We start from the raw sequence: 56,509 nt of genomic DNA, 5'->3' as shown, positions 1-56,509 counted from the left end.
ATCGTCGGCTACATCGTGGCCCACTACGTGACCTACCTGCTCGAGTTCGGCCAGCAGGTCGTCATCTACATGAGCGACCCGCTCGGCACCGGCGCCAACTGGCTGGGCACCGCCGACCTGCAGCCGTCCTACTTCCTCACCGACAACATCGGTCTCCTCGCCTTCATCCAGGTGGGGGCCGTCGTGCTGGGCCACATCATCGGCGCGGTGGCCGCGCACGACCGCTCGTTGGCGCTGCTGCCGAAGCAGCACACGGTGACGGGCCAGCTCCCGATGCTCGTCGTGATGGTGGCGTTCACCGCCGGCGGTCTCTACCTGTTGTTCGCCTCCTGACCGCGCCGCTGCCGGCTCGTCCGGCGGAGCCGGCGGCGCGCGGTGGGACCGGCCCCGGGGCCGGCGAGCCCGGGGACCAGCGCATCGGCCAGCCCGCGGACGCCGCGGGCCAGCGGGCCGTCGCCGACGTCGAGCAGGTGACGGCCGGTGACGAGGGCGCGGTCGCAGGCTGCGACGTCGTCGGGCAGCACGTGCACGGCGGCGGGACGCGCCATGTCGACGAGCATGGCCCGCACCTGCGCCTCCGACCACCCCAGGGTGGGGCGCATGCGGTTGACGACCACGTGCACCGGCGCGGTGACCTCGAGCTCCCGCAGGTCGGCGAGCCCCCTTGCCAGGCGCGTCAGGCCGACGGGATCGGCCGTCCCGACCACGGCGACCACGTCGGCCGCCTGCAGCGCGACCTGGGTCGCCGCGTCCCGGACCGGTCGACCCGCGAGGTCGGCCGCCTCGTCGCCCTCGATGCCGAACCCCGTGTCGACGACGACCTCCCCGGCCGCGGCGGCCGCCGGCAGCAGCACCTCGAGCACCTCCGGGCCGACCTCCGCCCACCGGTCGGGACGGGGCAGGCCGGTGAGGAGGTGCAGGTGACGCTCGACCTGGCGCACCAGTCCCGGCCACCCCGTCTCCAGGTCACCGGCGGCGTGGGCGCGGGCCGCGGCGAGCAGCCCCGAGACGTCGTCCAGCACACCGAGCGCCTGCGCCACCGTGCCGCCCCAGGGGTCGGCGTCGACGAGCAGCACCGGCCGCCCCCGGCGGGCGAGCGCGGCCGCCACCCCGACGGCCACCGTGGTGCGCCCCGGTGCTCCTGCCGGGCCCCAGACCGCGACGACGCGGCCGCCCCCGGCAGGCTGCTGCTCCGGCGGGCCGGGCTCGGTGGGCTCGGCGCGGTGGCCCGCACCGGGCCACGTGGGCGCGTCGTGGGAGGGAGAGCCGGGTCGAGCGCCGGGTCGAGCGCCGGGGAGGGTGCTCGAGATCGGGACGCGCGGGCCCCGGGGCGCGGTGGGCGCGTCGGAGGAGGGTGGGGCGAGGACGGTCGCCAGCAGCGCGTCCCCGGAACCGGCCGGCACGAGCGCCCGCACCCCGATCCGGTGGGCGTGGGCGCGGGCCGCGTCGGGGCTCGCGGCGGGGTCGACGACGCCGACCACCCGCACCCGGTGACGGCGCAGGTGCTCCACCGCCGCCGCGTCGAGGCCCGGGGCGTCGAGACCGACGACCGCCAGGTCGGCCTGGCCGAGGGTGGCCGCGGCCAGGAGGTCGTTGACGTCGACGCACCGCTTGAGGACCGTCACGTCGGGGCGGGAGGCCAGTGCGGTGAGCGCGCCCGGCTCCCAGGCGGCACCCGACCCGACGACGAGCACGCAGATCACGTGGTCACCCCCGCTGCGCGACGGTGACGGTGCCGGCCGCCATCGCGGCCACCGCCGTGCGGACCGCGTCGCGCTGCTCGTCCGGCACGGCCAGCACCAGCTGGCGGTCCGCCACCGACCCCACCTGCGTCGAGGCGCCGGGCGCCTCCACGACCCTCACCCCCTCCAGGAGCAGGACGGCACCGCTCCGTGTGGCCCCCTCGTCGGACGCCGCTTCGTCGGACGCCCCCGCGTCGGACACCGCCCCCTCGTCGGACGCGGCCTCGTCGGACACCGGGAGGTCGCTGCCGGCGACCCAGAGGTCGACGACGCTGCCGACACCCACCCCGGGCGGCACGAGACCGGGCTCGACCGTGACCGGCAGGTGCAACACGTCGGACTCGTCCGCGGGCACCACCGCCCCGGACGGCAACAGCTCGCCGGCGCCGACGTCGCGGTCGAGCCGGACGTCGGGACCAGGCGGGTCGGACGCCGCGACGTACTCCCCCAGCCGGTCCCCGTCCCGGAACCGCACCTCGACGGCGACGAGGTCGTCCGGCGCCAGCGCAGAACCGGCCGGCAGGTCCTCCCGCGCGGCCCAGACCGCCACCGTGTCGTCGGCCGACGCCAGCACGCGCGCGCCGACCACGACCGAGACGGCGACGATCAGCAGTCCCACCCACAGCCGCGGATCGCGCCAGCCCGGCGCGGTCGCACGTGTCGCCTGCTGCGGGCGGACATTCCCGAGATGTCCACTCACGCGAACCATGATGGCCGCGTCATCGCGGATCCGCACCGCCCTGTCCACAGGGAGGACGCGGACCGGCGGAGTCCGCCAGCCGCTGTGCCGGGTCGGCGCTCGGCGGAAGACGCCGCGAACTGTGCGGCTGGGACACCTCGAAGCCGACCCGAACCACACCAACGTCCCAGTTCGGCACCCGGCGGCTCGGCCAGACGACACCGGCCCCACCCCCGACCGGCGAGGCATCAGCCCGGAACTGTGCGGCTGGGACAGGTCCGAGCCGATCTGAACCGCACCAACGCCCCAGTTCGACACCCGGCCGGGCGCCGACCGACCTCAGCGCTCGCAGACGATCCCGTCGCCGTCACGATCGGTGTACCAGTCGTACTCGGGGTCGACGCCCGACACGTAGTCGCCGTAGCCGTTGTCGTTCGCCTCGCCGCAGGTCCCGAAGTGCGGATCCGTGCCCGACGACGCCGACGAGCCCGACGAACCCGACGAACCCGAACCGGAACCCCCGGTCGACCGGGATGCCGCGGTGGCCAGCGCCGCCGTGACGGCCTCCTCGACCGCCGCGGCCTGGGCGAGCTCCGCCTCGGCCTGCTGCGCGGCGAGCGCCTCGGCCACCGCGGTCTCCGTGGTGGCCTGCGCCTGCTGCTCGAGCGCGGCCAGGTCCGCGGCCGCTGCGGTCGCGTCCTCGGTGGCGTCGGCGACCTGCGCCTCGAGCGTCGCGACCTGCTCGGCCGCGACGGCCAGGGCGTCCTGGGCTGCCGCCTCGGCAGCGGTGCGGCCCTCGGTCGTCGCCGCGGCCAGCGCCTCGTCGTCCGCACCGGCACCCGCGGTCCCGACGACCGTCCCGAGCAGGAACGCTCCGACGGCCGCGGCGACGCCGGTCCGACGTCGGGTCCAGAACCCGCGGGCGGGCGCCGGCCCGCTTCGCCGGGTCATGTCGTACTGCTCCACCGGGTCCCCACTTCCGTTGATCGACCGACCCAGTGGACAGCGGAGACACCCCGCCCGTCCCCCGAACACGGGGGACGGACCCGGTCGGTCCAGACCAGTCGAGCGGGGGCCGTCAGCCCAGCACGCCGAGGTGGGCGAGCAGGATCCGCAGGCCGATCAGCACCAGGATCACGCCGCCGACCACCTCGGCCCACTGGCCGAGCCGCTCACCGACCCGGGCGCCCACGAAGACGGCGGCGAGCGAGAGGGCGGCGGTGACGACGCCGATGATCGCCACGGCCACGAGCACCTCGCCGACACCGAGGCTGAGCACGCCGAAGGTCACCCCGACCGCGGCGGCGTCGATCGAGGTGGCGACCGCGAGCGGGAGCACCACGGCGAGCGTGACAGGCGCGTACGACGCGACGCGGGTCCCCGGCGTACCACCGGCGCCGGCCGCGTCCGCCCCACCGGCGGCGTCGTCGTCCTCCTCGTCGGAGAAGGCCTCGCGGAGCATCATGCCGCCGAGCACGGCGAGGAGGGCGAACGCGATCCAGGGCGCGACGGCGCTGACGACGCCGGCGAACCAGAAGGAGAGCACCCAGCCGCCGAGGGGCATGGCCGCCTGGAACACGCCGAACGCGCCCGCGAGGAGGAGCGCGTCGCGCCAGCGGGGGTGGCGCATGCGCATGCCCTGGGCGACGGACACGGCGACGGCGTCCATGGCGAGGGCGAAACCGAGGACGAAGATCTCGGCGATGGTCATGGGGGCGGTTCCTCTCGTCATGCTGGACGAGAGCGTCCGCCGGGCAGGGCGAGGCCTCGACCAGCAACGTCCACTGGTCGAAGGTCTCGTCCACCGCGGGCGGTCCGCGACGTCTCCGTCACGGGCGCTCGGGCGGGACGGCCGGGCTCCCACGTCGTCGTGGTCGCCAGTATGTCGACCGCCCCTGCCGACTCGCGTCGGCCGGGCTACTCCCCTTCGGTGGAGGACTGTACGGCACCGGGCGGGGACCGTCACACCACGTTGTCGGTACCCAGGGGTAACGTGACCGGAGCCATAGGGGCGAGACGCGCCCGGTCGACGAGGAGGTCCCATGCGGCTGCAGCTGTCGGAGGAGGACGAGGCGTTCCGCGCCGAGCTCCGCACGTTCTTCACCACCGAGGTGGACGAGGGCGTCCGCGCCACGGTGCGGGATCGCGGCGAGCTCACGAAGGACCAGATCGTCGCGACCCACCGCACGCTCAACGCCGCCGGGCTGGCGGTCCCGCACTGGCCCGTCGAGTGGGGCGGCAAGGACTGGAGCCCGCTGCGCCGCCACCTGTGGCACGAGGAGATGCAGCGCGCCTGCGTCCCGCCGCCGCTCGCGTTCAACGCCTCGATGATCGGGCCGGTCATCGCGACGTTCGGCAGCCAGGAGCAGAAGGAGCGCTTCCTGCCGCCGACGGCCAACGTCGACATCTTCTGGAGTCAGGGCTTCTCGGAGCCCGGCGCCGGCTCGGACCTCGCCTCCCTGCGCACCGCAGCGGTGCGCGACGGCGACGACTGGATCGTCAACGGCCAGAAGACCTGGACGACGCTGGGCCAGTGGGGCGACTGGATCTTCACGCTCGTGCGCACCAACCCCGACGTGAAGAAGCAGGCCGGCATCTCGATGCTCCTCATCGACATGCGCACGCCCGGCGTCGAGGTGCGTCCGATCGAGCTGATCGACGGCGGCCACGAGGTCAACGAGGTGTGGTTCACCGACGTGCGCGTCCCCGGCGAGAACCTCGTGGGCGAGGTGGACTCGGGGTGGACGCAGGCGAAGTTCCTGCTCGGCAACGAGCGGGTGGGCGTCGCGCCGGTCGGCGCGACGAAGCGCGTGCTGGCCCAGGCGAAGGAGTGGGCGGCGGCGACGCGCTCCGGCGAGGGCACGCTCCTCGACGACCCCCATGTCGCGGTGCGGATCGCGGAGCTCGAGAACGAGCTGATGGCGCTCGAGCTGACCGCGCTGCGGGTGGTCGCGAACTCCGCCGACGGCAAGCCCCACCCGGCGAGCTCCGTGCTCAAGCTGCGGGGCACCGAGCTGCAGCAGGCGGTCTCCGAACTGGTCGTCGACCTGGCCGGGCCCGGTGCCCTGGCGTTCGGCACGAGCGAGGCCGACAGCGACCTGCCCGTGTGGGCACGCCGCAGCACGCCGACCTACCTGAACCTCCGAAAGGCGTCGATTTACGGCGGCTCCAACGAGGTGCAGCGCCAGATCATCGCCGGCACCATCCTGGGTCTGTAGAGAGAGGCAGCACGATGGACTTCGAGCTCGACGAGGAGCAGCAGGCGCTGCGCGAGGCCGCGCGCGGACTGCTCCGCAAGCGCTACGCGGACTTCGAGACGCGGCGGGGCACCGTCGCCGACGCCCCCGGCTTCGACCGCGACACGTGGTCGCGCATGGCCGAGATGGGGCTGCTCGGCCTCCCCTTCGCGGAGGACGACGGCGGGATGGGCGCCGGACCGGTGGAGGTCGCCGTGGTGGCCGAGGAGGTCGGGCGCGTCATCGCCCCCGAGCCGTTCCTCACCTCCGTGGTGCTCGCCGGTGGCCTCGTGGCCGCCGTCGGCACGGCCGAGCAGCGCGCCGACCTGCTGGGCGGTCTCGCCTCCGGCGCGTCGCTGGTCGCCCTCGCCCACGCGGAGCCCGGCGCCCGGTGGACGGCGACCGCGACCGGCGTGAGCGCCGAACAGGGCGACGGCGGCTGGCGCCTGACGGGCGTCAAGGAGCCGGTGCCCCAGGGCGCCGAGGCGGACGTGCTCGTGGTCTCCGCAGCGCTGCCCGACGGCGGCACCGGCCTCTTCACGGTGGTCGCCGACGGTGACGGCGTCACCCGCAGCGGCTACCGCGCACCCGACGGCTCCCGCGCCGCGCGCATCACGCTCGACGGCGCGCCCGCGACCCCGCTCGGTGAGGCCGGCCAGGACCAGGCGACGGCGATCGCCGCGGCCTACGACGCTGCCCGCGTCGCCGCCGCGCAGCAGGCGGTGGGCGCGATGCAGGTCGCGCTCGAGACGACGGCGGGCTACCTCAACAGCCGCGAGCAGTTCGGCGTGCCGCTCAAGCGCTTCCAAGCGCTGACCTTCCGGGCGGCGGACCTCTACGTCGCGGTCGAGCTCGCCCGCAGCCTGGCCCTCTGGGCGGCGATGGTGCACGCCGATCCGGACACGTCGGCCACGGAGCGCGCCACGGCCGCCGCCCGGGCGTGGGCCCAGGCCTCGAAGGCGGGCCGGCTGGTCGGCCAGGAGGCCATCCAGCTGCACGGCGGCATCGGCATGACGGCGGAGTACAGCGTGGGCAGCTACACGGCCCACCTCACGACGCTCGACCACCTGCTGGGCGACGCGCGCCACCACCTGGGGCTCCTGGCTGCCACGGTCGGCGACCACGCCGAGGTCGACCCGCTGGGCTGAGCCCTGGCGCCACCCCCGAGCCGGCCACCCGGGAGCCGGGCCCCCGCACCACGCGGGGCCCGGCTCCCGTCAGTCCGGGAGGGGCACGACCCACTCGAGGGTGGTGCCCTCCCCGGGGGTGCCCGTGATCCGCACGTCGCCACCGAGGTCACGCGCCCGGCGGCGCACGTTGACGAGCCCGCTCTCGACGCCCGGGGCGGCGAGGCCCCGCCCGTCGTCGGCGACCCGCAGCACCACCCCGTCGGCGCCCACGGCGAGCCCGACCTCCACGCCCGTCGCCGCCGCGTGGCGGACCACGTTGGACAGCGCCTCGCGCAGGGTCGCGAGCAGGTAGTCGCTGATCCGGTCGGGCACGGTCGTGTCGAGCGGGCCCTGGAGGTCGACGGTGGCGCGGAAGCCGAGCGGCTCGGCGTACTCCGCCACGAGCTGGCGCACCTCCGCCCGCAGGGAGCGCCCCCGCAGGCGGGAGAGCTCGAAGATCGTGGTGCGGATGTCGCGGATCGTCTGGTCGAGGTCGCGCACGACGACGTCGAACCGGGGCTGCTCCGTCGCGGGCAGGTGGCGGCGCAGGCCCTGCAGCTGCAGGCCGGTCGCGAACAGACGCTGGATCACCACGTCGTGGAGGTCGCGGGCGATGCGCTCGCGGTCGGCCAGCACCATGAGCTCCTGGCGCTCCGCGAGCCCCTCGAGGCGGTCGATGGAGGTCGTCGCCTGGTTGGCGAAGGAGGTGAGGAGCTCGAGCTCGGCCTGGTCGGGCGGGTGCGCGTCGCGGCGCAGCACGACGCCGATCACGAGCCGCTCGGTCAGCCGCAGGGGGAACGGCACGATGACGACGAGCGAGCGGCCGGTCTGCGAGACCCGCGCTCGGCGGTCGGTGAAGGCCGCCTTGACCGCGGTGTGCACCGGGGTGCCGGGCGCCAGCCGCTCCCGCATCGCGTCGCGGTCGCCGAGCTTGCCGGGCAGGTCCGCGGCGGGGTCCTCGGCGACGAGCTCGATGTGGTCGTCGACGAGGTGGGCGAGCACGACCGCCCGCGCGTGGAACATCCACCCGACGAGCTCGGCGACGTGCGTGAGCGCGACACCGCGGTCGATGGGGGGCTCCAGCAGCTCCACGGAGCGCTGGAAGACGCGCAGCCACTCCTCGCGGCGCTCGGCACGTGCTCGGGCCTCGGCGAGCGCCAGCACCTGCGCGGCCCGCTCGGCCAGCCACTCCAGGACGTGCTCGTCGGTGGGCGTGAACGGACGGTGGCCCGGACCGTCGCCGAGGAAGAGCGTGCCCAGCGACCGCCCGGCGTGGCGGACCGGCACGCCGATGAAGCGGTCGATCTCGGGGTGGCCCGGTGGCAGCGCCTCCGCCTCCAGGCGGCCGCTCACCTGCTCCCGCCGCATCGGTCCGAGCGACGCCAGCACCTCGGCGAGCACGCCGCGCCCCTCCGGGAGGTCGCCCATCGCGTCGACCTCGCGGTCCTCCAGGCCGTGGAAGTGGAAGTCCCGCATGCGGCCCTCGGCGTCGAGCACGGCCAGCACGCCGTACGCCGCGCCGGTCAGCTCGCAGGCCGTCTCGACGATCGCGTCGAGCGCCTCGTCGAGGTCCCCCTCCGAGGTGACGAGCTCGAGCAGGTCGAGCACGCGAGCCAGCTCGTCGCTGCCGACGAGCTCGGCGATGGGCCGCCGGGGAGACATGGGGCGACCGTAGTCGCTCGGCCCCCCGGAAATGGGAACGGCCCGCAGGCGTGGTGCGTGGAGTCGAGACTCCTCGCGCCGTCTCCGGCGGACATGTCCGGAGCACCTGCGGGCCGGGTGACTGCCCTTGGATTGCCAGCGGCTCGACGCCGTCGGCGGCGGAGCTGCTAGCGGGCAGCCACCTCACGCGTCCTAGAAGAACTCATTCCTCGGACCACCTCCTTTCCCGTGTGCAGAAGACGGTACGCCGGTGTCCCGGACCCCTCAAGGGATTTATCGGCGGCAACGGAGGAGGCTGCCGGCCCCCTCACGTCCAGTCCGCCGCGAGGCGGCGCACGACCGTGAGGTTGCGGTTCGTGCCGCGCACGCCGAGCACCTTCTCGATGCGGTTGTTGTCGAGCCGGGCCTGCTGGTAGCCCTCGAGGAGCGTGAGGTGGGCGGCGCGGCCGACCACGGAGAGCCGGGCCCGCTCCGGCCTCGACGAGGGCGTCGAGGCGCGCGACCGCGTCGGGTGCGGGCAGGTCGCGCAGGAACGTGACGTACTGGCCGTGCACCTGCTCCTCGCCCACCTCCGCACGGACGGCGGCCAGCCGCTCCTCCCCCGCAGCCGCGGCCGTCTGGAGCTCGGCCGGGGTCAGCACCACGACGTCGAGCGGGAAGCCCCGGTCGGCGGCGACGACGGACTCCAGGCGTTCCGTGAGCCGGGCGACGGAGCGGGCGGGGGTGCTCAGCCGCACGTTCCCGGTCTGGATGTAGGTGGCGACGTCCGCGAACCCCGCGCCCTCGAGCGCGGCCCGCAGCTCGGCCATCGGGTACGTGTTCCGCGGACCCAGGTTGATCGCGCGCAGGAACGCGACGTACGTCGGCATGACGGCATCGTCACATGCCTGTGGCATTTACTTGCATAGGCAAACTATGTAGCGTCGAGCTCGTGCCCCCGTCCACCCCCACCACCGATGTCGACGCCGACGTCACGCGGCTCGCGGGCGAGCTGGTCACGGCTGCCAGCCGCCTCGTGCGCCAGGTCCGCCGCAGCTCGCCGCAGGTCGCGCCCGCGCTGCGGGTGCTCGCGATGCTCGACGACCACGGCCCGATCACCGTCGGCCGCGTCGCCGAGCTCGACGGCACCTCGCAACCGACCGCCACGGCCGCGGTGCGGGGGCTCGTCCGCCAGGGCTGGGTGCAGCGCACGCCGCACCCCGACGACGCGCGCTCGACGCTGCTCGGGCTGACGCCGGCCGGTCGCAGCACCCTCGCCGAGCAGCGCCGTCGCAACGCCGCGCTGGTGCGCGACCGCCTGGTGGCCGCGGGCCGGCACTCCCCCGACGACCTCGCGCGGGCGGTCGACCTGCTCCGCGCCCTCACGGAAGGAACCGCATGACCGACCTCGCCGCCCGGACCACCCCGGGAGCGACCCCCACCGCTGCGCCCGCCTCCCCACCCGCCTCCCCCTGGCGCCAGCCGCGCGCGGTCTGGGCCGTGGCGTTCGCCTGCGTGATCGCCTTCATGGGGATCGGTCTCGTCGACCCGATCCTCAAGGAGATCGCGGCCCAGCTCGAGGCCACGCCGAGCCAGGTGTCGCTGCTGTTCACGAGCTACATGGCCGTCATGGGCGTCGCGATGCTCGTCACGGGCGTGGTGTCGAGCCGCATCGGCGCCAAGCGCACCCTGCTCACCGGGCTCGTGCTCATCATCGTGTTCGCCGCGCTCGCCGGGGCGTCCGGCTCCGTGGGGGCCGTCATCGGCTTCCGCGCCGGCTGGGGCCTCGGCAACGCGCTCTTCATCGCGACCGCGCTCTCGACCATCGTGAGCGCGTCGACCGGCTCGCTGGCCAGCGCCATCATCCTCTTCGAGGCGGCGCTCGGCCTGGGCATCGCCTCCGGACCGCTCCTCGGCGGGCTGCTCGGCGGCATCTCGTGGCGCGGCCCGTTCTTCGGCGTCTCGGTGCTGATGGCGATCGCGGTCGCCGCCACGGCCGTGTTCCTGCCCGCGACGCCGCCGACCGGCCGGCGCACCTCGCTGGCCGACCCGTTCCGCGCCCTCCGTCACCCCGCGCTGCTGCTGCTCGCGCTCGTCGCGGTGTTCTACAACCTCGGCTTCTTCACCCTCATGGCGGCCGGGCCGTTCGCGCTGCCGTCGTTCGACATCATGCAGGTCGGCTGGACGTTCTTCGGCTGGGGCGTGCTGCTCGCGATCACCTCGGTCGTGGTGGCCCCGCGGCTGCAGCGCCGCTTCGGCACCCTGCCCTCGATGATCGCCTGCCTGGCGCTGTTCGCGCTCGACCTCGCCGTCATGGCGCTGCTCGCCGAGACCGAGGCCGTGGTGGCCCTCGGCATCGTGCTCGCGGGCGCCTTCCTCGGCGTCAACAACACGCTGGTGACCGAGGCCGTCATGGGTGCGGCCCCGGTGGAGCGGCCGGTCGCCTCCGCGGCGTACTCGTTCGTGCGGTTCACCGGCGGCGCCGTCGGCCCGTTCGTCGCGCTGAAGCTCGCCGAGCACGTCGACGTGCACGCCCCGTTCTGGTTCGGCGCGGCGGCCGTCGCCGTCGGTGTCGTCGTGGCGCTCGCCGGCGCGCGCACCGTGAACCGTGCCCTGCACGGCGCCCCGGCCAGCCACAGCGAGGGCGAGGCGGCGGCGATCGCCGTCGGCGACGCCGACTGACCCGACCGACCCCAGGGACGGGGCCGGTCTACTCGGAGGCCGGCTCCTCGGGGTTGACGCAGTACGCCGCGGGTCCGGTCGTGGCCGCGTGGTAGGCGAACGTCTCGCCGGCCACCTCGAGCAGGATCTGCCGGCCGGGGGTGATGGCCTGGGTGTAGTTCATGCCAGGCTCCGGGCAACCGAGCGCGCCGCTGCGCCACTGCACCGCGGCGTCGCTCACCACCACGACCTCGCCGGTCGGGACGCTCTCCCGCTCGGCGAGGTCGGCGATGGCGCCGGCCAGCACCTCGTCGGCCCCGCCGTCCGGGCCCTCCCCCTCCGAGGGGCCGTCCGACGGGCTGACCGTCGGGGCGTCGGAGAGAGTGGGGCTCTGGGGCGTGCCCCCGCTCGCGTCCGGCGGGCTCGAGTCGGCGGCGCCGGGCTCGGCCGGGTCGTCCGCCGAGCCGCAGGCGCCGAGCGCGAGCACGAGGCCGACGGCGAGGGCGGAGAGCGGGAGGGTGCGGTGGAGGAACATCCGAGATCAGCTCCTGGATCGGGGGCGTCAGGCGACGTCGTACCACCCTAGGACGGCCGCCGTCCCGGTCAGGTTCCGCGGTCAGGCGAAGATCATGCAGCTCGACGTGGCGTAGGCGACGAGGCGTCCGGCCGCGTCCGTGAGGCGCCCCTCGGCGAGGGCCGTGCGTCGGCCGCGTTGGAGGACGGTGCCCTCCGCCCGCAGCACCCCGGAGGCCGCCGTCGCGGGGCGCAGGAACTTCACGGTCAGGTCGAGCGACGTGTAGGTCTCCCCCGCCGCGAGCGTCGAGTGGACCGCGCACCCGCAGACCGTGTCGAGCAGGGTGGAGAGCACGCCGCCGTGCACCGTCCCCAGGGGGTTGTCGTGACGCGCGGGGTCGGGCACGAGCTCGACGCTCACCCGTCCGACCTCCGGCACCGCGAAGTCCTGCATGCCCAGGGTGACCGCCACGGGCGCGGGCGGGACCCGGCCGTCGGCCATCGCCCGCAGCTGGGCGAGACCGTCCAGGGCGGCGACGGGGGGCTGGGTCTGGTTCATGGACACAGGCAAGCAGGCCAACCTGCGTCTGTCAATCAGACCCAGGCCGTAGGATGGACGCCGTGCCCCGGCCCGCCGTCCTCGACTACACCACCGACAACTGCTCGCTCGTGCGCGCCATGCAGGTGCTGGGCGAGCGGTGGACGCTCGTCGTGCTGCGCGAGGTGTTCATCGGCGTCCGCCGGTTCGAGGACATCCGGCAGCACACCGGCATCCCCCGCCAGGTGCTCACCGACCGCCTCGGCAACCTCGTCGACGCCGGCCTGCTCGCGCGGGAGCCCTACCAGGACCCGGGGGCCCGGGTGCGTCACGAGTACCGGCTGACCCCGAGGGGCCTCGACCTGCAGCCCGCGCTCATCGCGCTCACGCGGTGGGGCGACCGGCACCTGGCCGACGAGGCCGGGCCGCCGATCGAGTTCCGCCACCGCGAGTGCGGCGGCAGCGTCGACGTGGTGCCGGTCTGCTCGGAGGGCCACCACCTGCCCGATCCCCGGCAGACGGTGCTGGAGATCGGCCCGGGCGCCCGGCCGGCGTCCCCGGCCTGATCCCGGCCTGACCCCGGCTCGACACCGGCCGACCTCCGTCACGTACGTCGCTGGACCGCCCAGTCGCGGATCTTGTCGATGCGTGCGCGCAGCTGCTCGGCCGTCGCGACCGCGGCGGGCGGACCGCCGCACTCCTTGCGCAGCGCGGCGTGGGTGACGCCGTGCGGCTGGCCGGTGCGGTGGTTCCACGCCGCCACGAGCCCGTTGAGCTCACGTCGCAGCACCGCCAGCTGCTCGTGGGCGGTGGCCTCGGCGCGCGGCGCGGGCGGGTCGGACGCGGGCCGCGTGGCCGCCGCGTCACGCTTCTTCTGCGCCCGCTCGCTCTGGCGCGTCTGCAGGAGGTCCCGCACCTGGTCGGCGTCGAGGAGGCCCGGGATGCCGAGGAAGTCCATCTCCTCCTCGGAGCCGACGCTCACCTCGCCCTCGTGGCCGAACTCGCCGCCGTCGTAGAGCACCCGGTCGAACACCGCCGCCGAGCCGAGCGACTCGAAGTTGCCGAGCTCCTCGTCCGACGCCCCCTCGGTCGCGTTGGCCTGCGCGAGCAGGTCCTCCTCGGCGGCGAAGATGTCGTCCTCGTCCTTCACGGCACGCCCCAGCACGTGGTCGCGCTGGACCTCCAGCTCGGAGGCGAACTCGAGCAGCCGGGGCACCGACGGCAGGAAGACCGACGCGGTCTCGCCGCGCTTGCGGGCGCGCACGAAGCGCCCCACCGCCTGGGCGAAGAACAGGGGCGTGGACGTCGTCGTCGCCCACACGCCGACCGCGAGACGGGGCACGTCGACACCCTCGGACACCATGCGGACCGCCACCATCCACCGGCTGTCGTTCTCGGCGAACTCCGAGATGCGCTTCGACGCCGCCTTCTCGTCGCTGAGCACGAGCGTCGCCGACTCGCCGGTGATGTCCTTGATCAGCTTGGCGTAGGCACGCGCCGAGTCCTGGTCGGTCGCGATGACCAGCGCTCCCGCGTCGGGGACGTGGCGACGCACCTCGGACAGCCGCTTGTCGGCGGCCTCGAGCACCGACGGCATCCACGACCCCTTGGGGTCGAGCGCCGTGCGCAGCGCGTGCGCCGTCATATCCTTCGTCAGGGGCTCGCCCAGGCGCGCGGTCAGCTCGTCGCCGGCCTTCGTGCGCCACTGCATCTCGCCCGAGTAGGCCAGGAACAGCACCGGTCGCACGACGTGGTCGGCCAGCGCGTGCTGGTAGCCGTAGGTGAAGTCGGCGGCCGAGCGGGGCACGCCGTCGGGCCCGTCGACGTAGCGGACGAACGGGATGGGGTTGATGTCGGAGCGGAACGGCGTGCCGGTGAGGGCGAGGCGCCGCGAGGCGGGGCCGAACGCCTCCATCACGCCCTCGCCCCACGACTTGGCGTCGCCCGCGTGGTGGATCTCGTCGAGGATGACCATCGTGCGGAACCGCTCCGTGCGGATGCGCATCGCCAGCGGGTTGACCGACACCCCGGCGTAGGTCACGGCGATCCCGACGTACTCCTTCGACGTGCGGCCCTGGCCGGCGGCGTACGCGGGGTCGACGGGGATCCCGACCTTCGCGGCGGCCGCGGCCCACTGCACCTTGAGGTGCTCGGTGGGCGCGACGATCGTGAGGCGGTCGATGATGCGGCGGTCGAGGAGCTCCTTGGCGACGGAGAGCGCGAAGGTCGTCTTGCCCGCGCCGGGGGTCGCGACGACGAGGAAGTCCTTGGGGGCCTCCTCGAGGTACTGCCGCATGGCGGCCTGCTGCCAGGCGCGGAGCGACGTGGCCGTGCCCCACGCCGCGCGGTCGGGCCACGCGGGCGAGAGGTCGACGGTGGTGGGCTGCTCGGCCCCGGTGTGCGCGGGGGGCCGCGTCACGCCTTGTCGCCCGAGCCGGCGTCGTCCCCCATGGACTCCCAGATCTCCTTGCAGTCCGGGCACACCGGGTACTTCTCCGGCGCGCGGCTCGGCACCCAGACCTTGCCGCACAGCGCGATCACGGGCGTGCCCATGACCATCGCCTCGGTGAGCTTGTCCTTCGGCACGTAGTGGCTGAAGCGCTCGTGGTCGCCCTCGTCGGTCGGGACCGTCCGCCGGTCCTCGATGACGCTCGTGCCGCCACTCGTGTCGGGAGAGAATCCGATGCGCGTGCTCACGGTCGACGAGTCTACGGCGCCCCGCCGACACCCGCGATTCGTCGGCGGGCGCCCGGGGACGACCGCGGGCCGTCCCCGAGCGGCACGGCCGGATCAGTTCTGGGACGGGTCCACGGGGCGCGTGGAGACCCAGGCGAGGGAGCCCGGCTGCCGCCGCAGCACGTCCCGCCGCAGCTCCGCGGGGTCGAGCGCGAAGACGTCGCCGATGTGCCCGGGCACCACGTACCAGCTGCCCTCGGCCACCTCGTCCTCGAGCTGGCCGGGTCCCCAGCCGGCGTACCCGACGAAGACACGGAGGCCGGCGAGACCGTCGGCCACCAGCTCCACCGGCGTGTCGAGGTCGAGCACCCCGAGACCGTCGACGACCTCGCGGAAGCCGACGGGCGGGGTCCCCGGATCGGTGGGGCGGGCCAGGGCGAGCGCCCCGTCGACGGAGACGGGGCCGCCCTGGAAGAGCACGTCCGGCTCGACCGCCAGGTCGCGCCACCCCTCGAGCACGTCGGCGACGAGCACCGGCGAGGGCCGGTTGAGGATCACGCCCAGCGCGCCCTCGTCGTCGGCGTCGAGGAGCAGCACGACGGACTGCTCGAAGTTCGGGTCCTGCAGCTCCGGGGCGGCGACCAGGAGCATGCCGGAGTGGAGCGGGGCCATGGGTCCATGATGCCCCGCGCCCCGGCGCGGGCTCGACCCGCTCAGGAGGCGAGCGCCGAACGCAGGCGGTCGATCAGGGTGGTGGCGCGCCAGTGACCGGTCGCGCGGCCGCCGTCGACCGTCGAGCCCGCGACCGCCCAGGCCGCGCGCGCACGGTCCTCGATGCTCGCACCGACCGCCACGGCGGCCTCGTCGTCGTAGCTGGAGCGGCCGGCCATCGCGGCCAGCATCATGCGCTCCTTGGCGACCGCGTTGCCGAGCAGACGGTCGGCCTCCGGGTCCACGCCCTCGGCGAGCGCGTGGTCGAGGACGGCCCGGACGCCGGGCATCTGGGCGGCCGTCGCCACCCAGGCGTCGACCACGGCGGCCTCCAGGTCCAGCGGCTGCCGGCCCAGCACGCCGTCGATGCGCCCGGACAGGCGGGTGTGCCAGCGCAGCTGGAGGGCGCCGAGCAGGTCGAGCTCGTCGCGGAAGACCGCACGGACGCCCTCGACGTCGGTCGGGAGCAGCCCGTCCCCGCGCATGTTCGCGGCCGCGATCACGTTGCTCAGAACCTCGCCGCGACGGTGGTACGTCGTCCAGGTCATGGGTGGTCTCCTTCGGTGGGTCGAACTCGTCCGTGGTGCGTACCCGCGGTACGTACTCCCGGTACGTACTCCGAGTATGCGGAACCGGTTGCCTGCACCGAAGCCACTACACCCGTGACCTCGCCCACGTGGCGCGCACCACCTGATCGCGCCACCTCCCTATGCTGGGCCGCGATGTCGAAGCCGTCCTCGAAAGCGTCCGCCGCCTCCAAGCTCCTGCGGGGCGGACTGCCCTCCGTGCCCGGAGCGGGTCGGCGCGCCCAGTTCTCGGCCGCGACCAAGCGCGCGCTGGTGGACGTCGCGGAGCGCCTCTTCACCGAGGACGGCTACACGGGCACCTCGCTGGACGCGATCGTGGCCGGCGCCGAGGTCACCAAGGGTGCGCTCTACCACCACTTCAACGGCAAGCGCGCCCTGTTCGAGGCGGTCTTCGAGCGGGTCGAGGGCGAGGCCGTGCGCGTGATCCAGGCGGCGATGAAGGCGCACCGCGATCCCTGGGACAAGGCCGTCGCCGGCCTGCGCGCCTTCGTCGACGTCGTGCAGCAGCCCGGCTACCGGCGCGTCGTCGTGCAGGAGGCGCCCACGGTGCTCGGCCACGAGGGCGTGCGCGAGCAGGGCGAGCGGTCGAGCCTCGCGGTCGTCCACGACCTCGTGGACCAGCTCCTCGTCGACCGCGACCGGCCCGTCGACGCGGGCCTCGTGTCCACCTTCAGCCGCATCCTCTTCGGCGCCCTCGCGGCCGCCGGCGAGGTCGTCGCGGAGAGCGACGAGCCCACCGACGCCAGCCGCCGGGTGGAGATCGCCTTCGGCTACCTCATCAGCGGCATGCAGCTGCTGCGCGAGGCAGGCGTCGGCCTGCCGACGGCGGACGAGCTCGCCGACCCCGCGGCCCCGTCCCCCATCCCGGCGTCCGCGGACGAACCGCAGGACTGACGCCGGACGCGCCGGCCCTCGGTCGGCCCTCGATCGACCCTCAGCCGACGTCGACGCTCCCGGTGCCGCTCGGCACCAGCTCGATCCAGGTGCGGCCCGGCGGCACGGTGAGCACGGCACCGTCGCTCGTCGTCAGCGCCAGCGAGGCGGACGGGGACGCCTTGGTCCAGGTGGCGGCGACCGCCCGGCCACCGTGGACGACCGTCGCGGTGCCGCTGCCCTCGAGCACCGACTCGGGCACCGGGTTGCCGGCCGGGTCGAGGTAGCCCGCGTCGACGACGTCGACCTCGAGCGCCAGCACCGTGTCCGCGCTGAACCCGTCGCCGTCCGCGCTGAACGCGTCGTCGACGACGTACTGCTCCCCGTCGAGCTCCCACGACGTCGTGTGGTCGGGCGAGAAGCGCACGTCGATCTCCGTGGCGGGCGTGCCCGCGGCGTACGCGTCGCTCTCGCCCCAGGCGAGGTAGTCGGCCGGTCGGTCGCCGCCGGCGGCCGTCGGCTCGATCTCGGTGAGGTCGGCGACGAGGTTGTAGGGCACCGCGCGGTCCGCGGCGCGCGAGAAGCCCGGCGCGCCCTCCTCGACGAAGGGGATGCCGGCCTCGTCGATGCGCGCGATCGTGCGCTGGGCGGCGCCGCTCGTGACGATGGTGGTGCTGCCGTCCGACGGCACGATGCCGATGTCGGTGGCCCGCATCGAGCGGACGGGACCGACCTCGTCGGGGTAGGCGGACTGGAAGAAGGCCGCGAGCCGCGTCGAGCCGCCCTCGACGAGCTCCTCGACGACGAGGTCCGCCTGGCCGAGGCCCTCCTGGGGCGCCGCCCGGGACGTGTTGTCGATCTTGACGACCAGGACGGGCTGCGTCGCGTCGCCGCCGGCCAGCGGGGTGCCCAGGTAGGGCCACGTCGTGGGCGCGGCGGACGTCGACGCGCTCGCCGCCGGCTCCTCCGTCTCGGGTGCGGCGGAGTCGAACTCCGACGAGCACCCGCTCAGCAGCAGCCCCGTCACCGCGGTCGACACGAGCCCTGCCCGCACCCGATCCGCCCTCGTCCCACGCATCCGCCGCTCCTCACCGTCCGGTCACCGGCGGAGTCTGCCGATGCACGGGGGCGGGGCGGTGGAGGCGCGCGGGACGAGGGCGCCGGTCGGCCGGACCTGCGGTCAGACGAGCGTGGAGCCGCCGTCGACGTACAGCGTCTGGCCGGTGATGTAGGACGCCTCGTCGCTCGCGAGGAAGGCGACCGCCGCGGCGATGTCCTCGGGGAAGCCGACCCGCTTGACGGGGTTGTGCTCGGCCGCGGCGGCGCGGAAGTCCTCGACGCTCATCTTCACGCGGGCGGCCGTCGCGTCCGTCATCTCGGTGGCGATGAAGCCCGGGGCGACCGCGTTGACGTTGATGCCGAAGCGGCCCAGCTCGATGCCGAGCGTGCGCACGAAGCCCTGCACGCCCATCTTGGCCGCCGAGTAGTTCGCCTGGCCGCGGTTGCCGAGCGCCGAGACGCTGGAGAGGCAGACGACCTTGCCGTACTTCTGCTCGGTGAAGTGCCGCTGCGCCGCCTGCGTCATGAGGAACGCACCCTTGAGGTGGACGCCCATGACGATGTCCCAGTCGGCCTCGGTCATCTTGTGGAGCAGGTTGTCGCGCGTGACGCCCGCGTTGTTGACGAGGACGTGGATCCCGCCCAGCTCGGTGACCACGCGCTCGACGGCGGCGTCCACCGATGCCTTGTCGCTGACGTCGGCACCGATGCCGATCGCCTTCGCACCGTCGGCGAGCTCGAGGCGGCCCGCGGCGTCGGCCGCCGAGGCCTCGTCGAGGTCGAGGATCGCCACGGAGGCGCCCTCGCTCGCGAACCGCTGGGCGGTGCCGAAGCCGATGCCTCGTGCCGCGCCCGTGATGACTGCTACTCGTCCGTCGAATCGACCCATGCGGCACACCCTACCGATCGCTCGGCCGGTCGTCTTCGAGGGCCACGCGGAGCCGTTCGGCGTACGCCGCGCGCTCGCCCGCGGCGTACTTCGTGCGGGGCCAGAAGAAGCCCCGCAGCCCGTCCCCCTTCGTGCGCGGCACCACGTGGAGGTGGAGGTGCGGCACCGACTGGCTGACCGTGTTGTTGACGGCGACGAACGAGCCCTGCGCACCCAGTCCCTCCACCACCGCGCGGCAGAGGCGCTGCGCGGTGGCGAGGAACGGGTCGCGCAGCCCGGCGGGCAGCTCGTCGAGCGTCACGACGTGCGTGCGCGGCACCAGCAGCACGTGGCCCTTGAACACCGGACGCTGGTCGAGGAAGGCGACGAGCGCGTCGTCGGCGTGCACCACGTCGGCCTCGGTCGTGCCGGCGACGATGCCGCAGAAGACGCAGTCGCTCACGCGTCGAAGTGGTGCTTGTCGCTGAGCCCGTAGGTCCAGCGGATGCCGTAGCGCGCCAGCAGCTTCACCACCGTGTGGCCGGAGCTGCGCCACGCGACCTGCGGGTGCGACCGGCTGACCCACCACGTGTTGGGCACGACGCCGCGGGCCGAGTGGTAGGGGTTCTCCCACGGGTTGATGTCGATCGAGCGGCCGTAGGAGTGCGGGGAGCGCCTGCCCGGCTTGCCGACCACGTCGCGGCAGTTGAACGCCGAGGTGTTGTCGGCGGCCATCGACCGGTAGTCGTCGGCGCCGCGGACCGTCGAGCTGTAGCCGAACCAGTCGACGCGGATCATCAGGCGGATCGGGATCCCGGAGTTGTGCATCGCGGCGAACGCGTTCGCAGTGCGGGTCGCGACCGACTTGTGGACGACCATCTCGCCGCGGTAGCGGAAGCCGTCGAAGCCGATGTAGTTGACCCGCACCAGGCGGAGGTCGGCGCGACCGACCGGGCAGCCGCTGCGCCAGCTGCGCCCCACCATGTGGTTCCAGATGTTGTTCGGGATGGTCAGCACCTGCGGGAACGCGCCCGCCACGGTCGCCCGCGCGGGCGTGAGCGCGCGGGTGTCGACCGACGGCTTCGGCGCGCCCGCGGGCAGCGCGACCGGGTTCGTGTAGGGCAGCACGCTCACGTAGCGGCTCGGGCTGGTGCCCTGGTAGATCCACTCCTCGGTGCGGAAGATCGCGCGGTACTTCGAGCCCTTGCGCGGGTAGACGTCGAGCCGCGCCTTGCCCTGCGCGTCGAGGGAGACCCGGGTGAGGATCTTCGTGCCGGAGCCGTCGTCGACCTGCACCTCGAGCTTGCCGGTCACGACGTTGCCCACCTCGTCGGTGACGGCCATCCACAGGCGGTAGGGGTGCTCGTCACGGACCGAGCTGCCCTTCACCTCGAGGTGGACGACCGCCTCCCGCATCTTCATCGTCACGGCACCCTCACCGGTCGACGCGCCGTAGGTGGCGTTGCCGGCGAACTGGACGCGCACCCGGTTGTCGATGCGCCACTTCGACATCTGGATCGTGGCGTAGGCGGTGCCGTCGCTGCCGGTGACGAGGTCGGGCAGGGGCATCCAGGTCCTGTAGCCGTAGCGCTGCGCCGTGAGCGGAACGCCCGCGACCGGCTGGCCGTTCGCGTCGGTCACCGCGATCCGGACGTCGACGAACTCCCCCCGGTACGACGCGGGTCCGGCCACCGCGATCGAGGTGGCGATCGTGTCCGCGGTCGGCTCGGCCTCCGGGTCGGCGTCGGGCGTCGTCGGCGGGGTGCTCGGCGGGGTGCTCGGCGGGGTGCTCGGGCTCGGGGGCGGGGTCGTCGGGCTGCTGGGGCTCGGGCTCGTGGGCGCCGACGGCTCCCCGGTCGGCTCGGACGTCGGCGTCGACGGCTCGTCGGTGGGCTCCGTCGACGGCTCGTCGGCCGGCTCGTCGGCCGGCTCCGCGGCCGGTTCCGCGGCCGGGGCGGCGGGAGCCGCGGTGGCCACGGCGACGGGCGGGGCGGCGTACGTCGGCGCGGAGCCGAGCACGAAGGCGGCGAGGGAGACGCCCACCACCGCCCCGGTGGCGCCGCGCGCGACGGTTGGGACGATGCGACGACTACCGAACCGGACGCCCGAGATCCTCATTGCAGCACCCTAGGGACCGGGCGGGTCGGCGACAACGGACTCGCGGGTGCGTCGCCTGTTCGGATGACGCCGAGGCCCGGCACCGTCGGACCGCCGCCGTCGGCGCACCACGACTCGGGACGCCCAATGCGTAGTTTCCGGATCGACCTAGGCTGGCAGTCGTGTCCTCCCCCACCGCCGCGCCCGCGCCGGGGCTGGCGTTGCTCGACAACCCGGCCTGGGCATCGCTCACCGGCCCCCATGCCGCGCTGGCCGTCGGCGACGGCCCGGCGCGCCGCTACGCGCCCGACGTCTCGCCGTTCGCCGGCCTCGAGGACCCGCTGGACGCCCGCTGCTGGGACGCGCTCGCGGGCCTCGTCCCGGAGGGCGACGCGGTGGTGGTGACGGGACCGGGGGTCGTCGCCGCGCCGGGCTGGCAGCTCGTCGAGCACGTCCCAGGGGTCCAGCTCGTCGCGACCCGTCCCCTCGACCCGGGCACGACCGGGGACCTGCGGCGCCTCGACGCCGACGACCCCGCGGACGTGGCCGCCATGCTCGACCTGACCTCCCGCACCCGTCCCGGCCCGTTCCTGCCGCGCACCGCCACGCTCGGCACCTACCTCGGGCTGCACGCCCCCGACGGCACCCTGGTCGCCATGGCGGGCGAGCGCCTGCACCCCGCGGGATGGACCGAGATCAGCGCGGTCTGCACCGACCCGGCCTGGCAGGGCCGGGGGTACGCCGCGCGCCTCGTGGCCGCGGTCGCCGCGGGGGTGGTCGCGCGCGGAGAGCGGGTGCTGCTGCACACCGGCGCCGACAACAGGCGGGCGATCCGGCTGTACGAGCACCTCGGGTTCGCGCTCCGCACGACGACGAGCCTCGTGCTGGTGACACCGCAGGAGCACCGGTGAGCGACCCGGTGGGCACTCCCGTGGTCGCCGTGGCGCTGGACGGCGTCGGGTGGCACCCCGGCGCCTGGCGACGGAGCCCCGAGGAGGCGCGGCGGTCGGCGACCGCGGCGTACTGGCGCGACCTCGTGCTGCCGCTCGACGACGCCGGCGTCGACGTCGTCACCTGGGAGGACCCGTTCGGGATCCCCGGCGACGGGTACGGCGAGCCCGCGGCGCGCGCGGACCGACTGCGCGTGGCGCCGGAGCCGGTGCTCCTCGCGAGCGCGCTCGCCCCGTCGACCCGTCGGGTGGCGCTCGTCCCGAGCGTCGTCACCACGCACACCGAGCCGTTCCACGTCGCCACCGCCGTGGCCACCCTCGACCACGCCTCGCTCGGTCGCGCCGGGGTGCGGCTCCGGGCGGACGCCACGCGCACCCGGGCGCGCCTGCTGGGTCGGCGGGACCTCCCGCCGCTCGAGACCGCGACCCGCGACGCCCCCCTCTCGCTCGCCGCGCGGGACGAGGTGTTCGCCGACGCGGGCGAGGTCGCCGAGGTGCTCGGTCGCCTGTGGGACAGCTGGGAGGACGACGCCGAGATCCGTGACGCGACGACGGGACGCTTCGTCGACCGGGACCGGCTGCACCACATCGACTTCGTGGGGGACCACCTCGCGGTGAAGGGTCCCTCGATCGTGCCGCGCTCACCCCAGGGCCGTCCCCCGGTGCTGGTGCTCGCTCACGACCCGCGCGCGTTCGCGCTCGCCGCGGCGGCGGCGGACGTGGTGCTGGTGACCCCGGACGCGCCGTACCCGGGCGACGACGCGGCCGGCTCCGTCGCCCGCGTGCGCGCGGCGGAGGCCGCGGCCGGGCGCGCGGAGCCACCGCTGCGCGTGCTGGGCGAGGTCGACGTCGTGCTCGGCGCGACCCGCGAGGAGGCGACCCGACGCCTCGCGGAGCTCGACGCGCTCGCCCACCCGGGCGGCGGCGCGTGGCGCTCGGACGCCGTTGTCGTCGTGGGCACCCCCGTCGACCTGCTGGCTCGGGCGGACACCTGGCGCGCGGCCGGTCTCGACGGGCTGCGGCTGCGGCCGGCGGAGCACGCGGTCGACCTCCCGCTGCTCCTCGAGCACGTGCTGCCGCACCTCGTCGACGCCGGGCGGCCCGTCCTCACCCTGCGCGAGCGGCTCGGTCTGGAGCGCCCGCGGTCGCGCTACGCCGCCCCGACGCGGGAGGACGCCTCGTGAGCGCCGGTGCGGAGCGCCCGGCCGAGCGTCGGCCGCCGGGGCGCCGCCAGGTGCGCCTCGGTGCCCACTTCCCCGGCGTGAACGCCACGAGCGTGTGGAGCGACCCCGCCTCGGGCAGCCACATCGACTTCTCCAGCTTCGTGCACATGGCCCGCACGGCCGAGCGGAGCCGCTTCGACTTCTTCTTCCTCGCCGAGGGCCTGCGCCTGCGGGAGAAGAAGGGCCGCATCCACGACCTCGACGTCGTCGGTCGGCCCGACACGCTCGCCGTCCTCGCAGCGCTGTCGGCGGTGACGGAGCACCTCGGGCTCGTCGGGACGCTGACGACGACCTACAACGAGCCCTACGAGGTGGCCCGGCAGCTCGCCACGCTCGACCACCTGTCCGGGGGCCGCGCGGGCTGGAACGCGGTGACCTCGCCCGACGCGTTCACCGGGGCGAACTTCCGCCGCGGCGGGTTCCTCGACCGCGCCGACCGCTACGACCGCGCCGCCGAGTTCGTCACGGTCGTGCGGTCGCTGTGGCGCTCGTGGGGCGTCGACGACCTGGTCGCGGACACCGACGGGGCCCGGTTCGTGCGGGACGTGGAGGTCGGGGCGTTCTCCCACCGGGGCCGGCACTTCGACGTGGAGGGCCACTTCCCCCTGCCCCGCAGTCCCCAGGTCGAGCCCGTGGTGCTGCAGGCCGGTGACTCCGACGCGGGCCGCGCCTTCGGGGCGACGCACGCCGACGGGATCTTCACGCTCGCGCGGGGGCTCGACGAGGCGAGGGCGTTCTCCGCCGACCTCAAGGGGCGGGCGGCGGCCGCCGGCCGCGACCCCGACCACCTGCTGATCCTGCCCGCCGCGACCTTCGCGCTCGGCGACACCACGGAGGAGGCCGAGCGGCACGCCGCCGAGGTGCGACGCGCGCAGGTCAGCGGTGCGACGGCCCTGCAGTTCCTCGAGCGCTTCTACAACCGCGACCTCTCGGGCTACGACCCCGACGGCCCGCTGCCCGACGTCGAGCCGCTCCCGGAGCCGGAGGACCCGCTGCTGGTGCAGGGCCAGGTCGTCCCCACGGTCGATGTCGTCGCGCAGGTGCGGGAGTGGCGGGAGCTCGCCGCGGCGAAGGGGCTCTCGCTCCGTGACCTCGTGGTCGAGGTCAGCGCCCGCCAGACCTTCGTCGGCACGGCCGCCGAGATCGCGGAGCAGATCGACCACCGGGTGCAGACCGGTGCGGCGGACGGGTTCATCCTCGTCCCCCACCTCAGTCCCGGCGGGCTCGACGAGCTCGCCGAACGGGTCGTGCCCCTGCTGCAGGAGCGGGGGTCGGTGCCCGCGTCGTACACGGGTCGCACGCTCCGCGAGAACCTCGGCCTGCCGGCTGAGCCGCCCGTGAGGAGCCACCCCGTGAGGAGCCACCCGTGACCGTCCACCTCACCGTGCTCGACCTCCTGCCGCGCAGCAGCGGGGACGACGACGCGACCGTGCTCGCCAACGCCCGGTCGCTGGCGGTGGCGGTGGAGGCCGCGGGCTACCGACGGCTCTGGTTCGCCGAGCACCACCTGAACCCGGGCGTGCTGGGGTCCTCGCCGGCGGTCACCATCGCCCTCGTCGGGCCCGTCACCTCCCACATCCGGCTGGGCTCGGCCGGTGTCCAGATCGGGCACCGCACCCCGCTCGCCACGGTCGAGGAGTTCGGCCTGCTCGCCGCCGCCTTCGGCGGTCGCCTCGACCTCGGCATCGGTCGCTCGCCGTCGCGACCTGCGCCGGGCACGGAGCAGCCCGGCGGACCGTCGCACGCCCTCGGCCGGGCGCCCGCCCGGCACACGACCGAGACCCGCACGGCCAACGGGTTGCTGCTCCCCGCGCCGTACACGCCCGGGCCCGGCACCCTCGCCCGCCTCCGGGCGACCCTCGACCTGCTGCAGCAGCCGGGGGCGTGGGCGCCGCCGTACGACGAGCAGCTCGACGAGGTGGTCGCGCTGCTGGAGGGCTCCGTGACCGACGCCGAGGGCCGCCGGTTGACCGCCGCCCCCGGGGAGGGCGCCGACGTGGACCTGTGGGTGCTCGGCGCGTCCGCCGGCACGAGCGCGTCCGTGGCCGGTGCGCGCGGCCTCCCGTTCGTGGCCAGCTACCACCACTCCCCCGCCACCGTGGTCGATGCCGTGGAGGCCTACCGCGCCGCGTTCCGCCCGTCCGAGAAGCGGGCGGCGCCGTACGTCGCGGTCTCGGTCGACGCCGTCGCCGCACCGACGTCGGCCGAGGCCCAGCGCCTGGCAGCGGGCTACGGGCCGTGGGTGCGCAGCATCCGCGCGGGCGAGGGCGCGATCCCCTACCCGTCCGACGCGGAGGTGCCCGCACTGCGGCTCGGCGACGAGGACGCCGCCCTGGTCGACGACCGCGTCCGCACCCAGCTCGTCGGCGACCCGGGCGAGGTGGCCGACCGGCTCGAGCAGGTCGTCGGGGCGACGGGCGCCGACGAGATCGCCATCACGACGATGACGCACGCCCACGCCGACCGGGTGCGGTCCTACGAGCTGATCGCGGCCGAGTGGGCGCGGCGGGGACACGTGGCCCCCACCTCCTGAGAGACCGCCGACGCCGGGTTCAGTCCTCGCGCCGGTACAACCGCACGGGGCGTCCCGTGCCGCCGTACTGCAGCCGCGCCGTGAGCCGGCCCGTCTCGACGAAGTGCTCGAGGTAGCGCCGGGCACTCACCCGGGAGACGCCGATCCGGTCGGCGACGTCGCTGGCGGAGAGCTCCTCGCCGCCGGCCAGGGCGGACGCCACGGCACCGGCGGTCTCGACGGAGAGGCCCTTCGGCAAGGCGGCCCGGGCCCCCGGGGCGGGGGCGAAGACGGCGTCGATCGCGTCCTGCGTCGCGCGGGCGGCCGAGGCCTCGTCGGTGTCGATCGCCGCGAGCGCGGCGCGGCTGCGGCGGAAGCCCTCGAGCCGGGTCTCGAGGTCGCTGCGCTCGAACGGCTTGACGAGGTAGTGCGCCGCTCCGGCCGCGGCCGCCGCCCGGACGGTCTCGGCCTCGCGCGCCGCGGTCACCATGATGACGCCGACCTCGTTGCCCGCGCCGCGGAGACGGCGGAGCACGTCGATGCCGGAGGCGTCGGGCAGGTGCACGTCGAGCAGCACGAGGTCGGGGTGCAGCCGCTCGATCTCCTCGAGCGCCGCCCGCGCGGTGGCGGCGACGCCGACCGGGGTGAAGCCGGGCGCCCGCTCGACGAAGCGGGTGTGGATCGAGGCGACCATGAAGTCGTCGTCGACGACGAGGACGCGCAGGTCCGCGGCGGCATCAGGCACGGGCGCCGTCCTCGACGTCGGGGTGCGGACGGCCGGGCATGCGAGCAGTGAACACCGCGCCGCCCCCCGGACGCGACCCGACCGCCACCTCGCCGCCCCGGCGCTGGCAGACCTGGCGCACGAGGGCGAGGCCGATCCCCCGCCCGCCGACCCCGCCGGGCTTGGTGGACCAGCCCCGGTCGAAGATCCGCGCGCGGTCGGCCGGCGCGATCCCCGCGCCGGTGTCGCCGACCTCGACCCAGGCCGCTCCCGCGTCGTACCGGAGCCGCACCTCGACGACGTCCGCCGGACGGGGTCCCGCCCCCGTCGCGCGGGCGGCGACGACGGCGTCGACGGCGTTGTCGACGAGGTTGCCCAGCACCGTGGCGACGTCGGCGGCGAGGTCGGGGTCGAGCCGCGGCAGCGGTCCCGCCCCGGCGGTGTCGACCACCTCGATGGGCAGCCCGCGCTCCGCCGCGACGCTCACCTTCGCGACGAGGAGCGCGGCGACCTGGGGGTCCTCGACCCGGGCGCGCACGCCGTCGCTGATCTCCGCCTGGCGCCGCACGATGGTGCCGATGGCGGCCGAGGCCTCGTCGTACTCCTCCAGCTGCAGCAGCCCCGAGATCGTGTGGAGCCGGTTGGAGAACTCGTGGGTCTGCGCGCGGAGCGTCTCCGTCACGGACTCCCGCTCCCGCAGCTCGCTGCGCAGCGCGAGGAGCTCGGTGTGGTCGCGGAGCGTGACGACCACGCCGCCGGTCGCCCCGGAGCCGCGCACCCGGCGGCGGTTGACGACGAGGACGCGTCCGCCGATGACGAGGAGGGCGTCCTCGACCTCCTCCTCGGGCTCGTCCGCGGCGAGCAGCTCGGCCACCTCGGGCGGCAGGTCGAGGTCGGCGAGACGGTCGTCCGGACCGACCTCCGCCAGCCCCAGCAGCGCGCGGGCGGTGTCGTTGACGACGGTCACCCGGCCGTCGGCCGCGACCCCCACCAACCCTTCGCGGAGGGAGTGGAGCAGCGCCTCCCGCTGGTCGGCGAGGGCGGAGATCTCGGCGGGCTCCAGGCCGCGGGTACGCCGCTTGATCAGCCGCGACAGCACGAACGACCCGACGCCACCGAGCGCGAGGCCGAGGCCCAGGAAGACGAGGAGGTCGGGCACCGAGCGCTCGACGAGCTGCGACCACGAGGGATAGGTCTCCGCGACCATGACGATGCCGACGAGCGCGCCGTCGTCGTCGAGCACCGGCACGAGGGCGGCCAGGGAGTGCCGGTCGCGCTCGTCGACGTCGCCGCTCCAGACCCGGCCCTGCAGGATCGAGCGGTCACCGAGGTCGATCTGCTCGTCCTCGAGCGTCGGGTCGGGCCCGATCACCTGCCGGCCGTCCGCGTCGGTGAGGTAGACCGCGTCGGCGCCGAGTCGGTTCTGCACCTCGGTGGCGTAGGACGCCAGGGCCTCCGTCGCCGGGTAGCGCTCCTGCAGCTCGTCGCGCACGACGGCCGTGTTGGCGAGGCTCTCGGCGGCCTGCCGCAGGCGGCTGCCGCGCTCGTCGCGGAACGAGGTCTCGGTCTGCTGCAGCGTCACGAACCCCGCGACCCCCAGCACCATCACGAGCACGCTGAGCTGCAGCACGAGGAACTGCCCGGCGAGCGTGAGACGGGGACGGCGCGCGCCGACCGCGGGTGACCACAAGTTCCGAAACCTCCGTTACGCGCCTAAGCGTGACGCCGCCCACAAGCAGGGTGACGATCACCACATGAAGCAGCCATTCTCCCGTACGTCGCGGCTCACCCGCATCACCGGCGCGACCGTCGCCGGCGTGATGGTGGCGGCGCTGGCGAGCGCCTGCGGGGTCACCCGCGGTGGCTCCGGGGACGACTACACGGTCTACATCCCGAACAGCCCCGGTGGAGGTTACGACCAGACCGGCCGGGCCGCCGTGGCGGCCATGGAGCGCAACGACCTGACCGACGGCGACTTCGAGATCAACAACATCATCGGCGCGGGCGGCTCCGTGGCCATGTCCCGGCTCATGAACGCCGAGGGCGACGAGCACCTGATGATGTACATGGGCCTCGGCGTCGTCGGCTCCCTCTACTCCAACGGCAACGACGTCCGGCCCCAGGACGCGACGCCCATCGCCAAGCTCATCGAGGACCAGGAGGGCGTCCTCGTGCCGGCGGGCTCGCCCTACGCGACGTTCGACGACTTCATCGAGGCCTGGCGCGCCGACCCGGGGTCCATCGTCGTGGGTGGCGGCTCGTCCGTCGGTGGCCCCGACCACCTCTTCCCGATGCTGCTCGCGCAGGCGGCAGGGATCGACCCCAAGGACGTCCGCTACGTCGTCTACGACGGCGGCGGCCCCCTCACCTCCGCCCTGCTGGGCGACAAGATCCAGGTCGGCTTCTCCGGCCTGGGCGAGTTCGAGGGCCAGATCGCCTCGGGCGACCTGCGCGCGCTGGCCGTCTCCGGCGAGGAGCGCCTCGCCAACGACGTCCTCTCCGACGTGCCGACCGTCACCGAGTCCGGCGTCGACCTCGTCTTCAACAACTGGCGCGGCGTGCTGGCCCCGCCCGGCATCTCGGACGAGGCCCGCGACCGGCTCATCGAGCTCGTGGTCGAGATGCACGAGACCGACGAGTGGCAGCAGGCGATGGCCGACAACGGCTGGATCGACGCGCTGCAGACCGGTGACGAGTTCGAGCAGTTCCTCACCGAGGAGGACGCCCGCGTGGCCGGCACCCTCGACGAGCTCGGGCTGAACCTGTCGTGACCCCCGACCCCCACGCCCCGTCGCACCACCCCTGCCCCGACGCCCTCGGAGGAACGAGCCCGCGATGACCACCACCCCCACCGAGCCGGTCCGGCCGGCCACCACCGCCCCCGCGGTCGAGGGCACCCCGCCACCCGCTCCCGAGCGCGAGCGCGACCTGGCCCAGCTCGGCCTCGCCGCGGCGCTCGTCGTCATCGGCGCCTACACCGTCTACGACGCCTCCACGCTCGTCGTCGGGTTCGCCGACCCCGTCGGGCCCAAGGCGTTCCCGTACGTCATCGGCTCCGTGCTCGTCGGCCTCGGGGTCCTGCTCGGCCTCGCGGCCCTGCGCGGCGACGTACCCACCCCGGAGGACGGGGAGGACGTCGACCTCACGCAGCGCTCCGACTGGCTGACCGTCGCGAAGCTCGTCGGCGTGCTCGTGCTCACCATCGCGACCGTCGACTGGCTCGGCTGGGCCGTCTCGGGCGCGATCCTCTTCGCCGGCGCCACCTGGTCGCTCGGCTCGCGCACCTACGTGCGCGACCTCCTCATCGGCGTCGTCCTCGCGGTCGGCAGCTGGTACGGCTTCTACGTCGGTCTCGGCATCCCGCTCACGCCGGGTGTCCTCGACGGGATCCTCTGAAAGGCGCGTCATGGACTCCCTGTCACTCCTCGCGGACGGCCTCGCCACGGCCATCACGCCCGAGAACCTCATGTGGGCCGCGATCGGCGTGCTGCTCGGCACGTTCGTCGGCGTGCTCCCCGGCATCGGCCCCGCCATGGCGGTCGCCCTGCTGCTGCCCGTCACCTTCGGCCTCGAGCCGACCCAGGCCTTCATCATGTTCGCCGGCATCTACTACGGCGGCATGTACGGAGGGTCCACCACCTCGATCCTGCTCAACACCCCTGGTGAGTCCGCCTCGGTGATGACGGCGCTCGAGGGCAACAAGATGGCGAAGAAGGGACGGGCCGCCCAGGCGCTCGCCACCGCCGCCATCGGCTCGTTCATCGCCGGCACGATCGGCACGATGCTCGTCGTGTTCTTCGCCCCGGCGCTGGCCGGGGTGGCCGTGAAGATCGGTGCGCCGTCCTACCTCGCGATCATGCTGATGGCGATGGTGCTCGTGACCAGCGTGCTCGGCTCGTCCCGGCTGCGCGGCTTCATCGCGCTCTTCATCGGCCTCACGATCGGGCTCGTCGGGCTCGACATGAACACCGGCCAGCCGCGCCTGTCCTTCGACCAGCCGCTGCTGGCGGACCGGCTCGACATCGTCGTCGTCGCGGTCGGCATCTTCGCCCTCGGCGAGGCCCTCTGGGTCGCCGCCCACCTCCGTCGCCGTCCGCTGTCCGTCATCCCCGTCGGCCGCCCGTGGATGGGCCGCGACGACTGGGGCCGCTCGTGGAAGCCGTGGCTGCGCGGCACCGCCCTGGGCTTCCCGTTCGGCGCCGTGCCGGCGGGTGGTGCGGAGACGCCGACCTTCCTCTCGTACGTGCTGGAGAAGCGCCTCGCGAAGCGGGGCCACGAGTTCGGCAACGGCGCCATCGAGGGCGTCGCCGGTCCGGAGGCCGCCAACAACGCCTCGGCCGCGGGCACGTTCGTGCCGCTGCTCGCGCTCGGCCTGCCGGTCACCGCGACCGCGACGATCATGCTGGCGGCGCTGCAGGGCTACGGCATCCAGCCCGGCCCGCAGCTCATGACCGAGCACCCGGACCTGGTGTGGACGCTGCTCGCCAGCCTGCTCATCGGCAACACGCTGCTGCTCGTGCTCAACCTGCCGCTGGCGCCGCTGTGGGCGAAGCTGCTGCGGATCCCGCGGCCCTACCTCTACGCGGGCATCCTCTTCTTCGCCTCGCTGGGTGCCTACACGGCGAACCAGCAGCCGTTCGACCTGTTCCTGCTGCTCGTCTTCGGCCTGCTCGGCCTGGCGATGCGCCGCTTCGGGCTGCCGGTGCTGCCCCTCATCCTCGGCGTCATCCTCGGCCCGCTGATGGAGACGAAGATGCGCGAGGCGCTGGCGATCTCCGGCGGCGACCCCGCCGGGCTCGTGGACGAGCCGCTGGCGGTCGTGGTCTACGCCGTGATCGTGCTGCTCGTCGTGGTGCCGCTGGTGCTGGGGCGGGTGCGCCCGCGCCGTACCCCCACCGAGGCGGCGGTCGAGACCCCCGCCGCCGACGAGCCCACCGAGAAGGAGACCGTCCGATGACGACCGAGACCGTGCTCATCGCCTACACGCCGGACGACTTCGGCCACGCCGCGCTGGAGCACGGCATCGTCGAGGCCCGTCGCCGCTCGGCGCGGATCGTGGCGGTCAACGCGACGCGGGGCGACGCCCTCGTCGACCAGCGGTTCGCCGACGACGGGGAGGTCACCGCGCTCGAGCGGGACCTCGCCGCGTCGGGGATCGACCACGAGGTGCACCGCGTCATGGCGCCGGACGTCGCCGAGGCCGTCCTGGAGGCCGCCGAGAAAGCGGCTGCGACGGTGATCGTCGTCGGCCTGCGGCGTCGCTCCCCCGTCGGGAAGCTCGTGCTCGGCTCGGTCGCGCAGCGGGTGCTGCTCGGCGCCGACGTGCCGGTGCTGGCGGTGAAGCCCGCCTGACCCCCCGCGGGGCCTTGAGGGTGCAGACTCGCGGTCATGACGTCCTCGCGCACCTTCTCGGAATCGATCGTCGTCGCGGCCTCGCCGGAGGAGGTGTGGGACGTCGTCTCCGACGTCACCCGCACCGGCGAGTAGTCCCCCGTCTGCCGCGCCTGCTGGTGGGACGAGGGTGACGGACCACGGGTCGGGGCGCACTTCACCGGCCGCAACGAGACGCCCGACCGAACGTGGGAGACGCGCTCCGAGGTCGTCGTCGCGGACCCGGGTCGGGCCTTCGGGTGGGCCGTGAACGACCGACGGGTGTTCTGGGCCTACACGATCGAGCCGGTCGACGGCGGCTCGCGCCTCACGGAGTCGTGGGAGTTCACGCCCCGCGGGCAGGAGTTCGTGACCGAGAAGTTCGGGCCCGCGGGGGTCGAGCTGCGCGAGCAGATGGCGCGCGAGGGCATCCCGGTGACGCTGGCGGCGATCAAGGCGGTCGTCGAGCGGGCGTGAACGCAGCCACGGGGGTGTCGTCGGGCGTCGCGGTCACCTAGCGTCGGCGCCATGGTGGAGATCGACCCTGCGACTCGCCTCTGGCTCCTCGACACCGATCCCGCCCTCCGGTGGCAGGTCGAGCGCGATGTCCTCGACCTGCCCGAGGAGCGGTGGCAGGCGACGCGGCGCCGGGTTAAGTCGGAGGGGTGGGGCGCGCGCCTCCTCGCCCTGCAGGACGACGACGGTCAGTGGGCGGGCGGCGCGTTCTTCCCCGCCGACATGGACGAGGCCCGCTTCCAGACCGAGGGACAGCCGTGGACGGCTACCACGTGGTCGCTCAACGCGCTGCGCGAGTGGGGCGTCGACGCGGGAGCGCTCCACGGCACGGCGGACCGGCTGGCGGCGAACAGTCGCTGGGAGTACGAAGGACTGCCCTACTGGGGCGGCGAGGTCGACTGCTGCATCAACTCGTGGACGCTCTCCAACGGGCTGTGGCTCGGCGCGGACGTCGACGGCATCATCGACTGGTTCCTCGAGCACCAGATGGAGGACGGCGGGTGGAACTGCGCCTGGGTCGAGGGCTCGACGAGAGGCTCGTTCCACTCGACGCTCAACGTGCTCAAGGGCCTCCTCGACCACGCGGTGGTCACCGGCGACGACGAGCGGGTGCGCGCGGCGCGGCGCGCCGGCGAGGAGTACCTCTTGGCCCGACGCCTCCACCGCCGCCTGTCGACCGGTGAGACCGTGGCGCCGTGGGCGTTCACCGCGCTGTACCCCTTCCGGGCCTACTACAACGTGCTGAACGCTCTCGACCACTTCCGCGCGGCGGCCCTGCACGACCGGCGCCCGCCCGACCCCCGGCTCGGGGAGGCCGTCGCGCATGTGCGCAGGGCCCGGCGGCCGGACGGACGGTGGACGACGGAGGGGCGGCACCGGGGGGAGGAGTGGTTCCCCATCGACGCGCCGAAGGGCGAGGCCTCCCCGTGGCTGACCCTCATCGCCCTGCGCGTGCTGCGGTGGTGGGACGCCGCCGGCGGAGCGACACGGTGACCGACCTGGCTCCCCGAGAGCGACTAGCAGGAGTACGACGGCCCCCTGCCCCAGGAGCCCAGCAGCTCGAGCGCATCGAGCCCACCGCACGAACATCACGCTGAGCGCTGTCTAGTCCGGACCTCGCTCCGCCCCACGGGCGGGGGCGCTGGCTGGTAGAAGGCACCCCATGACACTCGAGCTGTGGCTGGCCCTCCTGTGGTCGTCCTCGTCGTCGCCGTGGTAGCCGCTCGCAAGGGACGCCCCGCTCTCGCCGCAACCGTCGCGATCGTGGCGGTGGCCGCAGCCGTGGTGGTCGTCGTCTACCGCTGACGGGCGGCGCCCGATCAGTGCGGTGACCTGCTGAGCCGACGGGTGCTCAGCGAACCACCGCGTCACGTCGGGCACGTGCAGCGCGCTCCCACCTGGTCGGGTGGGCGGCCTCCGTAACCTCGATCGCATGGAGCGCACGCAGACCGGCTCGAGGCCGCACCCCCGCCAGCGACGGCTCGCCAACGCGGTGCTGGCCGCCGCGGTGCTGCAGGTGGTCGCACCGATCGCGACGATCAGCGGACCCGGCGCCTCCCCCGGCAGCGGGTCCGGCGCGGAGCTGCTCATCACCCCCGTGGGCTGGGCGTTCTCGATCTGGGGCGTCATCTACGCGCTGGCGATCATCCAGGCCGTCTCGACGATGGTGAAGCGCGACCGGCGCGTGCCGCTGCGGCTGCAGCTCGACCAGATCGGGCTCTACCTGGGCGGCACCCTGTGGATCCTCATGGCCGCGCTCGACAGCAGCACCGCCACGTTCGTGGCGCTCGCGCTCATGTTCGGCTTCGCCGTCGACGGCGTGCTGACGCTGGCGCGCACCGGTGACGAGCTGGCTCCCCGTGGCCACCGGACGCTCACGCGGATCGCCTTCGGTCTGTACGCCGGCTGGGTCTCCGCCGCCTTCTTCCTCAACCTCTCGACCGCGCTGGTCGGCTGGGGCGTCGTCGAGGCGGACGCCGTCGGCTGGCAGCTCGCGGTGGTCGCCGTCGCGACCGTCACGCTGGTGGCGCTGGTGCTCGTCGGGCGTCTCGCCGCGTACGCCGCGGCCGGCCTCTGGGCGCTGCTCGGCATCGCCGTGACGGGTCTGTCGGACGGGACCGACTCCGTGGTGGTCGCAGCGGCGGTCGCGGCCGTCGCGTTGCTCGTCGCGGCGGTCGTGGGGCTGCGGCGGGGTGGGGCGGTCGGGCACCGGGCCTGAGCTCCGTCGGGCTGGAGGGACGGGCGGTCCGAGGGGTCAACCGCCGGCGGTGGTGACGGAACCGTCCGCATTAACCGTCAGCGCGCCGATCCCCGGCGCGTACAGGATCCACTCCGCCATCTCGTCCTCGGTGTCGGCCTGCTCGCCCTGCGGCCTGTCCTCCGCCTCCGGCGGCAGCGAGGACAGGACGACGCCGTTGTCGAGCGCCAGCTGGATCGCGGGCCCGGCCAGGCGTACCTCGATGACCGCCGCACCCGAGACGATGTCTGCGCCGCTCGCCATCTGCTCACGCGGGTCGTCGGAGGTCGCGACCACGCGACCGGCCGCGCGGATCTCCCACCCACATCCGTAGAACCAGAGGTGGTACGTGCCGTGGTCGCGCCGATCGCCCGGGGCGCGTGGCGCCGGTGGCCCGATCTCCACCTGCAGGAAGGACCCGACCCCGATCCGCGCGTCCCAGGTCGGCAAGCCGACGAGGCCCGCCAGCGCGCCGTGCAGCAACGGCAACGGCGACCCGCCGTCGCGGTGGGGCCGACCCGCGACGCTGTCAGGACTCATCCCCGGTCGGGCTGCTCACTCTTGGCGCGCTTCGACGCACCGACGATCGCCGCCACCACGACAGCACCGATGATGAGCAGGAAACCCGCGAACCCCCACGGGCCCGACCTGCCCAGGAAGTACCCCACCAGCCCGAGGACGACGACCAGGCAAGCGTGGAGCGCAAGGCGGGCTGCTCTGGGCATCGGTGCTCCTCGACCTGGGCTGCATCGAACTGCCGCGCGACCTTCCGCGCGGCCACGACACCGTAGGCATCCCCGCGTGAACCCGGCACCGACGCGCCTGCCCCGGGTCGCTGCCCTCAGAGCTCGCGGATCGGTACGAGCCGCACGGCGGACCACTCGACGGGCAGTGCCGACGCCGGTTCCGTACTCCGGATGAGCACGGTGTCGTGGCGGTCCGCGGACCTCACCACCCGGTCGGTCCGCTGCGGGCTCCGAGCACACGCCTCGTAGACGTCGGTCGCGTCCGAGGCGCACACCGACACGAAGGGCGGGCCCTCGGCCCTCGCGGCGAAGCGCAGCTCGACGGTCCAGGTGCCGTTCATCTTCGTCACGCTGGCGTTCCGCACGAGGGCATAGCCGTGCGGGAGGTGCTGTGGCACGACGACCAGGAGACCGCTCCCCTGCTGGACGTCGGTCAGGAAGGCGACGTCGTCGTCGCCGTACGCACCATCGACGGCGCCGGGGCTGACCGCAGCAGCGATCACGACACCGACGGCGGCCACCCCTCGGGCGAGCCCCGCATCGCGACGTCGACCGCGCACGAGACCCCCTACGTGAGAGCGCTACCGGACCGGGCAACCCCACCACACGAGGCCGCGCCACGCCACCGTGTCCAGACCTCGTTCCCGCGCGCCCCTCAGACGCCGAGGGTTGCCAGCACGTCGACGGCCTCACGCAGCTCCAGCGCGTTCCGGTGGCAGCACTCCAGCGCCGTGAGCTGCTCGCTCGTGACAGCGCCGACGCTGCCCTCGATGAGCAGCTCGAGGAACCCGAGGATGCTCGTGAGGGGGGTCCGCAGCCCGTGCTGCACCCGCGCCAGGGGTTCCAGCGGTACGGCGCCGCTGAGCCGCGCCAGCCGTTCGTGCCGCGCCATCGCGAGCATCGCCACGACGAACTCTGCCGCCGAGGCCAGCGAGCGCATGACCTGGAGGTCGAGGGGCGTCCACGCACGCGGATGCGGCGTGACGACGCAGACAGCGCCCAGGACCGTGCCCTGCGGACCTCGGAGCGGGAATCCCGCGTAGGCACCGACGCCCAGGCGGCTCCACTTGCCGGGGTCGCCCGCACCGGCGGCGACGTCGGCGTCGACGTAGGGCTCCCCCGTCATGACGACGTGCTTGCACAGCGAGTCCGAGAGCGGAACCGGGTCGGGCTGCTCCCGCGCTGGATCCGCATCGGCCATGCTCACGACGATCTGCCGGTCTGCGGTGATCGCCGTGACCATCGCCGTGGCGTCGGCGCCCAGGGCGGTGCGCGCCACGTCCGTGAGGGCGTCCAGGGCCTCGACGACGGGCGAGTCGAGCAGTCCTGACGACTCCAGGTCGGCGAGACGTTGCGGCGACGTGATCGCGTCGCTGGTCGTGCTGTCGACACCGGACACGGTGCCCCCTCTGTTGACGAGCTGGTCACCCCGAGAACGCCGTTGCTTGACGGGCGGGTCGAGCAGCACCACTGCGCGAAACTCTAACGTTCAACCTTCAGGTGTGCGGGGCGTTGCTGAAGTCCACGCCGATCGGCGCGGTCGTCGACACGACCTCGTCGTGCACGACCTCGTCCACCAGGCACGGCGCCGAGGTGGATGAGCTCGGCGCCGCGGAGCGCGGGGCCGCGGCGAGTCAGGACGAGGTGACGGCGATCAACACGGGAACCGCGATCGCGCTGAATCGAGCGGTCCGCCCGATGAAGCACAGCACCGCGAAGCCGCGGACCGGCTGCCCAGCAGCACCCGCGGCCACAGTCACGAGAGCCAACGGGGGCAGTCCGATCGCGGCTGAGGTGAGCACGAGCGGGCGTGCGGTGCGCCGCTCGGACAGAGCGCGTTGAACACGGTCGGCCCACGTGCCTGATGTCAGCGCCTGGAGTCGGGGGCCTGCTCTGAACCGCCTGGTGCCACGCCGTGCTGCCTCGAACAGGAGCACCTTGCCCCCGGTCTGTCCGACGGCCAGCGCAACGACGACGAGAATGACCGCCCAGGGATGGCGAGCTGTGGCGGCTGCGGCGTAGACCTCGGCGTTGACCAGCGGCAGCAGCGCGGAGCTGACACCGACGGTGAGGCCGACCAGGACGGCGATGACCGCGCTCAAGAAGGTCCACCTGCTCCGGCTGCCCGAAGCATCGACTGCACCCGTGCCAGCGACCAGCTCTTCATTCCGATGAGCACCACCACCAGCGCCAGGGCGACCCAGGTCGCTCCGACCGCGACAAGCAGCACGACGCCGGCTGTGTTGAGGCACTTGGCCCCGGGCGACCAGTTCAGCCGGTAGACAGTGCGGTCGACTGCCGCGAAGTAGTTGGGGCTGACAATCGGCCAGCACAGAAAGGCCAACGACAGGATCGTGTCCAGCACCATGAAGGACAGGAAGAACGGCACGACGACGAAGGCGAGCTGCGGGTACTCGACGATCACCCCGATGCAGAGCACCGAGGTGCACGCGCGGTCACTGATGATGTCGAAGACGGCGCCGAGGCGCGTCTCTTGCTGCAGCCGACGCGCGGTCCAGCCGTCGAGCATGTCCCCGACCCAGTACACGGCGTAGGCGATGACCAGGAGCACGGGCTCGGAGTGGGTGAGGGCGATCGCAGCGACGGCCACCGCCGCAACCGTGCGGACGAGCGTCACGGCGTTGGCGACCGTGGCGACGCCGTCGGACAGGAAGGCGCTGGGGGGCGGTCCCAGGTCGACGTTCACGGAGGGTGCGGTCATCGGCGGAACGAGGAAGGTGGCCATGCACTCAGCCTGTCGAGGCGCCACCTCGCGCGGATGGGACCCGCGTCTGATCTCTGGGACCCAGCTGGTCGTAGAGCGAGCCGGGATCTGGTACCTCGGTACCAGATCCCGACAGATGACGACGCCCACCAGCCGCGCGGGGCTCCGTCAGCAGGTCCGTTCCGCCAGACTGCGATCCATGCACGCCGTGGGAGGACACGAGGTCCCCGCTCGATGGTCGGTCGGTGGACGACTGGCCCTGCCCGCTGGGGCACTCGCGATCTCCGTGGTGTCCCTGTACGTCGTGTCGCTCAACGGTCCGGGGCCCGTGCAGGTCAGCGGCATGGCGATCGTGGCCCTCTCCGCCACGGCGGCCCTCCTCCTCCGGCGGTGGTGGCTGTTGTCGGCGTCCGCTGCAGCGTTGGGCGGCGGCGTGGCCGTCGCGATGACCAGTGGCGAGTACTTCTCGTTCTGGCCCGCAGCCACAGCGCTGTTGGTGCTCTCATCGGCTGACGAGACCCGGGGCACCCGACGTACCGCTCCGGTCCTCGCGTGCATCGCCGGTGCACTCGGCGCGGCGGTGGCCGGGGTGCTTCCCGAAGCGAAGCCCGCGGCAACGCTGGTGCCGATCGGAGCGGCGACGCTCCTGGTGCTGCTCATCGCCCCCGCACGGAAGCTCGTCGGCGCGCTGCGCGACCTCGACGCTCGGTCGCGGGAGCTCGAACGTCAGGCACGAGCCAACGAAGCACGGCAGCGCGACCTGCAGAGGCGCAGCGACCTCGCACGAGAGCTGCACGACTCCCTCGGTCACCACGTCAGCGCGATCGTCGTCCAGGCCGAAGCGGGTCAGGTGCGGAACGCCGAGACCTCGCTCGTCGCCATCGCGGATCTCGGACGCCAGGCACTCACGGAGCTCGACGCCGTGCTCTTCGACCTCCGCGACGCGTCCGAAGTGAACCCGCCGGCCCCCCCTCGACAACCGATCGACCTGAACCAGATCGACTCCGCCCTCGCATCACCTCTTCGCGCCGGCGGCGTCCAGGTGGACGTCGAGATCACCACCGTCACGGAGGATCCCGACGTCGTCACGGCCATCTACCGCATCGCCCAGGAGGCACTGACCAACGTCATGCGTCACGCGGGAGCCGGGCACGTCAGGGTGCGGGTGCACGACGTCGACGCCCACGTGCTGGTCGAGATCGAGGACGACGGCGTGGGGCTGCCGGACCAGCTGCAGCGCCGCAACGGACTCCGCGGCATCCGCGAGCGCGCCGAGCAGCTCGGCGGACGCGCCACCTTCAGCTCCGGTCAGCGGGTCGGCACGCTCGTCGACGTGCGCCTCCCGAGGAGCGCCCGGTGACCCGCATCGCCATCGTCGACGACCAGGACCTCGTCCGAGAAGGGCTTTCCCTCATCCTCGGAGCCGAGCCCGACCTCGAGGTCGTCTGCGAGGCCGCCAACGGCTGGGAGTTCCTGCAGGCATGGGACGCCGGGGCAGGCATCGACGTGGTGTTGCTCGACCTGCGCATGCCCGTCCTGGACGGGATCGCCACACTCGCCGAGCTGGCGCGCCGCCCCCGTCGCCCGGCCGTCCTCGTCGTGACCACCTTCGACCGCGACACCCTGGTCGTCGACGCGGTCACCGCCGGCGCCGACGGATACGTGCTGAAGAGGAGCAGCAGGGCGACGCTCGTCCAGGCAGTGCGAGAGGTCGCCCAGGGTCGCTCGGTCCTGGCGCCGGAGGTCACCCGGGCTGTCCTCGCCAAGGCGCGCGCGCTCCCTTCACCGAATCCCGTCCAACTGCAGGCATTTCGCCTGACGCCCCGCGAGCAGGAGATCCTCGCGCTGGTCGGCAAGGGCCTCAGCAACCAGGAGATCGCCGAGCACCTGACCCTCTCCGAGCACACCGTGAAGACTCACCTCACCAGCGTGCTCTCCAAGACGTCGAGCCGTGACCGGACGCAGGCGGCCATCCTCGCCATCCGCGCCGGCATCTCCTGAGGAGAGACCGATAGATGCGACCCGGCTCCAGAACACACGACCGCCCGCCCGGGAACCCGGGCGGGCGGTCGTGTCAGAGGGCTGCTGTGGTCCTCGCGGGATGGTTGTCCAACCCGACCCCACCTCCACTCGAGCGAGCCATCAGGGCCTACCGCAACCTTGACCTCAGTTGCGCGACCCCCGTTACGACGCAGCGCAGGCAAGCGAAGCGTGCCATCCAGCTCGGTGCAGACCAGGTCGCTCGCCTGGTCGATAGCTACCAATCGGGTGCCACTGTCTACGAACTGGCGGCCCAGTTCGGCATCGACCGCCGCACCGTCTCGGCGCACCTGAAGCGGCAGGGAATTGCCACCCGCTTCCAGAGCCCCACTGAGCAGGACATCGACCAGATGATCCGTCTCTACCGAACCGGCCTCTCTATGGCTGCCGTCGGCAGACAGCTTGGCTTTGCGCCACGCACCGTGCAGCGCCACATCAAAGCGAGGGGTGTGCGGGCTCGCGATACTCACGGCCGAGACGTGTCCTCTGCTTGATCTGCGCATACTTCCAGAGCAGGTTCTTCTTGACCTTGCTTCGCCCGAAAAGGTGCATCCCCATCAACGCCGTAGTCGGAGGCGAGGTCGAGAACCCAAGATAACAGCAGGGTACCGCCCCGAGGATCGGTCAACCTGGCCACAACAGACACGCTCAGTTGGAGATCTCGTCGTCCGGAACGGCAAGGCCAGCCGCCTCGCGACTCGACACCGCGCGATCTGACTCCAGATTGCGAACCACCAGAACTAGGCAGCACCCCTTGTGATCACCGAACGCCGAACCGTCGTCCGGAATCGCCTGGTTCCAGGCAACAACGCCCAAAGGCACTGCTTTTCCAACGTTATCGGCTACCGACCCGACCGAACGGAACTTCAGGTCGATCGCATTCCCGAGCTCGATACCGGCAAAGATGGCCCTCCGCAGAGAGCCACCTTTGAGAGTTTCGAGCGACCGCCGCACATGCCGCGATACATCATCGGCAGTCAGGTCGTCCACCGCAGCCTGTAAGTCATCGCACTGATTCTCGGTGAGAACCAGTCTCATGCGGGAGTTCCCCCGATCGTCTCGCCCGACAAAACACACCGCCCCATCCCCGAGACTCGCCGCTGGCAGCAAAGCAGCTGAGTCCGAAGCCTGCACGTAGTATGCCTCTAGCTCAACCGCGAACGTCGCAGGCAGGTTGGACATCTGTCCGACTCGACCCAAATCAGCCAAAACCTTTTGCTGCAGTTCGAGGACATGCGCCTCCCGCAGTCGCGCCACAATAGAAAGCGCGCCCGAGCCCAGTGCCTCATCCAGGCGTCGGCGTGAAATGCTCTCGAGGTGTTTCACTGACCACGTCACGCCCACGAGTTCGCCGTTGATCCGCACAGCTGCGGTTCGCGCGCCACTCGTGTACTTCCAGGTACTGCGGTCCAAGCTTACAATCTCTCCCGCAAGCAGGAGGATTCGTGGGACGTCGTCGCGTTGCAGATCACAGGCCGGCGTCACTACCAAAAGCACGTCTTGATCGACGATATCACCTAAGACACCGCCCGCATCGATCTGGTCTGCGCTCTTGCTTGGAATGAGGAGGTCACCGAAAGCCACCTGCGAGCTTTTCGAGCCTGGGAGTTCCAACCTCTTCACGTGCTGAGCTAGCGTCCTCGCCACGATCTGCTGCAAATCGGTAGATCCAGCAACATACGGCGGAGGGTGCTCTGCAGTGGCAAAGTCATTCATCGCAACCGCTGCGTCGATGATTCCCGTCTGCCGCTCCAACTCATATTGCAAAACTCGGTCGAAAACGTCGACCAAGTAACTGCCGACCGGTTGACCCTCTGCATCCAGTAGGAGCTGCTGAACTTGGCCGATGTCCGATAGCCGGATTTTGCGCATCAACCTTATTGCCTCGTCGGCAGCGTCGCGAATCCCGGAATCAAGTTCGAATAGAAACCGCGATAGTTTCAGCGTATCCTCGGAATTGACAGCGAGCCGTTCCAACTGTGTCTCGAGACGAGTTGACTCAATGTCCGACTTCTCAATGATTCTAAAACCGGAGTCTACGAGTCCTACACTGTCGCGAAAGTCGTCCTTCTTGGACTCCAGGCGCCCGCTTCGCGACATGAGCAATACCAACGGCGGTCGCTCATGCCGAGCCGTGACCGCGTTCCGAAGCAAACTCTGGGACCGCTCGAACGATTCTTCATCTTGACTAGCACCAAGGTAGAGGTCAATGACCACCAAGTCAGCATCACTGACCGCCGTCTCGAAGTCCCGCCCGCGCTGCTCCACCGTCAGGCCCCAAGTCTCCAACTGCGACTTGAGCGCATCGACGTACTCCTGGTCACCAGCCTGGATCTCTAGGTATGAACGAAAAAGCTGCTCCCAGTTATCCTTCTGCAACCTCTCTCGTTCCAACCACACCAACTTGACGAACTCGTCCTGGGCTTCTGGATCGTGGGCATCGTCTGCAAACTGGGGATACAACTCGCGCAATAGGCGGTCATCCTCATCTGTCAGATCATCGAAGAACGTCGACCACGGCCCGTCACGTAGATCAGACGCCGTTGGCACCCTGTCGAACACGTCGTCTACTATCAGCGCTTTTTCTATGCCAGATGTTCGCAGTTGATTCACGAGCGTCATCGATCACCACCAGGTAGCGTGAGTACGAATCTGTGATGGCGCCCAGTCTCAGAATTCTTGACCTCCGAGAGTTCCAACGAACCGCCGTTGTACTCGGCAGCATCGCGGGCGATGAATAAACCAAGCCCCCTCCTCCTCTTTGTGTCCTTGAGCGAGAAGAATGGCTGAAAGATCTTATCTCTATTAACTGCCGACACCCCGCGTCCATTATCTTCGAAGGTGAGCGTAGGAGGGTTAGATTCAACGGCAATCTTAATGAGCGGGCGATGGCGCGATTCCCTCTCGGATCGCATGTCCATCCAGTAAATAGAGTTCGAGATCAGGTTCTCCAGGATCTGCACGATCATGCCTTTCACCGCCCGGATGCGGACAGCAGCGTCCAGATCCAATTCGACGCGAACCGAGTGGCGAGCGAACTGTGACTCATGCGCATCCATCGTCTCGCGGACCAAAGCGTCAAGGGAGAACACCTCGCGGCGCTGCCGGCCTGAAACACTCATGGGATCCAGAACGCGAACGCGCTTGCTGATGCTTATCATCTCGACCCGCAGGGTTGAGAGATGCGAGGCGACCTTCTCGGGCAGCTCGGCGCCTCGCAAGCGCTCAAGCGCGCGAAGAGAATTCTGCGTGGCGCGCGCTAGTTCGTGTGCAACTACCTCCACCATCAGGCCGACGCCAGCCATCTCGACCATCTGGCGACTCTCCTTTTCGACCTCGGCAATTCGCGCGTGGGCAGCCCGCGCGAATTCATCGAGCTCAAGCAGAGTCTGTTCGACCTGGATGACCGCTTGCCGCCCCTCCTTCGGCGTAACGGTTCGCAACTGACCGACCGCGACGCGGGCGGAAGTGCGCAGTTCCTCAACGCGGTTCTTCGCCTCCGACAAGTCGATCTTGGCGCTCTTGTGGGCACGCTCGACAGCTCGCATTTCAATCCCGAGGCGATCTTGGATCGAGTAGCGGACAATCTCAAGCAGGACGCGTTGTTCGGGAGTCTCCCGCAGCCCCTCGCGATTTGTTTGGTCGACCAACTGAGGGTTCTTCGTACGTGAGATGTTCACGCGCCCGACAAACTGCGTCTTGTTGAGCGAGTAACCCGAGCGTCGAAGCGCTCGTCTATCCAACTCGAGCCAATCGTCTTCTTCCTCACCGTAAGGGAAGACGCGGAACCCATCACGGAACATCAGAATTCCGGACCACTGATCCTGCTGGTCGCGAATAGCACGGCCGTCTCCCACTGAGTCGACGCGCGAAAGCCGACGCCGATTGAACCAGTGAATTTCGAACGAGAAATCGCCCACGGTCAACAGTGCGGCATCAGAGACCTCATCCCCCTTGCCAATCAGCGTCGACTGCAGGTCGGCCAATTCTTGGGTCAAGGAGTCTGCAACAGGGGGGTGCTCAAATCCCAGATCGAGCACCTCAACGGTTGTAGTGAGCAACGGCTGCCCATCCACAACCCGGTAACTACCCACGACGCGGGCATGGGCCGCATCAGTCAGCGTCCTCGGCATCGCCGGAATGTCCAAACGTGTTCCATTCCAAACTACTGCAACACGGGGACGCCTTCGAGCGTTGACGAAAGGATCGGTCAAACGACCGAACTCCTCGTTGCACATCTGTATGACCTTTTCAGCCGTCCAGTTTCCGGAGAGGTCGGACACTCGAATCCGAGTCCCCGATGAACTACGGTCACTTTTCTGGACGCCAGTACGAGGTGCGACTGGGATCTCCTCGATGAATGCGTCTAGTCGATCGAAGTCTTTCCAGTTGATCTCGAGAACATTCTCATGCCTGTCGCCGGCGCGACTCGTAGTGACCTGAAGCCTGTCCCCCAGCCGCATTGCCGAGAGCCGGCCAATCCCCTTCTCTCCGAGAAAAGGCGTGTTCGCTTCCCCAGACCTCAAAGCCACGTCCACGCCGGCTTTGCGCGACGGGGTTCCGATCACTAGGAAATTGTTGACCAGGTCGTCGCGCGACATGCCGTGCCCACGGTCAGACACCGTAATCGAATTAGCCTTCTCCTGGGCCCTTTCCATCGCGACGAGCAGCTCGTCAAGCGTAGTGGCTGCGCGCAACTCGGACAGGTACGTATGCCGGGCGTGGTCGCTGGCGCCGACGAGAAACCTTTCCTCGATACTAGAAATGAGTTGCTCGAGGCTCACGTCCTCGTCGACGGCCTCACGAATTTTTCTAGACGCTCGGACGTAGTCGTTCTGGGTCAGAACAACATCAAATTCAATGTCGACCCCCGCTTGACTGTTTGCGTCAAACCCGTTCTTGATCAACTCGTAGAACGCAATTATGTCGGAGCTGATGAGTTCAGCGCCAAGCTCGAGGACGGTCCGCGCGCTGACTTTGAACATCTGAAACCCCCTGAGCCCTGACGTACGTTCTCGATACAAGCTGCAAGTGACTGTGTTATCACGGTAGCAGCCATCGTTAGAGATGGCAGGCGAAACAGCCCGATGCGTCGTCGTCCTCGTCAAGTGCGCTTCCCATGACCTCGATCAGGGGCAGGTTCTTTCGGCTTCTGGCAGCTCGATCCATTGCCGCGGCGTGCTTGGTCAGGATCTCGTCTCGCCTCTCGAGCAGTTCCGGCAGAGTTTCCCCGTTGCTCCATGTGTACGTGCGACCCTTCATCGCGCGCTCTTCGTAGGACTCCTTGCCCTCGATCGCCACTGCCTGGTCGAACAGCTCAGGGTGATGCTCGGCGAGCCCGACCCACTCAGCCTTACGCTGGAAGAAGCAGAAATAGCAGCCAGACCTAGTCCGCCATTCGTAGTACTTCGGGAGACCGACTCCTGCTTTGTCGAGGATATCAACGACGCCAGCTTTATCGATACCCGCTTCCTTAAACGGGTACACGGCAGTGATGTTGGGCTTTGTGCTGATGTAGCCGTCGCGGTGCTCGTCCGCCCGGATAGCGACGTAGGAGATGGCGTGGTCGTCGCCAAGCCATTCCTCGAGTGGCTTGATCTTCAGCACCTTCGTGCACCATCGCATCTGAGGACTTGGTAGCGCCCCCTGGTAGACGTTCAGCCAGTGCTCGAAGCCGCGGGTGGAATTTAGGCGGGCAATCGACTTACCCAGAACCGCCTCCAGCTTGAGGAGGTACTCGTAGGTTTCCGGCAACTCGGCGCCCGTATCGCAGAAGAAGTACTCAATTTCGGGCTGTCGGTCCCGCATGTAAATCGCCAGAGCAGCGCTGTCCTTGCCTCCAGAGATCCCCATGACATGGCGAACCTTGCTCACGCGTGCTCCTCCTTGCGCTCGGCTTCCATTCGTTCGTTCACAGCACGGGGAATAGTGGCAGGCGCCCCCGACGCTCCGCGATCTTGCACCTCGGCCCAGAGGGCGAGGATGAAGGCGTTCAGCTCGTGCGAACCCTGCTCGAGATAGCTGTCGACGATGCGGCCTGCCTCGGCCCGCGCGCTTACGACGGCCGTCTCGTTGGCGACGACCAGCATCCCCTCCTCGGTGCCGTCCGCTCGAGTGATCGTGTGCCGCTGGGCAACGAAGCCCTCCATCGGTTCGACCACCGACTCGAAGTGCAGGATTTCTAGGCGCCCGATCGTTGAAGCCGCCGCCAGGAGGGTCGAAGAAAACCGCTCGCGATCGGCAGTTCGCCATGACACGGGAGGTCGCTCGCTCAGCGCCAGGCCCATAGCCTCTAGCCAGTTCTCATCATCGAGGCCGTCCGTCGACGCCAGTTGCACAAACGCCTGCAACTTGGGGTCCAGGATCTTGTCGCCGAGCCGGCGCCCAAGCGCTTGCAGGTCCGCACGAAGCTCAGAAATAGCCGGACTGAGGTTCAGCGCAGTCGACAGCGACTGACTAATCCAGCCGAGCATCGTTGCGTACGCGCCTTCTAGTTCACCGACCGCATCGCGGAGCCGCTCGACGAAGAGTTGGCCATCCTTATGCGACGTCCTCGTGGTGATCGGCTCCAGGCCGCAGGCCACAGGAAGAGTTACGAACAGGAGCTGATCCGGATCACGGGCAGCGAGGAGAGCGTCGCGCACCGCGATTGCCGTCGGCGACAACGTTGCGTCGTATCGGACGCTGTCCGGCAGCCGCCGAACCGTGCGCAGCAAGGGAGCGACAGCTTGCATCAAGCCCTGATTGCGGAGACCGGCAACTGAAGAGTTTCCGACGAGCTCAGCAACGAGGGCGTCGAGCACCCGCTGGCGACCACCTGAAACCGCGAAGTGCTTGATCAGGAAGCGCGCCGGCGACTTGACCATGCGTTCGGCGGCGTCTGCCGAGAAGTCGGGGAGGTACGTGCCGTCCTCGAAGATGGCCACGTCGTCCTTGTGCTCCAGCAGCGCCGTCAGGAGCAGGACAGGCAGCGGCCCATCGGTAACGCCGAACGGTGCGCGTCGCAGTTCGGCCATCAAGTCCGCCGCGGTCCGGGGCGACTCGGGCGAGGTCAGCATTGCCGACTGAAGCGCCTCGTAGGCGTAACGGAGTCGATTGCCGCGTTTGGGCGCCTGGAATGCCCAACCGCCAGCCTCCGTGGGGGTGGCCACATGCATGCCCGTCTCGTACAGGAATGCTTCGTACATCGCGCGCTCCGGACCGTAGCCCTCCAGTCCGAGTTTTTCCTCCGAACCATGTTCGATCATTGCCGTCATCAGTTCACGACGGGCCCTGGCTCCTTGCGAGGAAAGTTCGCGCCGGGCCAGCATCTCGTTCTTGATTACTGGGCTCTGCGGATAAACCAGGTCGCACACGTGACTGAGGATCGGCGAGATGGAGCTGCTGGCCGCAACGACAGTGCGCAATGGCTCGGCCCGATCGCCTCGGAGCAAGACGACTGCCACGTCCGCTCGCCGCGGATCGAAATGATCGGGGACGGCCTCAGAGAGTTGACGACTCAACAGGCTCGCGCGCTCGCGAACCTCGCGCCGAGCAACCCAGTCACCGTCCAACTCCGGCCAGTGCTGTACTGCGTCGACCGCGGCCGCCTCCAACACCAAGCTGCAGAGCGAGTCCACCTCTGGCACCGATAGAAGAACTACGGGCTGAGTCGAGGCAAGGAGACTCTTGCGTACCTGCGGGAGATCACCCTCGGGTCCGACGTGGTAGGCGACCCAACCGTCGGCGGCGGTCTGCTCTGTCGGCAGCCCACGCAGGTGGTCGACATACGCCACCTCGAAGTAGCGCAGCATGCCCACCTCCTGGCTGTGGCGTCCAGCAACCACGTGCCTCGGACCTTGACGCTCGGACAGCAGGTGAGCGATTGACGAGTCTTTGAGCCGATCCCGCTCTACCTGCATGGCCGCCGGGAGGTCGAAGTCGCTCCCCTGCCACAGCCTGAACTCGTCAGCGAATCGTCGGTACGCGAGAACCCCCCGTCCCACTAGGTCTTCGAGCGCGGCAGGCGCGCCGGTGCTCGTGGTGCGGCCATCACCGAGCGCCAGGCTCACGAGTGGCGCCGACGCGCGCAGAAGACCGCCCTGGCTGACCAAGTTGAGAAGACCGACGATCTTCAGGATCCTCTGCTGGTCGGCCGGGAGCGCTGACGCCTCGCATATCCGCGAGTCGATCTCCTGCCACCTTGACGCGCCGGTAGACGCCTGCAGCTGGCGAGCGGCACTCGCCACGAAAAAGTCGTAGACGTCTTCGAGGCCGACGGTGGGAAGATCGCGCTCACTCCAGCGAGCCGTTAGGAGGTACTCACCGAGCGACTTCGGCTCCGATCCTGCGAGGAATGAGAGCAGTGTCCGTCCGTGCTGGCCAAAGCGGGCACAAAGATCCGGGAGCGCAAGCACTGCGAGCGGATGTAGCGGGTAACAAAGCTCAAGCGTCTCGACACCGTTCGAGAACTCCGCACCCAGCCCGATCTCTTCCAGCCGAGGCATCGCGGCTTCGGCCCAAGCTCGCCGGGCCTTGCGGAACTTGGGGCTGGCTGACTCACTACCGATCGCCTTCGCGATCAGGCGCGCTACATCGTCGCTTGTCTCGCTGAAGGCCACGTCCTCGAATCGCCCCTGGACCTTTGCCCACTCGCGCCGTTCAAGCAGGCCGTGGGCTCGGGCGTAGTCGTCGAACGCAAGGTGTTGCAAGGTGAAGAAGAGGACAGTGCCTGCACCACTAGCAGCTTCCTCGGCCAGAGCCTGTAGCGCGAACAGATCCCCCTCGTCAGGACGGTCGGTAAAGTGCTCGAGGTTCTTGCCGAACTCGTCAATCAAGACGAGCACGGGGCAGGCTGCCGCTAGGTGGCGCAGCGCGGTGCGCAGTGTGTCCGGACGGGGGTCCGCTGTTGAGACCCTCAGCGCATTCGCGATCTCCCGTGGCAGGCGCTCCTCGCTCCCGAAATACTTGATGGCTCCGCGCGTCAGCGCGCGAGCCAGAGTCACGCTGATTGGCTCACGCTCAGCCGTTACAACGGCCGCAGCGAATCCTCCCGCCAGCTCCGATCGGTTGGCCAGAACCCGCGTCAGTCGATTCGCAAGCGCTGGATCGGAAGCACGCAAAATGTCAAAAGCCGGCTCACGGAGCGACGTCGAAGTAGGGGCCAGAAGGGCCCCTAGGAACAACGCGAATGACGACTTTCCGGTGCCGTAGGGGCCGGTAAGGGACCATGCCTTGCCTCGATCGCCCTCGAGCGTGCTCGCGACTCGGCTCAGAACGTCAAGCGCCCGCGCCGTCGGCAGGTAGTGCTTGACGCTCGCATCCGCAGTCAACTCGACGTTCGCAGCCCGAAGGTAGTGCGTCGATACCTGCAGTTCCTCAGCGAGCACGCCGCTCTGCTTCCTCTCGCTCATGCCGAAAGCCGGTTCAGGCGGCCGTCGTAGATCTGGGCCGCTACCCGTTCAGCGGTATTCGCAACGTCGTCCGTTGCGAGGGCCAGCTGCCTCAGACCACCAGCCTCGGTGAGTACGAGGTCATTCCGGCCTCTCGTGGCCTCGCTGAGCGCGGCGTACAGGTCGACTTCCCGTAGACCGAACGAACGCCCCGGTCCACCCGGATCAGTCGCCAGCCGGGCGACGCCAATGGCCCGGCTCTCGGGGGCATGCTGCGTCACATAGTCCAAGCTGGCGAAAAGCACAACGTGTGAGCTGAGCGTCGGTTTGGCTCCGTAGGCAACACGCCACTTGGAGTCCTCGTGACCGGCTCGCTCCAACAGTCCAAGTTCGCGGAACGGGCAGTCCAGCACGTCGTCCAAGGTTTGGCGGCCCTGGCCCCTCACAGTGTAAGTCCGGACAAGGCAGTCGACGTCCTTCTTGATCGACGCCGGCACGACAGCTGACCACTCAGCAGCCGATGCAAGATCACTCACCCGGGCCTGCAGCTCAGACTCGGTGAACGCCACCTGCGACATTGCGTTGAAGGCAACCCACCACGTCGGCGCCTGTGACGTCCTGCGCAGTAGCTGCCAGTGCAGCAGCCACAAGCTCTCCGGCCGTTCGAGGTACGGGTCCCAACCCTCATCGTCCAGAAGTGCTCGCCCAAAGCTGGACGGGACGATCAGCGGTACACGGGGACGCTCTGGGTTCGGGGCTTCCTGCAGGACCTTGAATGCCAAACCCCAATACCGGATGGCGTTGACCATGTTCTTACCGACCCCGAGCCGCACGGGGGCATCGGCGGACGCGAAGGTGCCGCCGCCCGGCCGGTTGGCTTCGTCATAAGCCTTTTTCAACCAACCGAATCGCGGATGGAACGTCTCGTGCCTCGCGAAGGAGGATCGGCACCGCTCTCCCATCATCAAGCCGTTCATGCCATCGCCTCCTCTACTTGCCTCGCGCTCAGATGCATAATCTGCACTGCTTGGTCGACATCGTCCTGCGTCGAATCGGTGCTCAGGCTGAATCTGATCGATGATTCGGCCTCGGCCCAACTAAGTCCCATGCCGAGCAGCACATGAGACGGTTCCGGAGCACCGGCGCGGCAAGCGCTCCCCGTGCTTGCGGCAAGGTCAGGAGCGCCTGACAACAGCGCCTCGGCCGGCAGACCGCCGAAACAGATGTTGCTGGTCCCGGGTGTCCTCGGGTGACTGCCACCGTTGACCTGCGCGTCTGGGACGACGGCCAAGAGGCGTTGTTCGAGGTTGTCGCGTAGCGCGGCGACGCGTTGGCGCTCCCCCTCGGCATGAGCCACGACAAGTTCGGCGGCGGCGCCGAGCCCGGCAACCCCAGCCACGTTGACTGTGCCCCCACGCAGGCCTCTCTCTTGGCCACCGCCGGGGACCAGCGGGACGATGAGCTGCTGCTGACGGAGACGTCGCGACACGTAGAGGGCACCGACGCCCTGGGGGCCATGCATCTTGTGCCCCGACAGGCTGAGGAGATCGACGCCGAGGTCATCGACATCTAGTTGGTCCCAGGGCGCCACTTGGGTCGCGTCGGAGTGCAACAACGCGCCGCTCTCGTGGCACATGTCGCTGATGGCAGCAATCGGCGCGACCACGCCCGTCTCGTTGTTGGCCGCCATTAACGTCACGAGTAGCGTGTCGTTGTTGATCGCAGCAGCGAGCTGGTCGAGTTGCGGCATCCCGCTGCAGTCAACGTCGACCAGCACGACCTCCCATCCCCGTTCCTGGAGGCGCTGAAGCGGTTCGAGCACGGCGTGATGTTCCCAGGTGGCGCTGACAATCCTTCGCCGGCCGGAGTTGTCTCCGGAGACCGCAGCTGCCGCCACGCCCTCGATGGCTAGCGAGTTGGCTTCCGTGGCCCCGGAGGTGAACGTGATCTCCGTCGGTGCAGCACGCAGCAGCTTGGCCACCTGGCCACGGGCCGTGTCGATCCACCCGCGAGCTTCATCCCCTGCCCAGTGCGCGCTGCCAGCGTTCCGCGGATCCGTCATCGCGGCCACCACGACGTCACGCACCTCCGGCGCAGCCCTCGTGGTGGCGTTCGCGTCCATGTAGATGCGACGAGATGAAGTCATCACTCCCCGCCAATCAGAATGGAAAAGTCGCAGCCCAACGCTTTACTCAGCCGGGTGAGAGTCGCGAGGGTGGGAATGGTCTCGCAAGCTTCCAGTCTTGCTACGGCGGGCTGCGCCATCTGGGCTTCGATTGCCAGCTGGCGCTGCGTGAAGCCAGCTTCCTCGCGGAGCTGGCGCAGCGCCATCCCGAAGTGTCGACTCGGCGTCAGCAGGCACTGCGGACGAGCACACGCACGACCCACATGTGAGCGGTCGTCGGCAGCCTGGGCCTCCGGAACGGACATAACAGGGACGTTATAGACCCGCACTACGTCATGGGGACCCGACACGCCGCGCGAGCGACAACGCCGCACCCATCCGCGCCGCCGGATCAGCTTGCGTCTCCGATCTTTGCCACCCTGATCGCAGCCTCGGGCGACTGTCAAGGAGTTCAGGCATCTGCCTCGCCATCCTCCTGAGGATCGTCGGCCACGTGGTGCAGGTTCGGCGGCAAGGGCAGCCCGTACTTCTCGCTCAGCATCACGGTGGCCCCGTAGTGCCGCGCCTGTCGCACCGTGTCGCCCAGAACGTGCGAGTTAGTCGCCGCACCGGCCAGCACCGAGATCACCGGCATGCCCATGCGCGCGTTCTTCACCGGCACTCGTTTGCCGTCGCCGGCTGACTTCAGCAACTTCTCGACAGCAGCCATGAGCCGGTGGTCCTCGCGAAGCTTCTGACTCCAGTTGACCCGCCCCTTGGCTGCATCGAAGGCGGCACTGGCTTTCTTCACTGATCCAACCTTGACCGCCTGATCGCGGTAGGCCCGAGCCACCATGCGGTCGATCATGTGCCGGACTTCGGGGTCTGCAGCGTCGTAGCCGTAGGCGTAGCAAACCCTGGTGGCGATCGCTCCTGTCAGCGCCTGCATGGCAAGGAGGTCGAGCCCAATCGCTGCCACGCTTCCAACCACCGGCACCGGCACCATGGCGAGCGATCCGAGCGCTGCACCCTCGCCCGCCCCGATGGTCGCCCAGCGAAGCGCCATGTCTTTGGTGAGTTCCTCGAGTTCCTCCAGATCGAGTGCCCGGAGATCCTCCAAGCGCTGCACGTTGCGACCCTGCGCCCGATGATGCTCGAGAACCTTCTCCGGGTCCGTCAGCTCGACAACCCAACTGTTCAGGAGCTCGAGGAGGGTCACCAGGTTCCGGACAGTGGGGAGGAGCGCCGCGTCGACGGCGCCACCAGCGAAGTCCCGAACGCCTTCAGGCGTCTTGTCGGCGATGGCACGACCAGCCCTCGCTGCGGCGCCCTTCGTCGCGCGGGCACCCTTGCCTGCAGCGTCCCGAACAGGCGCAGGGACCAGCTTGCGCCGCGCCTGGGCCCTCCGCTCCCAGTGCTTCTCGAGCTCCTCCCACCGCTTCCGCTCGTAATCGGACATGGCGTCGGGACCAGGAAGCACGGCGTTCACGCGAGAAGGCTAGGCGGCGGGCCAGCCAGTTCGTGGAGTTTTGACGTCGCCAGGACTACCGCTCAGGGATTCCGGTGAACGGCCGAAGTCGGCGCGGCTGGAGCAGCAAAGCCGGGTCCGGCTTCATGCTCGATTAGACAAGAAACACAGCCGATGGCCCCTCGTCACACCCACGGGTTCAGTCCTCGTTCCAGCCCGACGGCCCAAGGCGGCGGTTCATCCTGCAGCCACGCTGCGCCGGTCGCCGGCCGGCTGGTCGCATCCTGCAAGCAAGCTGCGGCGGGCCGCCCAGTCGCTCAGCAGCGGCGATCCGCGGTATGTCAGCCTTCGAAGCTCGCCTGCTCGGACAGAACAGACGTTCCCATGCCCTTCCGAAGCTCGTGGCTGTAGCCCGAGCCGGCGTCTCTCCCGCTTGGGCTGGACGAGCATGCTGGCCCATCCGGCAGGTCGCGCGCGACCTCTTTGAAGGTATGACCGCGCACGCCTACCTACCGCGTTACGTTGGGCGAGTCAGGTTGGACTCGGACGCGACGTCCCGACGCCCCGAACGCCCGCCAGAAGGGATGGGCGCTCGCAGCAGGCCGGGGAGGCAGGTCACAGGGGGCTGCAGATGGAACTTCGGTATGTGGTGCAGTTCGACCTTCTGGGCGCTGACGCCGGGGCTCTCTCAACGTCTGACGACGTTGTGCGGCGCGTCCTCGCTCACGTCACGCGTTGGATCAACCATGATCAGCCTGAGCCGAGCCTGACCGCGGAGCGTTTGGAGGGCGACACCGGACGCATCGTGCTCGCCCAACACGAGGGCCGAGCAACCCGCGGTGTCGAGTGGCACTGGTCCGGAACTAGTTCAGTCAGGCTGCTCCGTCTGAGCCTCACAACGGACCTAGACGTGTCGGGGGTCGCGGCAGTTTGTCTGCCAGGTCTCGGTCTTGAACCAGCACGATCGGGTCGTCTTTCGCGTCGAGCTTGGACGCGAGCTCCGACAGCCCGTCTTGGCGCCCACAGGATGGAGCTTCTTGCGCCGACCCGCGCTTTTGATTCATCTGCTGAAGGACCCAGAACTCGAAGCCAGAGCAAGCGGCGTGCTCGTGACATCGGACGCGTCTCGCGTCGACGGCGACGGGGCCAACGGCCTTTGGGAGCGACTGTCCTCCCCTCGGCTGCTCCCGACGGTCCTCGTCGACGGCTCTCGCCATGAGAACGCCGCGGCGGCGGACTATGCCGCAGCCGAGTCCGTTGGACTGGCAGAGGTCGCCCATCTCAACGGCGGCGCATTGGCTGCCCTGGCGCCTCAGCTCGCGGAGATCGACGCACGTATACCTCCTGGAGGGGCGGTACTGGTGTGGCCCGACCTCACGCTTCGGCATAAGTGGTGGACGAGCGGCAACCTGCACAACCTCCCGGGCGACCTAGTACGAGTGGTCGCTCCGCTGTCAGTTCGCGCGAGAGGGGTTAACGCACTGGCTCGCACCGCGGCGGCGGCCGAGCGTGACGAGCGGAACCGGCTGTTCGAGGAGCGGCTCCACGCTTCTGAGACGGCCGACATGACAGCCACGGTTGCAACCCAAGCCGCGCAGATCCAGGAGCTCACCCGGCAGGAGGCTGCGTGGGTGGAGGAGATCGAGAATCTTGAAACGCAACTGGAGGAGACGCAACAGCTCGCTCGGCAAGCAGAATTCTGGCGTTATGAGGCGGCGCGTCTCCGTGATAGCACCAGCAACGACGATGCAGAACCCGCCTGGTCGAACTTGCCTCGCTTAACCCCGAGCGACATCACATCGCTGGCGCGGGACCTCGAAAGACGCACTGATCGTGCCATTTCGTTTACGCCACGTGTCGCTCGCGCCTGGACGAGATCTCGATACCCCCACGTGGACGCCATGGAGTCCGCGCTCGTCGCACTAGCCAAAGCTGCAGAAGAGTACCGCGCGTCGGGCGCGCAAACCGGCGGCTTTCCTGACGACTGGTTCAAGACACTTCACAACCTGAACATGGCCGGTACGGACAAGGGGCTACGACAGACCGGCGAAGACACCTTTACTTTCGAAGACACGAAGTACAGCCGGGAGCCGCACCTGAAGTTGGACGATGTAGTCTCGCCGAACGAGGTGGGCCGCGTCTACTTCGCCCTCGACTCCGCGCAACTCAGAATAATCGTCGACCACGTAGGACTAAAGCTCTATGGCCTTTGACGTCTAAGACCGGGGAGCCGAAAATTCCGACCCTGGCAATGCCGAAGATTCACATCTCGAATTGCTCGGCGAAGTGTTTAACTCGCACAAACTCGATTATCGAGTCGCCCGCAAGCGTATCCCGCCGCGGGCGAACGGCCCACACCTTTGAACATTCAGCAACGGCGCGGTGAAGCCTGTCGGGCCTGTCGGAGCGCCACCGGGACTGGCAGATGCGGCCGGATCAGCCCTCGTTCAACTCCCAATCAAGCGTAGGCACGGCCCGCACGGCAGCCGGGGCACGCCGCTGCGCACTGGACTTCGGAGAGGCCTTTGCGAGCGCTAATAGCGACATTAATCGACTGTCTACTCTCCGTCTTGACGCTCATGGCTGGGCCAACAGCCCACTGCTCGAGGCGGCCCGGGCGGATTGCACGTTCGATAAAGCTTGCGAGTCTTCGCCTTGCCGCATGCTCGACCGGACAACAGACGCAACGGGCGGCGCGTCCTGCAACCAGATGGGCCGCCCCCGCGCCCCTGCGCTCGACTCGCACGAGTCAACCTTCAACCGACGGCGCAGCCGTTCCGATTCCCGCTCTATCCAAGGCCCGTCAGTTGCACCTGCTGTCTCAAGATTGCAGAAGAAGCACTCCCACGGCATCGCCAACGTATTGACGTGGACCGCGTGTTGGTTGGAAGCGGGCGCCGGGACCACGAACTCCAGGATGTCCCGGGCGTGCACCAGGGCCACACCGAAAGGGCTTCGGCCCGACACCCACGGCGGATCGCCATAGGAGGCACCACGTTCGATCGCATCGAACCCGCACCCGCCGAACCCAGTGGTCGTCCCAACGGGCCCGAACGGCTCCACCTCGCCGTTGCAAAGGGCGAAATCGGAAATTGAGCTGTACATCCGTCCGGCCCGTATCAACCGCCGACACTGTGACGGCGCGTTCGGCTTTCGCAGTTCCTTATAGACGCCGAAAGCGACACCATCCACCTGCTTAGCTTGGACCAGCATGCTGACCCATCCGACAGGAGTCTCGATCGCCCATGCCCAGTCCGACCCAAACTGCACTTCTTGACCGATCGAGGCCTTCGCAATCTGTACGCCCGGCCCCCGGAGCGAGCCAGCTCGATAAGAATCATTCCTGTGAGGGTTTCCTCGCGCGGCCGGAATCGTGCGTCACGGAGCGTCTCCTAAACCCACGAGGATGAGTCAGACAGGTTCTTCCACACCGTGCGACACTGTCGAGTCGAAACGACCACCGGACGTTCTTTG

The 56,509-nt window shown here is 70.6% G+C and carries 54 protein-coding genes and 2 pseudogenes (1 of these 56 only partly in view); 23 read left to right on the top strand and 33 right to left on the bottom strand.

From position 1 onward, the window contains the following. Window positions 1–333 carry the 3' end of a hypothetical protein gene (locus QE405_RS01010; protein WP_307198369.1) on the top strand. Its footprint begins 1,059 nt before the window's first position, so 333 of the gene's 1,392 nt are visible here — the last part of the coding sequence; its start codon lies off the left edge, out of view; the stop codon is at window positions 331–333. Here the strand turns inward: QE405_RS01010 and QE405_RS01005 are convergent. The 4 genes from QE405_RS01005 to QE405_RS00990 form a co-directional block, all read right to left on the bottom strand. After that, a complete protein-coding gene (locus QE405_RS01005; protein WP_307198368.1) occupies window positions 312–1,703 on the bottom strand; it encodes an AAA family ATPase in 1,392 nt (463 codons plus the stop codon). The two genes, QE405_RS01010 and QE405_RS01005, sit on opposite strands and share 22 nt — an antisense overlap. A 4-nt stretch (window positions 1,704–1,707) precedes the next feature. Continuing rightward, complete coding sequence (locus QE405_RS01000; RefSeq protein WP_307198367.1) at window positions 1,708–2,361, bottom strand: hypothetical protein; 654 nt, start codon at window positions 2,359–2,361, stop codon at window positions 1,708–1,710. Between the two features lie 399 nt (window positions 2,362–2,760). Further along, window positions 2,761–3,372, bottom strand: coding sequence for an excalibur calcium-binding domain-containing protein (locus QE405_RS00995; RefSeq protein WP_307198366.1), 612 nt, complete (start codon window positions 3,370–3,372; stop codon window positions 2,761–2,763). Window positions 3,373–3,499: 127 nt separating this feature from the next. Continuing rightward, on the bottom strand, window positions 3,500–4,132 hold the full coding sequence (locus QE405_RS00990; RefSeq protein ID WP_307198365.1) for a manganese efflux pump MntP: 633 nt from the start codon (window positions 4,130–4,132) through the stop codon (window positions 3,500–3,502). Between the two features lie 331 nt (window positions 4,133–4,463). Here QE405_RS00990 and QE405_RS00985 point away from each other — a divergent pair, with 331 nt between their 5' ends. Both QE405_RS00985 and QE405_RS00980 read left to right on the top strand, forming a co-directional pair. Continuing rightward, window positions 4,464–5,639: an acyl-CoA dehydrogenase family protein gene (locus tag QE405_RS00985; protein ID WP_307198364.1), complete on the top strand. Its 1,176-nt coding sequence runs from the start codon at window positions 4,464–4,466 to the stop codon at window positions 5,637–5,639. Window positions 5,640–5,653: 14 nt separating this feature from the next. Beyond that, window positions 5,654–6,805, top strand: coding sequence for an acyl-CoA dehydrogenase family protein (locus tag QE405_RS00980; RefSeq protein ID WP_307198363.1), 1,152 nt, complete (start codon window positions 5,654–5,656; stop codon window positions 6,803–6,805). Between the two features lie 69 nt (window positions 6,806–6,874). On the opposite strand, the gene QE405_RS00975 is transcribed toward QE405_RS00980, so the two are convergent. The 3 genes and pseudogenes from QE405_RS00975 to QE405_RS20860 form a co-directional block, all read right to left on the bottom strand. Continuing rightward, the gene (locus tag QE405_RS00975; RefSeq protein ID WP_307198362.1) at window positions 6,875–8,488 is read right to left on the bottom strand and encodes a GAF domain-containing sensor histidine kinase; all 1,614 of its coding nucleotides are present in this window, start codon (window positions 8,486–8,488) and stop codon (window positions 6,875–6,877) included. Between the two features lie 307 nt (window positions 8,489–8,795). Beyond that, the gene (locus QE405_RS00970; RefSeq protein ID WP_307198361.1) at window positions 8,796–8,942 is read right to left on the bottom strand and encodes a hypothetical protein; all 147 of its coding nucleotides are present in this window, start codon (window positions 8,940–8,942) and stop codon (window positions 8,796–8,798) included. Between the two features lie 40 nt (window positions 8,943–8,982). Then, window positions 8,983–9,357 (bottom strand): annotated as a pseudogene (locus tag QE405_RS20860) (DUF1697 domain-containing protein); the annotation flags it as partial. A gap of 62 nt (window positions 9,358–9,419) precedes the next feature. Here QE405_RS20860 and QE405_RS00965 point away from each other — a divergent pair. Then, window positions 9,420–9,869: a MarR family winged helix-turn-helix transcriptional regulator gene (locus QE405_RS00965; protein ID WP_307198360.1), complete on the top strand. Its 450-nt coding sequence runs from the start codon at window positions 9,420–9,422 to the stop codon at window positions 9,867–9,869. After that, window positions 9,866–11,149: an MFS transporter gene (locus QE405_RS00960; RefSeq protein ID WP_307198359.1), complete on the top strand. Its 1,284-nt coding sequence runs from the start codon at window positions 9,866–9,868 to the stop codon at window positions 11,147–11,149. The genes QE405_RS00965 and QE405_RS00960 overlap by 4 nt, the downstream gene beginning before the upstream one ends. Window positions 11,150–11,177: 28 nt before the next feature. Here QE405_RS00960 and QE405_RS00955 read toward each other — a convergent pair whose 3' ends face one another. Next, complete coding sequence (locus QE405_RS00955; RefSeq protein ID WP_307198358.1) at window positions 11,178–11,663, bottom strand: hypothetical protein; 486 nt, start codon at window positions 11,661–11,663, stop codon at window positions 11,178–11,180. 81 nt (window positions 11,664–11,744) lie between these two features. Continuing rightward, window positions 11,745–12,200 (bottom strand): PaaI family thioesterase, encoded by a 456-nt coding sequence (locus QE405_RS00950; protein WP_307198357.1) that lies wholly within the window; start codon window positions 12,198–12,200, stop codon window positions 11,745–11,747. 62 nt (window positions 12,201–12,262) lie between these two features. On the opposite strand from QE405_RS00950, the gene QE405_RS00945 reads away from it, so the two are divergent. Next, the gene (locus tag QE405_RS00945) at window positions 12,263–12,745 is read left to right on the top strand and encodes a winged helix-turn-helix transcriptional regulator (protein WP_307198356.1); all 483 of its coding nucleotides are present in this window, start codon (window positions 12,263–12,265) and stop codon (window positions 12,743–12,745) included. A gap of 38 nt (window positions 12,746–12,783) precedes the next feature. Here the strand turns inward: QE405_RS00945 and QE405_RS00940 are convergent, their stop codons facing one another. The 4 genes from QE405_RS00940 to QE405_RS00925 form a co-directional block, all read right to left on the bottom strand. Beyond that, complete coding sequence (locus tag QE405_RS00940; protein ID WP_373459434.1) at window positions 12,784–14,598, bottom strand: DEAD/DEAH box helicase; 1,815 nt, start codon at window positions 14,596–14,598, stop codon at window positions 12,784–12,786. After that, a complete protein-coding gene (locus QE405_RS00935) occupies window positions 14,595–14,876 on the bottom strand; it encodes a DUF3039 domain-containing protein (protein WP_373459433.1) in 282 nt (93 codons plus the stop codon). Before QE405_RS00935 ends, QE405_RS00940 begins: the two co-directional genes overlap by 4 nt. A gap of 93 nt (window positions 14,877–14,969) precedes the next feature. Continuing rightward, entirely contained in the window at window positions 14,970–15,527 is a 558-nt protein-coding gene (locus QE405_RS00930) for a YqgE/AlgH family protein (protein ID WP_307198355.1), read from the bottom strand. A gap of 41 nt (window positions 15,528–15,568) precedes the next feature. After that, entirely contained in the window at window positions 15,569–16,114 is a 546-nt protein-coding gene (locus tag QE405_RS00925) for a hypothetical protein (RefSeq protein ID WP_307198354.1), read from the bottom strand. Window positions 16,115–16,288: 174 nt separating this feature from the next. Between QE405_RS00925 and QE405_RS00920 the strand changes: the two genes are divergently transcribed. After that, window positions 16,289–17,047: a TetR/AcrR family transcriptional regulator gene (locus QE405_RS00920; protein WP_307198353.1), complete on the top strand. Its 759-nt coding sequence runs from the start codon at window positions 16,289–16,291 to the stop codon at window positions 17,045–17,047. Window positions 17,048–17,087: 40 nt separating this feature from the next. On the opposite strand, the gene QE405_RS00915 is transcribed toward QE405_RS00920, so the two are convergent. The 4 genes from QE405_RS00915 to QE405_RS00900 form a co-directional block, all read right to left on the bottom strand. Continuing rightward, window positions 17,088–18,104 carry a DUF3048 domain-containing protein gene (locus tag QE405_RS00915; RefSeq protein ID WP_307198352.1) on the bottom strand — a complete coding sequence of 339 codons (1,017 nt, stop codon included), beginning with the start codon at window positions 18,102–18,104 and terminating at the stop codon, window positions 17,088–17,090. Window positions 18,105–18,206: 102 nt separating this feature from the next. After that, window positions 18,207–18,974, bottom strand: coding sequence for an SDR family NAD(P)-dependent oxidoreductase (locus tag QE405_RS00910; RefSeq protein ID WP_307198351.1), 768 nt, complete (start codon window positions 18,972–18,974; stop codon window positions 18,207–18,209). A gap of 10 nt (window positions 18,975–18,984) precedes the next feature. Then, the gene (locus QE405_RS00905; RefSeq protein WP_307198350.1) at window positions 18,985–19,416 is read right to left on the bottom strand and encodes an HIT family protein; all 432 of its coding nucleotides are present in this window, start codon (window positions 19,414–19,416) and stop codon (window positions 18,985–18,987) included. Further along, the gene (locus tag QE405_RS00900) at window positions 19,413–21,071 is read right to left on the bottom strand and encodes a M15 family metallopeptidase (protein ID WP_307198349.1); all 1,659 of its coding nucleotides are present in this window, start codon (window positions 21,069–21,071) and stop codon (window positions 19,413–19,415) included. The genes QE405_RS00905 and QE405_RS00900 overlap by 4 nt, the downstream gene beginning before the upstream one ends. A gap of 161 nt (window positions 21,072–21,232) precedes the next feature. Between QE405_RS00900 and QE405_RS00895 the strand changes: the two genes are divergently transcribed. The 4 genes from QE405_RS00895 to QE405_RS00880 are packed head-to-tail and all read left to right on the top strand — an operon-like array spanning window position 21,233 to window position 25,756. After that, entirely contained in the window at window positions 21,233–21,961 is a 729-nt protein-coding gene (locus tag QE405_RS00895) for a GNAT family N-acetyltransferase (protein WP_307198348.1), read from the top strand. Then, window positions 21,958–23,184, top strand: a complete 1,227-nt coding sequence (locus QE405_RS00890; protein ID WP_307198347.1) for an LLM class flavin-dependent oxidoreductase — start codon at window positions 21,958–21,960, stop codon at window positions 23,182–23,184. The genes QE405_RS00895 and QE405_RS00890 overlap by 4 nt, the downstream gene beginning before the upstream one ends. After that, entirely contained in the window at window positions 23,181–24,593 is a 1,413-nt protein-coding gene (locus QE405_RS00885) for an NtaA/DmoA family FMN-dependent monooxygenase (protein ID WP_307198346.1), read from the top strand. The genes QE405_RS00890 and QE405_RS00885 overlap by 4 nt, the downstream gene beginning before the upstream one ends. After that, window positions 24,590–25,756 carry an LLM class flavin-dependent oxidoreductase gene (locus tag QE405_RS00880; RefSeq protein WP_307198345.1) on the top strand — a complete coding sequence of 389 codons (1,167 nt, stop codon included), beginning with the start codon at window positions 24,590–24,592 and terminating at the stop codon, window positions 25,754–25,756. The genes QE405_RS00885 and QE405_RS00880 overlap by 4 nt, the downstream gene beginning before the upstream one ends. Before the next feature lie 19 nt (window positions 25,757–25,775). Here QE405_RS00880 and QE405_RS00875 read toward each other — a convergent pair whose 3' ends face one another. Beyond that, the gene (locus QE405_RS00875) at window positions 25,776–26,480 is read right to left on the bottom strand and encodes a response regulator (protein ID WP_307198344.1); all 705 of its coding nucleotides are present in this window, start codon (window positions 26,478–26,480) and stop codon (window positions 25,776–25,778) included. Beyond that, complete coding sequence (locus tag QE405_RS00870; protein WP_307198343.1) at window positions 26,473–28,149, bottom strand: sensor histidine kinase; 1,677 nt, start codon at window positions 28,147–28,149, stop codon at window positions 26,473–26,475. The genes QE405_RS00875 and QE405_RS00870 overlap by 8 nt, the downstream gene beginning before the upstream one ends. A 64-nt stretch (window positions 28,150–28,213) precedes the next feature. Here QE405_RS00870 and QE405_RS00865 point away from each other — a divergent pair, with 64 nt between their 5' ends. The 8 genes and pseudogenes from QE405_RS00865 (at window position 28,214) to QE405_RS00830 (ending at window position 34,563) form a co-directional block, all read left to right on the top strand. Continuing rightward, on the top strand, window positions 28,214–29,230 hold the full coding sequence (locus QE405_RS00865; RefSeq protein WP_307198342.1) for a Bug family tripartite tricarboxylate transporter substrate binding protein: 1,017 nt from the start codon (window positions 28,214–28,216) through the stop codon (window positions 29,228–29,230). A gap of 64 nt (window positions 29,231–29,294) precedes the next feature. Then, entirely contained in the window at window positions 29,295–29,855 is a 561-nt protein-coding gene (locus QE405_RS00860; protein ID WP_307198341.1) for a tripartite tricarboxylate transporter TctB family protein, read from the top strand. 10 nt (window positions 29,856–29,865) lie between these two features. Beyond that, window positions 29,866–31,416: a tripartite tricarboxylate transporter permease gene (locus QE405_RS00855; protein WP_307198340.1), complete on the top strand. Its 1,551-nt coding sequence runs from the start codon at window positions 29,866–29,868 to the stop codon at window positions 31,414–31,416. Next, window positions 31,413–31,811 (top strand): universal stress protein, encoded by a 399-nt coding sequence (locus tag QE405_RS00850; RefSeq protein ID WP_307198339.1) that lies wholly within the window; start codon window positions 31,413–31,415, stop codon window positions 31,809–31,811. Before QE405_RS00855 ends, QE405_RS00850 begins: the two co-directional genes overlap by 4 nt. Before the next feature lie 150 nt (window positions 31,812–31,961). Beyond that, a pseudogene (locus QE405_RS00845) lies at window positions 31,962–32,306 on the top strand (SRPBCC family protein); the annotation flags it as partial. A 51-nt stretch (window positions 32,307–32,357) separates the two neighbouring features. Then, complete coding sequence (locus QE405_RS00840) at window positions 32,358–33,338, top strand: squalene cyclase (protein ID WP_307198338.1); 981 nt, start codon at window positions 32,358–32,360, stop codon at window positions 33,336–33,338. Window positions 33,339–33,521: 183 nt separating this feature from the next. Beyond that, window positions 33,522–33,650 carry a hypothetical protein gene (locus QE405_RS00835; protein ID WP_307198337.1) on the top strand — a complete coding sequence of 43 codons (129 nt, stop codon included), beginning with the start codon at window positions 33,522–33,524 and terminating at the stop codon, window positions 33,648–33,650. A gap of 127 nt (window positions 33,651–33,777) precedes the next feature. Beyond that, on the top strand, window positions 33,778–34,563 hold the full coding sequence (locus tag QE405_RS00830; RefSeq protein WP_307198336.1) for a hypothetical protein: 786 nt from the start codon (window positions 33,778–33,780) through the stop codon (window positions 34,561–34,563). 36 nt (window positions 34,564–34,599) lie between these two features. Here the strand turns inward: QE405_RS00830 and QE405_RS00825 are convergent, their stop codons facing one another. From QE405_RS00825 to QE405_RS00800, 6 genes are all read right to left on the bottom strand, one after another. Further along, window positions 34,600–35,121 (bottom strand): hypothetical protein, encoded by a 522-nt coding sequence (locus QE405_RS00825; RefSeq protein WP_307198335.1) that lies wholly within the window; start codon window positions 35,119–35,121, stop codon window positions 34,600–34,602. Then, the gene (locus QE405_RS00820; protein ID WP_307198334.1) at window positions 35,118–35,306 is read right to left on the bottom strand and encodes a hypothetical protein; all 189 of its coding nucleotides are present in this window, start codon (window positions 35,304–35,306) and stop codon (window positions 35,118–35,120) included. Before QE405_RS00820 ends, QE405_RS00825 begins: the two co-directional genes overlap by 4 nt. A 116-nt stretch (window positions 35,307–35,422) precedes the next feature. Next, the gene (locus tag QE405_RS00815) at window positions 35,423–35,887 is read right to left on the bottom strand and encodes a hypothetical protein (RefSeq protein WP_307198333.1); all 465 of its coding nucleotides are present in this window, start codon (window positions 35,885–35,887) and stop codon (window positions 35,423–35,425) included. A gap of 95 nt (window positions 35,888–35,982) precedes the next feature. After that, complete coding sequence (locus QE405_RS00810; protein ID WP_307198332.1) at window positions 35,983–36,726, bottom strand: GAF domain-containing protein; 744 nt, start codon at window positions 36,724–36,726, stop codon at window positions 35,983–35,985. A 235-nt stretch (window positions 36,727–36,961) separates the two neighbouring features. After that, entirely contained in the window at window positions 36,962–37,429 is a 468-nt protein-coding gene (locus QE405_RS00805) for a hypothetical protein (protein ID WP_307198331.1), read from the bottom strand. After that, window positions 37,426–38,073: a CDP-alcohol phosphatidyltransferase family protein gene (locus tag QE405_RS00800; RefSeq protein ID WP_307198330.1), complete on the bottom strand. Its 648-nt coding sequence runs from the start codon at window positions 38,071–38,073 to the stop codon at window positions 37,426–37,428. Before QE405_RS00800 ends, QE405_RS00805 begins: the two co-directional genes overlap by 4 nt. Window positions 38,074–38,251: 178 nt before the next feature. Here QE405_RS00800 and QE405_RS00795 point away from each other — a divergent pair, with 178 nt between their 5' ends. The 3 genes from QE405_RS00795 to QE405_RS00785 all read left to right on the top strand — a co-directional run bounded on the left by QE405_RS00795 (window position 38,252) and on the right by QE405_RS00785 (window position 40,586). Continuing rightward, complete coding sequence (locus QE405_RS00795; protein ID WP_307198329.1) at window positions 38,252–39,412, top strand: sensor histidine kinase; 1,161 nt, start codon at window positions 38,252–38,254, stop codon at window positions 39,410–39,412. Further along, a complete protein-coding gene (locus tag QE405_RS00790) occupies window positions 39,409–40,053 on the top strand; it encodes a response regulator (protein WP_307198328.1) in 645 nt (214 codons plus the stop codon). Before QE405_RS00795 ends, QE405_RS00790 begins: the two co-directional genes overlap by 4 nt. Window positions 40,054–40,139: 86 nt before the next feature. Next, complete coding sequence (locus tag QE405_RS00785; protein ID WP_307198327.1) at window positions 40,140–40,586, top strand: hypothetical protein; 447 nt, start codon at window positions 40,140–40,142, stop codon at window positions 40,584–40,586. Window positions 40,587–40,740: 154 nt separating this feature from the next. Here the strand turns inward: QE405_RS00785 and QE405_RS00780 are convergent, their stop codons facing one another. From QE405_RS00780 to QE405_RS00745, 8 genes are all read right to left on the bottom strand, one after another. Then, entirely contained in the window at window positions 40,741–42,714 is a 1,974-nt protein-coding gene (locus QE405_RS00780; protein ID WP_307198326.1) for a hypothetical protein, read from the bottom strand. Further along, the gene (locus QE405_RS00775) at window positions 42,711–45,077 is read right to left on the bottom strand and encodes a sensor histidine kinase (protein WP_307198325.1); all 2,367 of its coding nucleotides are present in this window, start codon (window positions 45,075–45,077) and stop codon (window positions 42,711–42,713) included. Before QE405_RS00775 ends, QE405_RS00780 begins: the two co-directional genes overlap by 4 nt. Window positions 45,078–45,153: 76 nt before the next feature. After that, window positions 45,154–45,966, bottom strand: coding sequence for a phosphoadenosine phosphosulfate reductase family protein (locus tag QE405_RS00770; RefSeq protein ID WP_307198324.1), 813 nt, complete (start codon window positions 45,964–45,966; stop codon window positions 45,154–45,156). Further along, window positions 45,963–49,484 carry a hypothetical protein gene (locus tag QE405_RS00765; RefSeq protein WP_307198323.1) on the bottom strand — a complete coding sequence of 1,174 codons (3,522 nt, stop codon included), beginning with the start codon at window positions 49,482–49,484 and terminating at the stop codon, window positions 45,963–45,965. Before QE405_RS00765 ends, QE405_RS00770 begins: the two co-directional genes overlap by 4 nt. After that, entirely contained in the window at window positions 49,481–50,440 is a 960-nt protein-coding gene (locus tag QE405_RS00760) for a DUF4007 family protein (protein WP_307198322.1), read from the bottom strand. Before QE405_RS00760 ends, QE405_RS00765 begins: the two co-directional genes overlap by 4 nt. Beyond that, the gene (locus tag QE405_RS00755) at window positions 50,437–51,585 is read right to left on the bottom strand and encodes a cysteine desulfurase family protein (RefSeq protein WP_307198321.1); all 1,149 of its coding nucleotides are present in this window, start codon (window positions 51,583–51,585) and stop codon (window positions 50,437–50,439) included. The genes QE405_RS00760 and QE405_RS00755 overlap by 4 nt, the downstream gene beginning before the upstream one ends. A gap of 23 nt (window positions 51,586–51,608) precedes the next feature. Continuing rightward, window positions 51,609–51,794 (bottom strand): helix-turn-helix domain-containing protein, encoded by a 186-nt coding sequence (locus QE405_RS00750; RefSeq protein ID WP_307198320.1) that lies wholly within the window; start codon window positions 51,792–51,794, stop codon window positions 51,609–51,611. A 245-nt stretch (window positions 51,795–52,039) separates the two neighbouring features. Continuing rightward, entirely contained in the window at window positions 52,040–53,056 is a 1,017-nt protein-coding gene (locus QE405_RS00745; RefSeq protein ID WP_307198319.1) for an EcsC family protein, read from the bottom strand. 1,016 nt (window positions 53,057–54,072) lie between these two features. On the opposite strand from QE405_RS00745, the gene QE405_RS00740 reads away from it, so the two are divergent. Then, window positions 54,073–55,248 carry a hypothetical protein gene (locus tag QE405_RS00740; protein WP_307198318.1) on the top strand — a complete coding sequence of 392 codons (1,176 nt, stop codon included), beginning with the start codon at window positions 54,073–54,075 and terminating at the stop codon, window positions 55,246–55,248. Window positions 55,249–56,509: the final 1,261 nt, after the last annotated feature.

Origin of the sequence: Nocardioides zeae, assembly GCF_030818655.1 — a bacterium.
In the GTDB taxonomy this organism is placed as follows: Bacteria; Actinomycetota; Actinomycetes; order Propionibacteriales; family Nocardioidaceae; genus Nocardioides; species Nocardioides zeae_A.
This window is presented reverse-complemented; position numbering and strand designations above follow the sequence as displayed.

What these genes read in the sequence shown, in the direction of transcription:
- QE405_RS00900 (WP_307198349.1), bottom strand. Translation starts at nt 21,071, where the DNA reads ATGAGGATCTCGGGCGTCCGGTTCGGTAGTCGTCGCATCGTCCCAACC.
- QE405_RS00960 (WP_307198359.1), top strand. Translation starts at nt 9,866, where the DNA reads ATGACCGACCTCGCCGCCCGGACCACCCCGGGAGCGACCCCCACCGCT.
- QE405_RS00755 (WP_307198321.1), bottom strand. Translation starts at nt 51,585, where the DNA reads ATGGACGCGAACGCCACCACGAGGGCTGCGCCGGAGGTGCGTGACGTC.
- QE405_RS00760 (WP_307198322.1), bottom strand. Translation starts at nt 50,440, where the DNA reads ATGAACGGCTTGATGATGGGAGAGCGGTGCCGATCCTCCTTCGCGAGG.
- QE405_RS00765 (WP_307198323.1), bottom strand. Translation starts at nt 49,484, where the DNA reads ATGAGCGAGAGGAAGCAGAGCGGCGTGCTCGCTGAGGAACTGCAGGTA.
- QE405_RS00975 (WP_307198362.1), bottom strand. Translation starts at nt 8,488, where the DNA reads ATGTCTCCCCGGCGGCCCATCGCCGAGCTCGTCGGCAGCGACGAGCTG.
- QE405_RS00950 (WP_307198357.1), bottom strand. Translation starts at nt 12,200, where the DNA reads ATGAACCAGACCCAGCCCCCCGTCGCCGCCCTGGACGGTCTCGCCCAG.
- QE405_RS00830 (WP_307198336.1), top strand. Translation starts at nt 33,778, where the DNA reads ATGGAGCGCACGCAGACCGGCTCGAGGCCGCACCCCCGCCAGCGACGG.
- QE405_RS00930 (WP_307198355.1), bottom strand. Translation starts at nt 15,527, where the DNA reads ATGGCCCCGCTCCACTCCGGCATGCTCCTGGTCGCCGCCCCGGAGCTG.
- QE405_RS00795 (WP_307198329.1), top strand. Translation starts at nt 38,252, where the DNA reads ATGCACGCCGTGGGAGGACACGAGGTCCCCGCTCGATGGTCGGTCGGT.
- QE405_RS00840 (WP_307198338.1), top strand. Translation starts at nt 32,358, where the DNA reads ATGGTGGAGATCGACCCTGCGACTCGCCTCTGGCTCCTCGACACCGAT.
- QE405_RS00910 (WP_307198351.1), bottom strand. Translation starts at nt 18,974, where the DNA reads ATGGGTCGATTCGACGGACGAGTAGCAGTCATCACGGGCGCGGCACGA.
- QE405_RS00860 (WP_307198341.1), top strand. Translation starts at nt 29,295, where the DNA reads ATGACCACCACCCCCACCGAGCCGGTCCGGCCGGCCACCACCGCCCCC.
- QE405_RS00990 (WP_307198365.1), bottom strand. Translation starts at nt 4,132, where the DNA reads ATGACCATCGCCGAGATCTTCGTCCTCGGTTTCGCCCTCGCCATGGAC.
- QE405_RS00925 (WP_307198354.1), bottom strand. Translation starts at nt 16,114, where the DNA reads ATGACCTGGACGACGTACCACCGTCGCGGCGAGGTTCTGAGCAACGTG.
- QE405_RS00920 (WP_307198353.1), top strand. Translation starts at nt 16,289, where the DNA reads ATGTCGAAGCCGTCCTCGAAAGCGTCCGCCGCCTCCAAGCTCCTGCGG.
- QE405_RS00800 (WP_307198330.1), bottom strand. Translation starts at nt 38,073, where the DNA reads ATGGCCACCTTCCTCGTTCCGCCGATGACCGCACCCTCCGTGAACGTC.
- QE405_RS00980 (WP_307198363.1), top strand. Translation starts at nt 5,654, where the DNA reads ATGGACTTCGAGCTCGACGAGGAGCAGCAGGCGCTGCGCGAGGCCGCG.
- QE405_RS00995 (WP_307198366.1), bottom strand. Translation starts at nt 3,372, where the DNA reads ATGACCCGGCGAAGCGGGCCGGCGCCCGCCCGCGGGTTCTGGACCCGA.
- QE405_RS00850 (WP_307198339.1), top strand. Translation starts at nt 31,413, where the DNA reads ATGACGACCGAGACCGTGCTCATCGCCTACACGCCGGACGACTTCGGC.
- QE405_RS00855 (WP_307198340.1), top strand. Translation starts at nt 29,866, where the DNA reads ATGGACTCCCTGTCACTCCTCGCGGACGGCCTCGCCACGGCCATCACG.
- QE405_RS00955 (WP_307198358.1), bottom strand. Translation starts at nt 11,663, where the DNA reads ATGTTCCTCCACCGCACCCTCCCGCTCTCCGCCCTCGCCGTCGGCCTC.
- QE405_RS00915 (WP_307198352.1), bottom strand. Translation starts at nt 18,104, where the DNA reads ATGCGTGGGACGAGGGCGGATCGGGTGCGGGCAGGGCTCGTGTCGACC.
- QE405_RS00820 (WP_307198334.1), bottom strand. Translation starts at nt 35,306, where the DNA reads ATGCCCAGAGCAGCCCGCCTTGCGCTCCACGCTTGCCTGGTCGTCGTC.
- QE405_RS00825 (WP_307198335.1), bottom strand. Translation starts at nt 35,121, where the DNA reads ATGAGTCCTGACAGCGTCGCGGGTCGGCCCCACCGCGACGGCGGGTCG.
- QE405_RS00865 (WP_307198342.1), top strand. Translation starts at nt 28,214, where the DNA reads ATGAAGCAGCCATTCTCCCGTACGTCGCGGCTCACCCGCATCACCGGC.
- QE405_RS00985 (WP_307198364.1), top strand. Translation starts at nt 4,464, where the DNA reads ATGCGGCTGCAGCTGTCGGAGGAGGACGAGGCGTTCCGCGCCGAGCTC.
- QE405_RS00750 (WP_307198320.1), bottom strand. Translation starts at nt 51,794, where the DNA reads ATGGCGCTGCGCCAGCTCCGCGAGGAAGCTGGCTTCACGCAGCGCCAG.
- QE405_RS00780 (WP_307198326.1), bottom strand. Translation starts at nt 42,714, where the DNA reads ATGACGCTCGTGAATCAACTGCGAACATCTGGCATAGAAAAAGCGCTG.
- QE405_RS00775 (WP_307198325.1), bottom strand. Translation starts at nt 45,077, where the DNA reads ATGTTCAAAGTCAGCGCGCGGACCGTCCTCGAGCTTGGCGCTGAACTC.